The organism is Kribbella catacumbae DSM 19601 (assembly GCF_000372465.1).
In the GTDB taxonomy this organism is placed as follows: Bacteria; Actinomycetota; Actinomycetes; order Propionibacteriales; family Kribbellaceae; genus Kribbella; species Kribbella catacumbae.
Map to the genome: position 1 here is coordinate 1 of NZ_AQUZ01000072.1, position 42211 is coordinate 42211.

Sequence of the window (42211 nt, forward strand, 5' to 3'; positions counted from 1 at the left end):
GTTGGCGTCTCACGCCGGCGGGGCCTGGACGGGCTGCTGATGGTGCTGCCGTCGGCGGTCGTCTTCTTGCCCGTCCCATACAGGTCGACCCAGCGTGCCAGGGTCGCCCGCTCGATCCCGAGATCGGCTGCGATCCCACGCAGCGTCGCTCCCGGAGTGGACTCGTACAAGTCGACGGCCTGCCGACGGAACTCCTCGGAGTAGTTCTTGCGGGCCATGGTCCTGATCATCTCGCTTCCCCAGCACATGGCTGGATTCAGCGTGTCCAAGAACCAGGGTCAGGGCCCCTTCGAGTTCCTCCGCGAGCCCCGCCACCTTCGCCAGTTGAAGACCATCCACGGGATCCACGATAGGTGCGAGCCGAAGCTCAGATGCCAGCCCGGTCGAGGCGCTCGATGAGACTGGACTTGCGCGCGTGGGCCTGCCGTATCGCGGTCGTGCGCATGGTGAATCTGTCGTAGCGGTCCTCGCGTTCGGCGAGTGATTGGAGATCGGTGAGCAGTGCGACGGCGGCGTCGTACTCGGCTGGCTTCCGGGTGTCGATCAGCGCGTCAACGCGCGACCACGAGGCGTCTTCCTCGGTCGCCAGTTTGTCGAGTCGTTGTGCGCGGGCCTGGGCGCGGGCCTGCTCCCGGCGCACCTCGTTTTCGGCACGCTGGGCTGCCAGGTGACGCTTTCGGTCGGCTCGTCGGCGTGCCGCGTCGTCGAGCAGGTCGGCCACGGTCCGGCGAGTCGGGCATGGGATGGTCGGCGCATTGTCGCCCCCGAAGCGGCGCAGCATCTCCATCCGTACCCTCGAGGCCTCACCTTTGAGCACGCGTCCCAGGAGCCGGTTCTTCTCGCCAACTGGTAGGCGATCCACCCAAGTGGCAAGAGTATCGGGATCGTCGGTGACCTGCTCGAGCGGTGGACTTGTCTGAGCCGCGACCGCGAGCAGTTCGTCGTCGAGGCGCAGGAAGTCCGCCAGTGCCCGCTGGGCGGCGGTGAGCATGCCCAAACCCGGCGGTACCGGTGGCTCGAGGTCGTCGTCGGCGTCGCGGTCGAAGACGTTCTCGTCCCGCTCCCAGGCACCGTAAGCGGCCAGCCAGGCGAGATAGAGCGGCCGGAGATCACCGCCCGCGAGCTCGGCACGGACGCCGACGATCGCCGACAATAACGCCTCAGCACCATCGGTGAACTCGAACTCGCCGGCGTGATCCTCGCTGGTGAGATCGAGCACCACGAACTCGTCCGCGACCCAGACATCCACATGGTCGCCGGCGCAGTACTCCTCGACGACATCGGGATCGAGCAGATCGTACGGCAGGCGGAACATCACCCGATGGGTACCCCAATTGGTCACGTGCAGGTGCGCGTCGTAATAGGTCTCCATCAACCGCTTCGGGCTGCCCCTGAAATCGCCCCAGTGGTACTCGTTCACGAAACTGGTAGCGGTGATCCGCGCGCGGGTGGAGAGCGATCGAATCTCGTCCTGCGCGTCATCGTCCAGCGGTCGGTCGATCGCCAGGAACTCGTAGTACTGGTACTCGCTCATTGCCCATCCAGGTCATCGACAGCGGGGAAGGGCTTTGCCCGGAAGCTCGAGTCGTCTCCGTTGTGGAAGTACAAGTGCCCGTCGATCGTCTCGTCATCGGCAAGAGATGCCCAGCCGCGCCCGCTGACCTGATCGCCCTCGTCGACGCCTTCCCAGGTAAACTCGACACCGATCCGGCCATCCCGCTCGACCGGGCGGCAGTCCAACCAGCCGCGGACGGCGATGAAACCGAACTGGCCGATCCTGCCGGTGAACTCGATGAAACCCGGCTCGACCAGATCGATGGCATCACGGTCCCACCCGCTCATTTCCACGATCCGCCACCGGCCGGTCAATCGCACCATAGATTTGCGAGCACCCTTTGCCATGACGCGGCAGCATAGCCATTGCGGGGAGGATCGGCTCGAGGTGCCGCTGTTTGACGATGCACCGGCGAACCGCCGCCAGTACGTCAAGGCCGAAGGTCCCCCAGCGTGTGTCTTGGATGACGACGCCAGGTCTCTGGAGGCAGTTCAGTACCGTGGTTGGATCGGCGCCGAGGCGCTCGCCGACTCGTACGAGTGACCAGCCGGAGTTGTAGAGGTGAATGGCGATGTCGACCGGGTCGGGGAGAGGCAACACGTCGGACAGTCTCGGCATCAACTCCAAGTCGCTCACCCACCCGCTTGAGTGACAGGCCTGTGGCATACAGCCGTTCAGCCTCCACCTCCTGCTCGGGCGAGAGTCCCTTTGGGCGCATCTGGATTCCGTTCCGCCTGGTCGGGCCGCAGGTTGCAGGTCAGCGGCGTACTCCGGCCGATGCCGCGCGGGTCGAACTCGATGAGGTCGTACCTCTCTCGCACACTGGCAGGAAGCCCCAGCGACACCAGCGTGAGTGGCAGTGCCGCCTGTGAGTCGCCCTGGCCGCCGATGTCGAGCAATAGCACGCCCCGCCGGGAAGCCTGATTGGTGCTCGGCAGCCGCGACACCGCGATCTCGATGGTCTCGCCGGCAGGCTTTGCGTAGTCCAGCGGCACGGTAACCGTGGTGCATTCCAGCCCTAGCGTCGGCTCGGGCACTCCCGGACAAGGCGTCCAGGACAGTGAGCCGGCACCCGCTTGCGCGGCCGACGGCGTCGGCGCGGGACCCAGCGTTAGCGCGCTCGCGGCCGCGACGGCCGCCAGCGCCGTGGCCACTAGCCGTCGTTTTTGGCCGCGGAAGCGGTCGATGAATGAACGCATTGGGAGCTGCCCTTCTCGTTGGTCGATCACATCTGCTGTCAGTGCGTCGACCGAGCACCTGCCAATTCGACAGGGCAGGCAGAACCGGTGGCCTCAGAAATTCAGCGCCGCCGCCGGCGCGACCTCGGCGGCGGGTAGTTCTACTGTGATGCGGAGACCGCCGGTTGAGCGGGGGGTGAGGGCCAGGGTGCGGTCGTGGGCTTGCATGATTGTTTGACGATCGCCAGACCGAGCCCGATGCCTGCGTGGTCGGTGCGGATGCGTCTGGTGCCGCGTTGGAAGGGTTCGGTGAGGGTTGCGGCCAGTTGTGGGGTGACCTTTTCCGTACTCCCTTGAAACCGCCGCCTGGGTCATGGCCAGACGGCTAGTGCCTGAGCGACAGCGGGGGTCCGCACGATCCGCCACTGACCGGTCAGCGAAGTCGTGGACCTCGAAATACCCTTTGCCATAAGGAATCAGGCTCACATAGCGTGCAGGATCGGGTCGCCGGTATGCCATCTGTCGGCGTACGGGCTAACAACAAACTGTAACCAGGTCCCTAATTGGCTTCGCCTGTATTCACAGGCGAGTTCGTTTCGGATCTTGATCAGTCTGTCTCCTGTCCGCTGCCCCATCGCTACCACGCTCTGCTGGGCTCGCTTTCGAGCAGCTCAGCTGGATGACGAGTATTGGCCCGTGGAACGTGTCGGGCTGCGGCGGTGTATGTGAGTTGTCCGGTCATCGGGCGACGAACCATGCCGACTGCTCCAGCTACACGTCAGGGAATCCGCATGCATCTATCCAGGAGCACACTTCTGATCGCCTGCGCTGTGGTGATTGCCGGTTGTACCTCGACGCCGGACCGCGCCACCAGTGCCGCCGAGCAGCCGACCGTCACCGGCACCGCAACGGCAAGTGGGTCTGCCGGGGCAAGGACCGACGAACTGCGGGCCGGATCGATCACCGTTAGGGTTCAGTCCGCCGAGACCCGCACTTCGGTGTCCGTGGTGGGCGGGGCCGGCCGGCCGCTGGACATCGACGGGCGCTGGGTGCTGCCGCGCGTCGTGGCGGACGGCCCGCCGGACGGCGCGACACCGGACGGCAGCCTGGCGGTACTCGCCGAAACCGGCAGCTCCCGGGTAGGCATGAGTCGTTTCATGGTCGTTGACCTGAAGACGGAGGCATCGAAGCTGGTCGAGCTGTCCGGTGAGTTCACGTACGACGCCTGGTCACCAGACGGGTCCCTGATCTACTTCATCGAGCACCGACCGCCGGCCGACTCCGGCAAGTACGTCGTGCGCGCCTATGACCGGGCGTCTGCCGCCCTGCGCCCTGATGCGATAGCAGACAAGCGGACGTTGGGCGAGGAGATGGCCGGCCTTCCCATCGCGCGCGCGTCAACCCGAGACGGACGCAGCGTGGCGACGCTGTACGTCCCCCATCCCAGCGGCTCGCACGGCGCGGGCCACGAGGGGCTCGGGCGCCCACACGGACCGTTCGTACATCTTCTGTTCGCGGCCGACGCGACGGCCCTGTGCGTCGATCTTCCGACTGAGGTCGACCGAGGCTGGACCGTTGCCGTGAAGGGGAAAGTCCTACACATCTCCCGGCCGGGCGTCCCGCGCGCCTACGCGATCGACCTCGGCACCGGCGTACTCACCAGAACAGCCAACGCCACACGCTGAGCCCGGCACCCAGGATCGGTCCAGCTGTGCCGTGCCGTACAGCAGCAACCCGTCGCTGCTGTACGGCACTGGAACTGGCTGCCGCAGGCCGACTGGACGGTCAGCAGCAGCGTTGTTGGGGGCGTTGGTTTTCGAGGTCTTGGCGGTGGCGCTCGAACGTGCGGCGGTCCATGGGGACGCTGCCGGGGTGCTCGGTGCAGCCCTTTGCGACGTAGCGGTCGTAGGCGGATTCGCCGGTGGCCTCTCGTAGGTACCAGCGGATGCCTCGCCAGGCCCGTACTGCGGTGGAGGTCACTGTCATGGCTGGTTCTCCGGGCCGCCGATCGCGGCCATGGCGGATTTTTCTTCCTTGGTGGCTATCAGGCCGGCGGGGGCTACCAGGTTTGAGCGGACGTAGGGTGCCTCCGTGTTCGTGACTGTCTCCGGGTTTCGCAGGGCGCGGAGGCAGATTCGGGTGGCGTCGACGATGACGACGATGACGATCAGGGCGAAGAAGGCGGCGAGGATGCCGTCGACCGTGGTGTTGGTGACGATCTTGCCCATCTCGTCCAGGTTCTTGGCCGGCGGCAGTACCTGGCCGGCGTCCAGTGCGTCGGAGAACTTCGTCCGCTGGGCGAAGAAGCCGAGCTTGGGATCGTCGGAGAAGACCTTCTGGTAGCTCGCCGTCAGCGTGACGGTGGCGTCCCAGACGAGGGGGATACCGGTCACCCAGGCCCACTTCAGCTTGCCGCGCTTGATCAGGATCGTGGTGGCGACGGTGAGGGCGATGGCGGCCAGCAGTTGGTTGGCGATGCCGAACAGCGGGAACAGCTGGTTGATACCACCGAGCGGGTCGGTGACACCGGCGTACAGGAAGTAGCCCCAGCCGCCGACCACGATGGCACTGGCGAAGATGAGGCCCGGCCGCCACGACACGTTGCGCATGGGCTTGTAGACGTTGCCCAGGGTGTCCTGCAGCATGAAGCGGCCCACCCGGGTGCCAGCGTCGACAGTGGTGAGGATGAACAGCGCCTCGAACATGATCGCGAAGTGGTACCAGAAGGCCTGCATCCCACCGCCGAACGCCGCGGAGAAGATCTGCGACATGCCGACCGCGAGCGTGGGAGCGCCTCCGGTGCGGGCCACCAGGGTCTGCTCCTCGACCGCCGCGGCTGCTGCCGCCAACTGGTCGGGGGTGATCGAGAAGCCCAGTGCGGTCACCGCTTCCGAGGCGGACTGCAATGAGGTGCCAAGTAGCGCGGCGGGCGAGTTCATCGCGTAGTACAGGCCGGGGTCGATGATCGACGCGGCGATGATCGCGCTGACTGCGACGAAGCTCTCGGCCAGCATGCCGCCGTACCCGATCATCCGGACCTGCGACTCCTTCTCGATCATCTTCGGTGTGGTGCCCGACGCGACCAGCGCGTGGAAGCCGGACAGCGCACCGCAGGCGATGGTGATGAAGACGAACGGGAACAGCGAGCCCGCGAAGACCGGGCCGTTGCCGTTGAGGGCGAAATCGGTGACCGCCTCGTTCTTCATCATCGGCCGGGCGATGACGATACCGACGGCCAGCAGGGCGATCGTGCCGATCTTCATGAAGGTGGACAGGTAGTCACGGGGGGTGAGGAGCATCCAGATCGGCAGCACCGAGGCCACGAAGCCATAGACGATCAGGCAGAAGACGAGGGTTTCCTTCGACAATGTGAACGTGTCGCCAAGGGCCGAGCCCTCGATCCAGCCGCCGGCGATCAGCGCGAGCAGCAGCAGGCCGATGCCGATCACGGTGGTCTCCATCACGCGACCGGGCCGGATCACCCGCAGGTAGAAGCCCATGAACAGCGCGATCGGGATCGTCATCGCGATCGAGAAGGTCGCCCACGGCGACACCGCCATCGCGTTGACCACGACCATGGCGAGGACCGCGAGCAGGATGATCATGATCGCGAAGACTCCGATCAGCGCGGCGGCTCCGCCGACCGGGCCGATCTCCTCGCGGGCCATCTGGCCCAGGCTCTTGCCGTCGCGCCGCATCGAGAAGAACAGGATGACCATGTCCTGGACGGCGCCGGCCAGGATGACGCCGACGATGATCCAGATCGTCCCCGGCAGGTAGCCCATCTGAGCGGCGAGTACTGGACCCACCAGGGGTCCAGCGCCCGCGATCGCGGCGAAGTGGTGACCGAAGAGCACCCGCCGGTCGGTCGGTTCGAAGTCGACGCCGTTGTTCTTGCGCTCGGCCGGGGTGGCGCGGGTGTTGTCCACCCCGAGCACGCGCTTGGCGATGAACTTCGCGTAGAACCGGTAGCCGATCGCGTAGGTGCCGAGGGCCGCCCCGAGCAGCCAGATCGCCGAGATCTCCTCGTCCCGGGCCAAGGCGATGACACCCCAGCAGATCGCGCCGGCAACCGACACGGCCGTCCAGATGGCGATCTTGCGTGGATCGAGGGTTCGCCGCTGTTGAGGCTGCGGGGTCTTGGTTGTCGTCACTTCGGTCCTCCAGGGTCAGGTGATCGGAGCAGAAGAGCGGCGCCGGCCATGCACGTGATGCACAGGCCGATCCAGACGAGCTGGTACCAGTAGAAGAACGGCACGTCGAACAGTCGCGGTTCGTCGCGGGCGTACGACGGGACCCAGACGAGCCCCACTACCGGCAGCAGGAGCAGCGAGACACCCGACCAGCGCCTGGCGCGCCCGGCACGGCTGCTTTTCGTCGGCAAGATGGGCCGTCCTTCTCCGGTGCGTGTCGATCAGGAAATGCGCTGTACACAAGATGTGTTGCCGACGAACGCGTTCCGGTTGACACCAGGACCTGAATCAGGGTCATCTTGACCCGCACGTAAACCCCCGGACATGGTTGCGCAACTAGTGGGAGAGACCTGCGTCTGACTGCCAGTAGCCGGGTCACCGCAACTGTCCCAGCGTCGACTGTCAGGGTGGTGTGGGTGTGGACGTCACTCTGCTCGGCTTCGTGGCGGTGCTGGGGAGCGCCTCATTGCTCGCGTTCGCGGCCGGTCGCCTGCGCAGTGACGAGGTCCCTACGCTCGGTGCGTGGGCGCTGGCCGACCGGCGGTACGGCGCTGTGGCGGTCTGGCTGTTGCTGGGCGGAACGATCTACACGGCGTACACCTTCGCGGCGGTCCCGGGACTGGTCTACGGGGCGGGAGCGATCGGCTTCTTCGCCCTGCCGTACACCATCGTCGTCTACCCGCTCGCGTTCTGGATGTTGCCCAAGCTCTGGTCGGTCTCGGCTGAACACGGGTTCATCACCGTCGCCGACTACGTGCGCGGACGCTGGGGATCGCATCAGCTTGCCCTCGCGATCGCCCTGACCGGACTGCTGGCGACCATGCCGTACGTCGCGCTGCAGCTGCTCGGGATCCGCGCGGTACTGGAGGTCGGCGGCATCTATCCGGCGGGGGCCGGCGGCGATGCCATCCTGGCTCTGGTGTTCGGCGTACTGGCCGTGGCAACCTTCCGAAGTGGACTGCGTGCACCCGCACTCATCGCCGTCGTCAAGGGCGCCCTGGTGATCTCGGTCGCCGTCGGAGTGAGCGTTGCCGCCCTGCATCGGTTGGGCGGTCCCGGCGGCGTTTTCGACCTGGGCCGGCTCGACGCCCCGGCGACGCCCGTCGCCTTCGCCGCGTCACTCGACCCCTCGTTGCACGCGGCCTACGCGACCCTGGCGCTCGGGTCGGCGATGGCCCTGCTGGTCTACCCGCACGTACTCACCGCTGCGTTCAGCGCCAGCTCAGCAAGGGCGCTGCGTCGTTGTGTGATCGCGATGCCGCTGTGGACAGCAGTCCTGGCGGTGTTCGGTTTGCTGGGCCTGGCAGCGCGCAGCGCCGGCATCGAGGCGCCGCTGGGCAACGGCGAGGCGGCGCTGCCGATGTTCGTCGCCGACCTGCTTCCGGCGTTGCTCACCGGGCTCGTCTTCGGTGCGCTGGCCGTCGGGGCACTTGTGCCCGCCGCGGTGATGTCGGTCGCCGCCGGCACCCTGTTCGCCCGGAACATCTACAGCGAGTACCTCCACCCCGAGGCCACACCGCGGACCCAGACCCGGGTGGCCCGGGTGACGTCGCTGGTGGTCAAGGTCGGCGCGCTGGTCTTCGTGTTCGGGCTCCGCGGGCAGGATGCCATCAACCTGCAACTCCTGGGCGGGGTCTGGATCCTGCAGACCTTCCCCGCCGTCGCGTTGGGGCTGTGCACCCGCCGGCTGCATCGTGGCGGGGTTCTGGCCGGCTGGGCCACCGGGATGATCGTGGGCACCTACCTGGTCGCCGAAGGCGGGTTCTCCGCGGTGGTGGACGTCAGCGTCGGTGCCGCCGAAACCCAGGTGTACGCCGCGGTGATCGCGCTCATCGCGAACCTGGCGGTCGCAGTGGCGCTCACCCCGGTACTCGACCGGCTCGGGGTTTCCCGAGGTGTGGATGCCACCGCCTCGAACGGGTCTCGTACTACGACCCGTTTCGATCTGGGTCCACAAGGCAGGACGGCATGACCGGCCCAGGGCGCAGTACCGGGAGGATCGGTGGCCCGTCGGTCGCCGCTGCGGCCATACCCTGGGTCGGCAGCGAGTCGGCCGAGAGTCCGCCCCGCGTCCTGGCCCCGACCCTCGATCTGCGGGAGGCCGAACGCGAAGCCGCGATCGCCCGCGTCTTCGACCAGTCGCATGCGCAGTTGGTGCGGCTCGCCGTACTGCTCGGGGCCGGGGCGGACGCCGAGGACATCGTGGCCGAGGCGTTCTGCCAGCTCTACCGGCGCTGGCCCAAGCTGCGCTCGCCAGACGCGGCCCCAGCGTACGTTCGGGGCGCTGTCTTGAACCTGGTGCGGATGCGGTGGCGGCACCTGCAGGTGGTCCGCCGGCACCACGACCGCGCTCTGCGGCCGAGCGACGACGTGTCGGCGGAGAACGTGGTCCTGGAGCGCGAGGACCAACGAGCCGTGGTCACCGCGCTGGAGGAGCTGGCCCCGCGTCAGCGCGAGGCGATCGTGCTGCGTTACTGGATGGACCTCAAGGAGGCTGAGATCGCAGCCGCGATGGGAATTTCGTGCGGAGCGGTGAAGTCGCACACGGCGCGTGCGATGTCCGCGCTCACCCGGGCAATGGGAGAGGTCCGATGAACGAGTCCCCGCACCAGGGCGGCCCTTCCTCCGACGAACTGGTGCGAGATGTCCTGGAAACGCTGGCAGCGCAGGTCTCGGTGTCCCCGGATGCCTATCACGAGGTCCGTGCCGAATGGGTCCGCCGGCAACGTCGCCGCAAGCGGTTGGGCGTGCTGATCGCGATCGTGGTGGTCGCCCTCGCCGACCTGATCGGGCTGTGGGCGCTCAACCGGGCCGATACCGGTGGCTCGGTGATCTTCGACGACAGCGCCCCGGCCCAGCGGCACGAGCCGCCGGTGCCTCGAATAGGTCAGCCCTGATGACTGTGGACTTGTTCGCTGGGTTGCGGGTGCGGGAGTATGCGGCGGCGTTGGGGTGGTACGAGCGGTTCTTCGGTGGGGAGCCGGCGTTTGTGCCTAATGATGTCGAGGCGGTGTGGGAGGTTGCCGAGCATCAGTACATCTACATCGAGGAGTCGCCGGAGCGGGCTGGGTGTGGGTTGGTGACCGTGTTCGTCGAGGACCTGGATGAGGTTGTCGACGGGATCGCGGCGCGGGGTATCGAGCCGGTGGAGCGGGAGACGTACGAGAACGGCGTACGGAAGGTGACCTACCGCGATCCTGACGGGAACGAGATCGGCTACGGCGGCGGGCCGGTCGAGGGGGACAGCTGAGACGTGGGGAGTTCTCATTCCCAGGATGAGGGGTGGGTGGTTGAGGGCTCATTCGGTGGGGGATGGGCGGGGAGTGCGGAGAGTGACAGTCTGGGGTTTGGGGGGATGGAAGGGGCCGTTGGTCCGGGTGGTCGAGGGTTGCCTGTTCTGGTGGGGGCACGGGGGCGGGTGGTCTTGGCGCTGGGACTGGGCCTCGAAGCTGTGGGTGTGGGTGGTGTGGACGGTGCGACTGGGGAGTTGCAGGGCTCCAGGTTGGGGATGTGTCGAAAGGGTTGGCTGAGCTCGACCAGGTGGTGAGCTCGAACCGGCCGATCGCCGGAGTGTGCAAGGGGCAGCGCATCCCGGCGATCGCACATCTATTGGTCGCGCAGGTCCCGCCTCCCGCGCCCACGCAACGGGCGTTGAGCTTCGCCGAGGTCAGGATCGTGGCGGCCGACGGAGACGTGTGGGTCGCGCGGGGCGGTGGCGAGTTGATCGCGGCCCTGACCCGCCTGGCCTCCGGGCGCGGGGAGAAGACAGTCGCCATGGTGCTGGACACGATCAGCGACCACAGTCAGCTGGAGATCGAGGTCAAAGAGCCTGCGCTGAGCCCGGTTCGGTGAGAGAGTCGGGGCGTGAGCCTCGTCGAGATTGCCTGCGATGAGTCTGGCTATGAGGGTGAGAAGCTGATCGGTGGGGTGACCGATGTCTTCGCGCATGCCGCCGTGGCGCTCGACAAGGAGACCTCCGCCGCCTGCGTCGCGGAGTTGCGGGAACGGATCCGCTCGCCTGCCACGGAGTACAAGGCCAACCATGTACTCCGGTCCAAACACCGGCCCGTCCTCCTTTGGCTGCTCGGCCCGAATGGGCCGCTGCTCGGTCAGGCGCAGGTGCAACTGGTGGACAAGGCCTACTTCCTCGTCTCCCAGCTCACCGGCCAACTGATCGGGCAACCGGCGGACGATCTGTACCGCGCGGGCCGCCACAAAGCTGGCTGGGATGACTTCCTGGAAGCAGCGAACGACCTCCTGCGGGCGAGGGACAAAGTAGACGTCCTCTACGAGGCACTCGACCGGCTGGAGATCACCAGCGACACGGTCCAGGCCCTCAAGCAGTCGAGGCCGCGTGCCGAGGCCTTGCTGCGCGAGGATCCACCGGTGATCCCGCCGCTCGATCCCTTGATGCGGGCCATCGCGCGCGCCGTCGAGAACTGGGGTGAGCACAGCCGCTGGGTCGCCATCGCGCACGATCGGCAGACCACGTTGTCGCCTGAGCGCATCGCGCAGTTGCAGGCCGGTACTGCGTTGGCACGGCTGGAGCTGGTGCATTCCTTCACCGACTCGCGCATCCAGGTAGCCGATTTCCTGGCCGGTGTCGCTCGCAAGATCGCCTCCGACCAGCTCAAGGGCGATGACGATGCCGAGCTGACCGCACTGATCCGCCCGTACGTCGACCCCCGGTCCGTTTGGGGCGATCTGGCCAGCTGGGAGCGGCTGGCATCGTAACCAGTCGCTAGCCAGTTGCAGCTATTGTCATCGGGTCTACTACGCAGCGAACTCTTGGCAACCGTCCGTGACGGCGGCATAGTCCTCGCTACCAGGAAACGGACTAGTCACAGGGGGACGGCGGCCGGTGGAATCCGACAAGCCTGCCCCGCTGCGGGTGGATGCCGAGACGGCGATCATCCTGCGCGAGGCGTACCACAAGATTCAGTCGCTCTACCGGGGCGACCACTACGGCCTGTACGACTATGTGCGCGCCGTGGTCGGCAAGATCGCGCGGGTCGACACCTTCTATGTCGGCTTTCTGCATGGCACGAACCGGGTCCGCTACCCCTACGGCTACGACTCCGGACGGTACCTCGACCCGGACACCCACAACTTCGGCCCGAACGGCCAGACCGCCTGGTTGCTGAAGCACCGCCAGACGTACCGGCTCGCCTACGACAACGGCGCCGTACTGCGCTCCGGCATCCCCATCGGCGATGTCACTCGCGCGTCCGCGGATGTCGTCACCGTGCCGATCTTCCGAGCCGGGGACGGGGGGACGGATCGGTTGTTCGGCATGTTGTCGATGCACAGCTATGAGCCGAACAGCTATGACGACAACGCGGTCCGCGCGTTCGAGTGGCTGAGCGGGCTGGTGGCCCGGGTACTCACCCGGGAGGGTGAAGACGCCGAGGCGTTGCGACGTCTACCGGCCGGTGACGAGGGTCCGGAGCTGCTCACCTCCGATCGGGTCATGGAGTATCTCGGTCACCAGATCGCCTCGCTGCGCGCGATCGCCGTCGAGGCGATGGCCGAACCCGAGGCCGCCGGCGCCGCGATCCAGGGCCACCTCGGCCGGCTGGTGCGCGCGACCGAGCAGATCCAGTCGGAGCTGATGGAGATGATGCTCGACACCGACGAGGGCCCCGAACGCCGCTACGCCAGCCTGACCAAGGCGCAGCAGGGCGTCGCCGTCCTCCTGGTCGACGGCCTCGACAACGACCAGCTCGCCGCCGAACTGGGGATCAGCCTCAACACGGTCAAGACCCACCTCAGCGCCATCCTGAAGAAGTACGGAATGGTCAACCGCGCCCAGATCGCCGACGACCTCCGCAAGTACCTGGCCCGCTAGCAAAGCTGCTCCGCCAGCCACGGCTCCACCACGGGCAGGATCTGCGCGGCCTGCATCGCCTGCATGTGGTCGAGGCCGTCCAGCAGTTGCACTGTCCAGCCGAGGTCTTCCAGCAAAGGCTTGTTGGCGGCCAACGGCGTACCGATGCTGACCAAGGTGTTGCCCCAGCGCTCGCCGTACTGGATGTTGTCGGCACTGCCGGCGATGCAGAGCCGGGGCATGGTGAGCTCGGCCTGTACTGCGTGGTCGTCGAAATCCTTCAGGGCTTGGTAGAGCGTGACGAACTGCTGCGTCTGATCTTTGCTCAGGGCAACTTCAGTACTGTCCCAGTCCCCGGGCTTGACGGGCACGTCGCTGACTGGGCCACCGGCCATCGCGTGGGTGGCCTCCGTGACGGCGAGCATGGCGTCGTACGGACCGTCCAGGGGTGGGTAGCCGCCCATCGCCAAGGCTGTCAGCCGTTTGGAGCGGATGGCGAGCTGGAGCCCGGCCATGCCGAGCCAGCTGTAACCGTAGTACGCGAAGGTCTCGGCGCCGGCGGCGTCCGCGACGGTCAGGAAGTCGGCGACCAGATGGTCGGGGGTGAGAGTGTCGGGTTTGGGGTTGGCCTGGACGAATCCCTCGTAGTCGAAGGCGATCACCCGGAAGCGCTGGCTGAAACCTTCGACCAGAGTGTGGCCGAGAGCCGGGTCCGCGCCCCAGGCTCGCACCTGCTCGGCATCCGGGCCTTCGACCGGAGCCGCGGGATTGACCGGCAGCAAGAGATTCGGGCCGGCACCGTGCACCTCGAAGTCGATCACGGAAACTCCTTACGTTGTATAGTGCTTCCAGAGCACGATAACACTTTACGGCGTAAGGAGTAAATTCGTGACCGAGCGGATCGGCCAGGGAGATCCGGCGCGCACGCTCGCGCTGCTGTGGGGCAAGGTCTCCACGCCGAAGCGAGGCCCGCGGCACGCCATCAGCGCCACCGAGGTCATCGCCGCGGCGGTCCGGATCGCCGACGCGGGCGGCCTCGAAGCGGTCACGATGCGGGCTGTGGGCAACGAACTCGGCCGGACGGCGATGTCGCTCTACACCTACGTGCTCAGCCGCGACGTACTCATAGACCTGATGTACGACAGCGTCTACGCGGACCTGCCCAGATCACAGAACAGCAAGGACTGGCGCAAAGCGGTCAAGCGCTGGTGTACCAGCCTGCGCGAGCTCTACCTGGCTCACCCGTGGCTGCTCGATGTCTCGTCGGCGCGGCCGGTGCTCGGCCCGCACGAGCAGGAGGCGCTCGAGTCGCTGCTGCGGATCCTGGCGACTGCCGGCCTGTCGATCCAGGATCGTCCGGCGGCGACGAGCGCCCTGTTCAGCGTCGTACGAGGTGCGGCACGGCAGGCTGTCGAGGCCCGGGGTGCGGTGACCGAGGAGGATGCCGAGTGGTGGGCGGCTCGCGGCAAGGCGCTCGCCGACGCCGCGCCGGATTTCGCGGAGCGCTTCCCGGAGTCGACGGCGATCGCCGCTCAGCAGCGCAAACTCGGTGCGCAGCCCTGGGTCAAGGCCGCCGATCAAGCTTTCACGCGCTCAATCGAGTTCCTGGTCGACGGCCTCGCCCGGCATGCCGACGGTCCGTCCGCGGCCGTTAGGTGAAGGGACACGAACTGTCCGACGGCCGGTTGCTCAGGTTTGGTCTTCCGGGTCGCCGAGGGTGATGCCTAGGGCGGAGGCCATGGCTGCGGTCACGGCGAGGGTGTCGATGGGGGAGGAGTTGGCGATCGTGGCGCCGGAGAGGCTGCCGATGCCGCGCGTCCCCTCCCAGGTGCAGTCGACGAAGACGGCGCCGGTCGCCGTCACCTGGGAGAACTCGACGGCGGTCAGGTCGCAGCGGCGGAAGACCGTGCCGCTGAGGTCGGCCGAGACGAAGTCGGCGCTCTGCAGCCGGCAGTCGGTGAACTCGACCTTCACGAACTTCGCGAACCGGAACGAGCTGAAGTCGAGCACCGAGTCGCGCACGGTCACGTGCTGCAGGTTCATCCCCGGCCCGGCGAATCCGGTCAGCCGCGACGACGAGATCGACACTCGCGTCGCCGACGCGTCCGCCCAGCGCGCGTTGGCGAGATCGCAGTGCTCGAGCTCGAGGTCGACCAGGATCAGCTTGTCCAGATCCGAGCCGCCGAGGTTGACCTTGGTCAGCCGGCACCCGCTGATCTCGAGGTGCTCGGCGAGCAGTCCGCCGAGATCCTGATCGGTCAGCTCCAGGTCGGTCAGACGATCCTCGTCCTCGACCGCGGTCACTGCCTGGACATCGAGCTGGGCTCGCAAACGAGGAGCGGCGATCCGGGCGGCAGGCTTACGAGGAGGCATACCTGCCACCGTAGCGACGAGCACCCTCAGTTTTCGCGCTCGTAGTGCGCCGCGGCCCCGATCAGCGCGGAATGCTCGGTGTCCTCGGTCGCGCTGACCGGGAATGGGAACACGTCGGCCACCACATCGAAAGCACCCGAGATCGCACCACCGAGCACCACCCGCGTCGCCCCGAAGCGTTCCAGCCACGGCGCGAGCGCGTCCGCGAGCACCCGGAACGCATCCACCAGCACGCCCTCGGCCAGGGCGTCTCCGGCCCGGGCCTGCTCGGCGATCTCCTTGACCCCGGTACTCCGCGCCGGCGGCGAGCCCCGGCGTTCGGCGTACAGGTGGAGGATCGCGCGGGCGGAGATCCAGTCCTCGATCGGGCGGCTGTCGTACGACGTGCGGTAGAGCTCGCCGCCGGGCGGCACCGTGTCGCCGGTGCGGATGGCGCGTCCGTCGTCGAGGAAGGCCGAGCCGATCCCGGTACCGATCGTGATGCCGACGCAACGGTCCAGCCCCCGCAGTTCACCCGCGGACCATTCGCCGACCGTGAACGCCTCCGCGTCGTTCAGGAAGACGACCCGCTCGAGCCCGAGTTGCTCCCGCAGGCTCTGGCCGAGGTCATGCCCGTAGAGCGAGGCGAACTTGTCCAGCCGGTACCACGCCACGCCGGCGGCGAAGTCGAACGGACCGGGCAGCGCCACCGCCAGACCCTTTGCCAAGGGCAACTGCCTGGCCGCGTCGCACAACTCCCCGATGATGGAGTCGGCCGAGGCCTTCGAATCCAGCCCGGCCCGGTGAACCTCGTCCACCACCCCGGCCGAAACCATCGCCGCCGTCACATGACTTCCGCCGATCTCCAGCACCGGCACACCCGAACTCATACACCCCATCATCCACGACAGGCGGGGACTGGCTCAGCGTTGGGGCGCGACGTACTCCGGCTGTCCGGGGACCTTGTACCTCACGATGACCTCTGGGAGCGGGCCTGGCCGCAGGCCCGGACCTCCGCCACTCACAAACCTCCCGTTACCACCCGGGAGCACGCCTGCGCACGCTTGGCTGGGTGCGATCAGTTGGGGTTTGTGAGTGGCGGCGGTCCGGCCCGACGCGACGACCGCACGGATTGGTTGCATGGGTCGGGCAAACTGGCTGCATGTCTGAACTGATCGTCGGTGGCGTGAAGGTCAGCTATCACGTCGCCGGCTCTGGGCCGCTGTGTCTTGTCCACTCCGGCGGCCCCGGCATCCACTACGACTACCTGCGGATGCCCGAGCTCGAGCAGCACCTCACGATGGTCTACCTCGAGCCGGTCGGCACGGGGAACTCCGACCTGCTGCCCGATGGCGACTACAGCATGGCGAAGTACGCGTACTACGCCGACCAGGTGGCCCAGCATCTAGGTGCGGAGAAGGTCTTCTTCCTGGGCCACTCGCAGGGTGGGTTCGTCGGGCTGCAGTTCGCACTGGACTACCCCGATCGCCTGCGCGGCCTGATCGTCTACGACGGCATGGCGTTCAACGGACCCGAGCTGGGCGAGGAGGCGTTCCGGCAGCTCGAGGAGTACGTCGCTCGCCGGCCCGCGGGGGATCCGCTCGCCGCCCAGGTGCTGGCGGCCTGGCAGGAGGACACCCAGGAGGACAAGGCGAGCCAGGCCGATGCGCTCCGCCGGTTGCTGCCGGCCTACTTCAGGGACTTCGAGGAGATCGTGCCGCGGCTGACCGACTGGCTCTCGCTGGTCGACATCACGGTCGACCCGAACCGGCAGCAGACCCTGTGGGACGTCCGCGAGCGGCTGGCCGAGATCGAGGCACCGGTGCTGGTCATCGTCGGCGCCTACGACTTCATCTGTGGGGAAAAGTGGGGCCGGCAGCTGCATGACGGCATCCCCGGCTCGGAACTCGTGGTTCTCCCGGACAGCGGGCACTTCGGCCACCTGGAACAGCCAGGGGAGTTCTTCGGGGCGATCACCCGTTTCACCACGGCACACTGAGGCCGCGATCCATCCGGACGTAGAGTTGTCGGAAGCGCGGCCCGCCCACCGACGGTCACGCTGACCTCACTGCGAACGACGAAGGTGACCGGCTTGCGTGCCGAGACCAGTACGACGTCCGCGGTCGCGACGCTGAGCGTCGCGGTCGCGGTGGCCGGTCACGTGCTGGTAGGTGGCTCCGCCTCCCTGGCGGTGGTTCCGCAACTTCTCGCGATCGCGGCCGTCTGCTGGCTGGTCGGTGAGTTCGTAGCCGGCCATCGGCTGCTGTCGGTCGTACTGTTCGCCGGGGTCCAGCTGGTCGTGCACCTCACCCTGGACTCGTCGCATCCAACACCGGCTGCGCCGATGCCGGCCGGGCACAGCTCGATGCACGACATGGCCGGGCACCACCACACGTCCGGCATGACGATGCCGCAAGCAACCGATACCGCCACAGCGCCGATCCACACGGGTCTCACCGACGCGCTCGCCATGACGGCCGCGCACCTGCTGGTGTTGCTGGCCAGCGTTGCCCTGATCGGCGGCACCCACCGCTGGGTCCAGCGTGTACTGCGGATCCTGGCGCGCCTGGTCCCACAGCTCCCGGCCCCAGCGGTTGCCATTCCCACCATGGGCGCCGCGCCGGCCGCAGTACCGGGGCGGCCGCACCCGACCGAGGTGTGGCTGACCTCGAACGTGTCGCGGCGTGGGCCCCCGCAGTACAGGGCGCTACTAGCTCTGTCCTGACCGGCCCGCGGAGACGCGGGACGGTTCGAAACCGTTGCCCGCGAGAGGGTCTCAAGCATGTCCAAGAAACTCGTACTACGCGCTGCCGCGATCACCGCGGCGACCGCGTTGGTGCTGGTCGGAGCCACCAGTTCGGCCTCCGCCCACGTCACCGTGTCGTCGCCGGACGCGAAACCGGGCGGCTACGCCAAGCTGGTGTTCCGGGTGCCGAGTGAATCCGATACCGCCAGCACCACCAAGCTCGTTGTCACGCTGCCGAAGGACCATCCGTTCGCCCATGTCGGTGCGCAGGTGAAGGATGGCTGGAAGGTGGTGAAGACGACCGAGAAGCTGCCGCAGCCGGTGAAGGTCGGCGACGTCACGCTGTCCGAGGCGATCACCGCCGTCACCTGGACCGCGGCGACAGCGGTCGGCGTACCGCCGAACGACTTCGACGAGTTCGCGCTGTCGGTCGGCAAGCTTCCCGAGGGAGTGGACTCGCTCAACTTCCCGGCTGTCCAGACCTACAGCGACGGCGAAGTGGCCAAGTGGGATGAGATCCCCGAGGACGGCGGCGAGAAACCGAAGCACCCGGCGCCGACGCTGGAGCTTAAAAAAGCGATCACGCCCGTTGCGGCCACCACGACCGAGAGCAAGGGTGGCTCGGACACCCTGGCCCGCGTTCTCGGCGGGGCCGGGCTGCTGCTCGGCCTGGTCGGGCTGGGCCTTGGCCTGCGGGCCGGGCGGACGCGGAAGGCGACGCCGTAATCGTGCGTCGGCTAGCCGCTCTACTGGTGGCGTCGCTCGCCGTCCTGGTGGTTTCCACCGGTACGGCGGCGGCGCACGCCAAACTCGAATCCATGACGCCGGCCGATGGCTCGACCCAGGCCGCGCCGCCGACCCAGGTGGTGCTGACCTTCAACGAGCCGGTCGGCAGTACCGGCGCCGAGGTGCAGGTCAAGTCGCCCAAGGGGACGAACGTGTCCACCGGCGAGATCAAGGTGATCGACAACACCGTCACCCAGCCGGTCGACGGGCTGGTCGACGTCGGCAGGTACACGGTCGACGCGCGGATCGTGTCGGCCGACGGCCACCCGATCACCGTCGCCGCCAGCTTCACGATCACGCACGCCGGTCATCCCGCTACGCCGGCCGCCGGGTCGCCGCCGACCAAGGACAGCAGGTCGAACGTCGTGGTGATCGTCGCGATGATCCTGGTGATGCTCGTCGTGGTCGCGCTGGCCGTCGTCATCGTCCGTCGCCGCCCCGCGCCCCAATGATCCGGGTATCCGGGAAGGTCTTGGGGCTCGGCGTCGTCGCCGCGAGTGCCGTCGTACTGGTGGTTGCGCTGTACGCCGCGGGTGGCGCCCCGAAACCGCTGTCCGCAGGCCTGACCGGAGCCGGTACGCCGGTGTCGTGGGCCGTCCCGGTACTACGCCTGCTGGCCGACCTCGCCGCCATCGGCACCGGAGGCGCGGTACTGGCTGCAGCATGGTTGCTCCCAGCAACAAAAAACCTGGGGGCGCAAGGCTTGCGTGCTTGCCAAGATGGGGCAGTGGCGGCCGGGGTCTGGGCCGTCGCGAGTATCGGCGGGCTCTTGGCCACCGCGTCGGTCATCCTCGGCGTACCGTTGTCGCAGTTGGCTTCGCGCGCTGGGGATGCGGGATCTCTCAACCAGGTCAGGGCTCTCGCTGTGTCCGTCGTGCTGACGGCCTTCCTGGCAGTGCTTCTCTCCGGCTGCCGCACAGTTGCCACAGCGAGAGTTGCTCTGGTGCTGACCGCGGTTGCATTAGCCGGCCCGCTGTTGACCGGACACGGCGCGATCGCCCGGACTGCCTTCTGGTCGATGCTCGCCACTGCCTCGTTGGTTGTGCACGTGTTCTGCGCGACGGCGTGGATCGGCGGCCTCGGCTCGCTGATTCGGTACGGGCGCGAAAAGGCTGTCGAGCGATTCAGCCGCCTTGCCCTTGTGTGTGCCATCGCGATCGGAGCCACCGGCCTGCTGACCGCCGAGATCCACCTGGGCGGCCGGGAGGACGGCTGGAGCTTGATCACCCAATGGGTGACCACCGGTTACGGCGTCCTCGTCTTCGCCAAGGCCGTCGCCTTCGCGCTGCTGGTCTGGATCGGCTGGTGGCATCGCCGCTCCACCCTCCCCGCCCTCGCGACCAACCAGCCGGCGGCCTTCTGGCGCCTCGCCGCCGGCGAACTCCTCCTCATGTCCGCGACCGTCGGCCTCGCGGTCGCGCTCTCCCGCACTCCCTGACGGTCAGGCCGGCTGCGGCTCCCGCGAGCTGGACCAGAGCCAGGCCGACAGCCAGCAGACCGCGATCGCGAGGAGCAGGAGTCCTGCTTGCAGAGCAGCCTCCGGTACTGCGGCGCGCAGCGAGACCGGCACCGCGCCGACGGCGTACAGGATCAGCGCCGGGCGTGGCGGTCCCTCGCGACGCCACAGTGAGGCCGCGAACACGGTCGTGCTGATCAGGAAAAGGATCGATGCAACCGTCAGCGCAACGCCCAGCGGGCCGGCGCGCAGTGCCTCGACGGTCGCGCTGTCGACACGCGGAAAGACGAGGTTGAGGATGAACTCGACCCCGACCAGTAAGGCGATCGCGGCGAAGTTGAGGCCGAAGGCAACCACGCCGAACGTGCCGCTGCGGCGACCGGTCCGGGCGAACAACGCCATGATCAGCCCGAGTGCCAGGACCTGGGCCAGTGGTGCGACCAGTTGGGTCGCGGCAGTGGTCGGGATCAGCTCGGCCCGCTTGGCCGTGTTGACGAGCAGGACCATGGCGCTTGCCAGTCCTGCCACGGCGGCCGATCGGTACAACGTCGACAACGTCATCACACGCCTCCAGATTCGATAACAGTCGTTATTGGATAACGGTTGTTATAGTGAGCGTGGCGGCCGGGGATCACAAGGGCCGTGACCCAGTTGTGTCCTCCGGAGCGGAGTCCCATGGCTCGCAGTACCGAACAACTCGACATCCGTGAACGCCTGCTGGCCGGTGCCGCCGACGTCCTGGCGACCGACGGGGTCGCGGGGCTGACCGTTCGCCGCGTGGTGGAGGCAGCGGGGCGATCGACGATGTGCGTCTACACCAAGTTCGGCAGCCGCGGTGGACTGATGAACGCGGTCTACGAGCAGACCGCCGACAGCCTGTACGCCGTACTGGAGCGGGCACGGCCGGTCGAAGGGAGCGCGGCGCTCGGGTTGGCATCGGCGTACCGGCGGTTCGCGCTGGCCAATCCCGGGGCGTATGCCTTGCTGTTCGACCAGGATCTGCCGGCGCTGGGGATCGACGAGTCTCTGCGCGGTGACGCGATTGCCCGGGTTGCGGCGTACCTGTCCGGTGGAGAGGTCGGAGCGCTGCGGTTCTGGGCCACGATGCACGGTCTGATCGCGCTGGAGCGATCGGTGCCGAAGTCGCCGGCAGGGGACTGGAAGGGCTTCTACCTGCAGACCCTCGCTGCCCGAAAGGGCGAGGCTCGGTGACATGTCAACAGGTGGACGTAGGATAGGTGGATGACGGAGACGGGATGGCTCGATGCGCGCGAGGCGCATCTTTGGCAGTCGTACCGTGACGCCCACCGCGAGCTGATGACGACGCTCGAGGGCCGACTGGTCCGCAATTCCGGGCTGTCCGGCGCGGACTACGCGCTGCTCCACCCGCTGTCGATCTCGGAGGCCGGCGTACTGCGAACGCGCGACCTCGGCCGGTCCATTGGCTGGGAGCGGAGCCGGCTGTCGCACCAGGTCAGCCGGATGGAGAAGCGCGGGCTGGTGGTTCGCGAGGAGTGTGAGTCCGACGCGCGCGGATCGATGGTCAGGCTGACCGACGCCGGCCGGGCAGCGATCGCGGCGGCGGCACCGGATCACGTGGACGCGGTCCGGAGCTATTTCCTGGACCGACTGACCCGCGAAGAGCAGGACCTGTTCACCAAGCTGCTCGACCGGGTGCTCGGCGACCTGCCCACCCGCGATATCTGCGCGGACGACTCCACTCCGGGCGACAGCTCGAACTGCTGACCGCAGGACCGCGATTCTGGTGGTGACTGCCAGTACTCGGCGTTCGAAAGCGGTGACACGCCGTTACGGGCGACGGCGCGGTGCCGTCTGCCGGGAGAATGATGAGCGTCGTTCAGATGCGCCTGAATTTGACAACTATTTTCATTAACGGCAGGATTCGAGCCGGCGACCACCCCTCGTCGGAGCCCCTCACCGTGAAGGAAATCTGGATGTCCGAAGCTCTGAACAGACGCGGATTCCTAGGCCTGGCAGGCGGTCTGGGACTGGCGGCGCTGACCGGTTGCGGCTCCGACGGCACGAGTAATGCCGCGGCGCAGCCGAAGGCGGGTGGACGGTTGCGGGCGGTTTTCGCCGGTGGCGGCGCCAAGGAGGTGCTCGACCCGCACGTGCAGAGCCTGTTCGTCGACATCGCCCGGCACAAGGCGATGTACGAGAAGCTCGTCGAACTCGGGCCGGACCTGAAACCGTTGCCACGTCTGGCCGAGAAGTGGGAGCCGGACGCGCAGGCGGCGACCTGGCGGTTCACGCTGCGGGACGCGACCTTCCACGACGGCAGGAAGCTGACGAGTGAGGACGTGCTCTACAGCCTGGCCCGGATCGCCGACCCGGCCGTGCCCGAGCGAGTCGCCCAGTCGTCGCTCGCCTCGCTGGATCTGCGTCGTTGCAAGGCGATCGACCCGCGCACCGTCGAGCTGGTGCTGGCCGCTCCGAACGCCGAGTTCCCCGCCCTGCTGGCCGGTATCGGCACCCACATCGTCCGCGACGGCTTCAAGGACCCGACCAAGCCGGTCGGGACCGGCGCCTTCAAGTTCGTCTCCTTCGAGGCCGGCCGCTCCATGGTCGCCAACCGGTACGACGAGTACTGGGACGGCGCGGCCAAGCTCGAGGAGCTGCAGATCCTCTCCGCCGATACCGAAGCGCGGGCCAACGCGTTGCAGGGCGGCCAAGCGGAGTACGCGAACGAGATGACCGCGACCTTCGCCAGAACGGCCGAGGCGGGCAAAACGGTCAAGATCGTCGCGGCCAAGGGCGCGACGACACAGGCCTTCGTGATGAAGGTGGACCAGGCGCCGTTCGACAACCCCGACGTCCGGATGGCCTTCAAGCTGCTCGCCGATCGGCAACGGCTGGTCGACGTGGTCCTGGCCGGACGAGGGACCGTGGGCAACGACCTGTTCGGCAAGGGCTTCCAGTACTACCCGGGCGACCTGCCGCAGCGGGAGCGCAACGTCGAGGAGGCGAAGGCGCTGCTGAAGAAGGCCGGCCTGCTGAACAAGGAGGTGGAGATCTTCACCTCCGACTCCACGGCCGGGTTCGTCGAGGCGGCCACCTTGTTTGCGGAACAGGTCGGCGAGGCGGGCGTGAAGCTCAAGGTCACCACCGGCAGTGCTCAGACCTACGCCAAGGACCTGCTCACCAAGGGCGCGATCGGCAGTCACCGGTCCGGGGCGATGCCGATCCCGCAGTACATCACCGACCGGTTGCTGTCGAAGTCGCCGTTCAACGTGACGCATTGGCGGCAGCCGGCCTTCGACGCCGCGTTCGCCTCCGCGCAGGTGCAGACCGATGAGGCGGCTCGCGCGACGAAGTACGGCGAACTGCAGAAGACGTTGCGGGACCAGGGCGGCATCCTCGCCTGGGGGCACCCGGACTTCATGGTCGGGGTCACGGCCAAGGTGCAGGGCGTGCAGGCGGTGCCGCCGAACACCTTGGACTCGGCCCGGTTCGACAAGGTGTGGCTGGCCTGAATGCGGTCGTACGCCGGGCAGCGCGCTGCATTGGCGATCGTCCAGCTGGCGGTGCTGTCGATCCTCGTCTTCGTGCTCACGGCGTTGCTGCCGGGCGACGCCGCGGACATGCGGTTCACCGAGACGCTGACGCCTGAGCAGATCGCCCAGCTGCGGGCGCAGCTCGGTCTGGATCAACCCGCTCTCGAGCGGTTCACCCATTGGTTCGGCAACGTGCTGACCGGCGACCTCGGTACTTCGCTGATCAGCGGCGGGCCCGTGCGCGACATCGTGAAGGCCTCGGTCGGCGCGACGCTGGTGCTCACGCTGGCCACGCTGGCTGTCGTCGTCCCGCTGGCGGTTGCCCTCGGCATCTTGATGGGGGCGCGCGAGAACGGCCGGCTGGACCGGACGATCACGTCGGTCACGTTGGCGTTGAGCGCGATCCCGGATTTCGTGATCGCGGTCGTGCTGGTCGCTCTGTTCTCGCTGAAGCTGGGCTGGCTCCCGGCCACCTGGGTCGGCGGCTCACTGCTGGCGAATCCGGTCCTGCTCGTGCTCCCGGTTGCTGTGCTGCTCGGTCGCACGGTCTGCCTGCTGTCCAGACAGGTCCGGGCCGGCACGATCAACGCGCTGCACGCCGATTACGTCGTACAGGCTCGTCGACTCGGGGTGCCGCGACGACGGCTGCTGCTCAGGCATGTGCTTCCGAATGCGGCGGTTCCCGGCGTACAGGAGCTGGCCAGGACCGGAGACACCTTGCTGGGTGGGGTTCTGGTGGTCGAGGCGATCTTCGCGATCCCCGGTTTCGCGACGGCGCTGGTCGACGGGGTCGAGACGCGGGACGTGCCCGTCGTACAGGGCCTGACGTTAGTGCTCGCGGTCGCCGCATTGCTGATCAACCTCGGCGCCGACCTGGTCTGCAACCGTCTCGTCCCGCGGACGGAGCTGTTGCGATGAGAGCCCGTACGCCGCTCGCCGTGTCCGCTCTGCTGGTCCTGATCCCTTTGCTGGTGGCGGCTTTCGGCCCGCTGATCTCGATCGGCGCGAAGCCCGGTCTGCCCTACGAGAAGAGCGGATTCCTTGGGACCGACGGGCTCGGCCGAGACGTGCTCAGCCTGTTGCTGACCGGCGGACGGACCGCACTCGGGATGGCTCTGGGCGCGGTCGTGATCGCGTATCTCATCGGCGGGCTGATCGGTCTGATCGCGGCCTCGACCCGACATAGATGGGTCGACGAGGCCTTGATCCGCCCGCTCGACGTACTGCTCCCGTTGCCCTCGCTGCTGGTGATCAGCGTGGTCGCCGTCGGTTGGCGGGCGTCGCCCCTCGCGATCACGTTGGCGGTTGCCATGGTCAACGTTCCGACCGTCGCCCGGCTGGTCCGCGCAGCCGCGCTGGATGCTGCAAGCGGGCCGGTGGTCGAGGCGCTCAGGATGCAGCGGGAGAGTTGGGCCGGCATTCATCTCGGGTACGTCGGCCGCGCCGTACTCGGACCCGTTGCCGCCGACATCGGCACCCGGATCACGCTCGCCGTCTTCCTGGTTGCCTCGGTCAACTTCCTTGGACTCGGGCTGAGCCCGACCGCGCCAGACTGGGCCGTGAGTGTGTCCCGCAACCGCGAAGGATTGTTGCTGCAGCCATGGGCTGTGCTCGCGCCGGCGTTGCTGCTGGTCTCCTTCACGCTCGGCTTCAATCTGCTCGCGGACCGACTTGTTCACCGGACCCGCCGGCTCGTCGAGGCGAAGTCATGAAGCCCCTCGTCAAGGTCGCCGGGCTGGCGGCGGTCGCGGGTGAAGCCATCCTGGTCGATGGAGTCGATTTCGAGGTCTGGCCGGGCAAGGTGACAGCTCTAGTCGGCGCCTCCGGTTCCGGCAAGACCACCTCCGCGCTCGCCCTGCTCGGTGAACACGGCAACGGCGTGACGCTGAGCGGTCTGGTCGAGGTTGACGGCCAAGTGGTTGTCGATAGCAATGGCGCGACCCCGGCCGCCACGTCAGTCCGTGGCCGAGTCGTCGCCTACATGCCGCAGCACCCGGGAAGCGCGCTAAACCCGGCACGTCGGATCGGTGCCGGACTGACCGAGTTGGCGAAACTCCATCACCCGGGCGTGGAGGTGGTGCCCGAAGCGTTGCGGGCTGCCCAGCTCCCGGCCGACCGTTCGACGTTGCATCGGTTCCCGCATCAGTTCTCCGGCGGTCAACGGCAGCGGATCGCTCTCGCCCAGGCGCTCACCTGCCGCCCCAAGGTGCTTGTCCTCGACGAGCCGAGCACCGGCCTGGACTCGATCACGCGCCTCCAGTTGGTCGGCGAGCTGAAAGACCTGGCCGACGCGGGTCTCGGCATCTTGCTGCTCAGTCACGACCTCGACCTGGTCCGGGCGCTGGCTCACCAGGTCGTCGTGCTCGCAGCAGGCCGGGTGATCGGCGACGTTCTTCCAACTGCAACACAGCTGACCGCCGCGGCGGGAACCCGCAGTACGGGCGAGCCGTTGCTCCAGGCAATGAACGTATCCGCCTCGCTGCGCACCCGAAAGCCGATCCTGCAGGAAGTCCATCTCGCTGTGCCACCAGGCGGTTGCGTTGGCGTAGTCGGTCGCTCCGGCAGCGGAAAGACCACACTGGCGCGCTGTCTCGCCGGCCTGCACGAGCGCCATACGGGCCGCATCACCCTGTCCGGTGACGACCTGCCCGTACTGCGAAAGCGCACGCTCGAGCAGAACCGTCGCGTCCAGTACGTCTGGCAGGAAGTCCGCGGCTCCTTCGACGAGCGCCGCCTGGTCGACGAACAAGTAGCCCGTACTGCGGTACGCCTCCGCGGCATCACGTCATCCCAGGCCAAGGCCGAAGCCGTGGCAACCCTTGCCAGGCTGGGCGTCTCGGCGATGGTGGCAGCCCGCCCGCCGAGCCAGCTGTCCGGGGGGGAGCTCCAGCGAGCGGCTCTCGCGAGAGCGTTGCTCGCACGACCCGACGTACTGGTGTGTGACGAGATCACCACCGCTCTCGACGAGCACGGAACCGGGCTGGTCGTCGAACTGCTGACCGAACTGAAGGCCGAAGGTACGGCCCTGGTCTGGATCAGTCATGATCTCGGACTCGTCGCCGCGGTCTCCGATCACGTGCTGGTGCTCGACGCCGGCCGGGTCGTCGAACAGGGGCCGCCGGCAACGGTGATGAGCAACCCCGCCACCGAACTGACCCAGCGGCTGGTGAGGGCTGCTCGGATAGGGCAAGAGCCCCCAGAATCTCCGCCCGTGCTGACCAGTAGTGCCGACACGAGGAGCGACTCGCACCGATGAAGCAACTCCACGATCACCTGGCGGAGGCGATCAAGGACCCGGACCCGATCCGCGTCGGCGACCACCTTATCTGCCTGCGGTTCGAGACGATGAAGGTGTACTCCGCCCTGGGCGCCGTACGCCATCTGCTGGAGACGGGCGCGGTCCGGCCCGGCGACACCTTGATCGACAGCTCCAGCGGGATCTATGCCCACGCGCTCGCGCTGGCCTGCCACCGGTACGGGATGAAGTGCCACATCGTCGGCTCGACGACGGTCGACCGGACGCTCAAGATCCAGCTGGAGATCCTCGGCGCGACCATCGAGCAGGTGCCGTCGTCGAACAACCTGCAGCTGGACCAGAATCTCCGGGTCCGCCGGATCGGCGAGATCCTGCGCGAGAACCCGACGTTCCACTGGATGCAGCAGTACCACGACGACATCCACTACCTCGGGTACGGCGCGATCGCGGATCTCGTCGACGAGCTGGTACCGGCCGGGCCGCTGTGCCTGGTCGGGGGTGTTGGCACCGGTGCCTCGACCGGCGCGATCGCGGCGTACCTGCGAGATCGTGGCCGGGACGTGAACCTGGTCGGCGTGCAGCCGTTCGGCAGCATCACCTTCGGGGCTGGGCACACCCAGGATCCGGAGATGATCATCGCCGGGATCGGCAGCTCGATCGAGTTCCGGAACGTCCGGCACGAGCTGTACGACCGGCTGCACTGGGTGTCCTTCGACTATGCGATGTCGGCCGCCGTGGATCTGCTGCGGACCAGTGGCGTCTTCGCCGGGCTGTCCGCGGGCGCGGCGTACCTGTCCGCATTGTGGGAACACAACTGCGACAGCAGCCGCACGCATGTCTTCCTCGCCGCCGATACCGGCACCCGGTACGTCGAGTCGGCTTTTTCCCGGTATGCCGAGGCGCGCCCGATGGCCACCATGCGGCCGCGCGAGATCGATTCGCTGGAGGAACTCGCGGTGCCGTGGTCAGCGATGTCCTGGGACCGGCGCGAATCAGCTTGGGCGGAGCGCCGCGAGTTCCCATCTGCGACTCCGTCGCATTAAACTGTTGCCCATGACCACGGGGTACCTGCTGCTGCCGCAGTTGTTCACGGCAACGGAAGTCGGGCGGCTGCGAGACGCCGCCGAGCAGGTGCATGCCGAGGTGGTCTCGGCCGCGGAGTCCGGCGAGACCGAAGTGACGGTCTGGCCGGACGGCCACCGGCTGGAAGAGATCCGCGGTACGACGATCCACTGGGAGCCGGACGCGCCGGGCAAGGCCGTGCGCAGTCTGGCGCCCGTGGCTCACCTGCATCCAGCGTTGGCGGCGTTGTGGTCGGAGCCGCGGCTGACTTCGCCGATGGCCTCGCTGATCGGGAGTCCGGTCGGGCCGTTCGTGTCCAAGCTGAACTTCAAGCGGGCCGGCGTCGGCTCGGAGTTCGCCTGGCATCAGGACTTCCCGTACTGGTACTGCTGCGCGGGCGACCCGGCGTACGAGATCGCCACCGCGATCGTGATGCTGGACGACAACACCGTCGAGAACGGCGCGATGACGCTGATTCCGGGGAGCCAGCTCGACGGTCCGGCGCGGCGGGATCCGCTCGAGCCCACGGGACTGTTCGTCGATCCGCTGGCCGTCGACTCCGCGCGTGCGGTGACTGTGACGGCGCCGGCGGGGTCGGTGCTGATGTTCCCTGGACTGATGGTCCACCGGTCCGCGCCCAACTGCACCGCCACAGATCGTAGATCGTTGCTTTTCTGCTTCCAGCCTGCTGGACGTCCAGAGTTGTCCGCCCTGACCTACGACGCCGAAAGGTTGGTCGATCTGCCATGACCGCTTCCGTGGCCGCCCTCACCGCTGCTGTTCTCGCCGGGGAGCATGGTCCCGCGCCCTCAGAACTCAACGTCACCAGCGCCTTCTGGCTCCACAACACGACGCGACTACCCGGCGCTGACGTCACCTATCGCAACTACTACGTGCTTTTGCGGGTCGGTGAAGTCTTCGGCGCCTGTTCCTTCGAAGCCGATGAAGTGGACCCGTCGTACTGCGCGGACGCCTCCGGCCTGCCGCTCTCCGAATTGCTTGCCAATGGCCCCTTGCCAGTCCGGATCGCTGCCCTGGATGCCTACCTAGCCGCTGTTGAACCGCACCACCTGGCTGCGACGGCTGAGGAGATCATCCTGCCCGCCGGTACGCCGGACGTCCGGGCGCGGGCCCGTGACGCCGCCGTCGTCGGCCTACTGGAGGTGCAGGAAGGGACGAAGGTCGCACTGATCGGAGTGGTGAACCCGCTGGTGGATGCGATCACCGCCCGGGGCGGAACTTGTCTGCCCTGTGATCTCAACCTCCGCGAGACAGCCTCCGGGTTGCCGGTTTCCCGCGACATGACGGAGGTTATCGATGCGGCGGATGCCGTCGTAGCCACCGGAATGACGTTGAGCAACGGAAGTTTCGACGTCCTGCTTGATAGTTGCCTCCAGCAATCGAAGCCGCTGGCCATCTATGCTCAGACCGGAAGCGCCGTCGCCCGCGCCTTCCTGGGCTCCGGAGTCACCGCCCTGTCCGCTGAGCCGTTCCCCTTCTCCCAGTTCAGCGCCCGCCCCACCAGCCTCTACCGCTATCGCAAGAACGGAACCCCGTGAGCACACAAACGGAAACGAAAAAACTCAGTGCAGGTGCGGTCCCGGGCGACCTTCAGATGGTCAAGCGGTTGTGGCCCTTCCTGCTCGCCTCGACCGTCAGCCTGATCCCGTTCACGGTGTTCGGCATGTACCTCGTGCCGATCGCCGCGGCCGCGGACGGAAGCGTCGCCGAGATCGGTGGACTGCGAGGACTCGGAGGCCTCGCAGCCCTCATCGTCGGCATCGCCCTGGCCCCGCTCGTCGACCGCCTGGCCAGAGAGCTGGTCGCGGCCGGAGGGCTCGCCCTGCTGGGCATCTCGGCCGCACTGGGTGCCATCGGCAACGTCTTCGCCTTGGCGACCTTCTGCCTGCTGATCGGCGCTTCGACCTCAATCCTCGCCCCGTCGATCGGAGCCGCCGCGGCTGACCGCTTCAACTCACCGGCCGCCGCGGGCCGCGCTGCCACGCTGGTCTCAGCAACCACGGCCATGATGGCAATGCTCGCCGCCCCCGTGCTCGCAGTACCGGGCCTGTTCTGGGGCTGGCGAGGCAACCTCCTCGCGGCCTCGGTGATCTCCCTGACGCTGTCCGCCGCCTTCTTCTGGCGCGGCCGCGGCCGCAAGGCACCCATGGAAGCTGCGCAGCGGACGAGCTACATCGCGACGTACCGCGCCCTGGCCCGCATTCCAGGCGCGCTGCCCTTGCTCGGCATAGCGATGCTCCGGACAGCAGCCTTCATGGGCTATCTCGCCTACCTGGCGGCCTTCTACGACGAGAAGTTCGACCTGGCCCCTGGCTGGTTCGCACTCGTCTGGTCGCTCAGCGGCGCGTCCTTCTTCGTGGGCAACCTCTTCGCCGGCCGATACCTCGCCTCGGACCGCCCCTGGGTCGGTTCCGAGAAGATGCTCCTCCTCGGCCTACTCGCCGCCCTGCTCGCCGTCTCCACCTTCTACTTCACGCCCAGCCTCCCGATCACGCTCCTGCTCACCTCCCTGATGGGCGCGGCCCACGCCACCGTCGCAGCCTGCGTCACCACCCTCCTGGTACGCCGAAGCGGCGACCTCCGCGGCTCCGCCCTCAGCATCAACGCCGCAGGCATGAGCATGGGCACCTTCCTGGGCGCAGCATTAGGTGGCGCAGGCCTCGGATTGGGCGGATACCACGGCCTGGCGCTGATCTTCGGCGCGATCACCCTCGGTGGAATCCTGCTCGCACTCCGTGTACGGCCGGTTACTCAAACCTGATTGCAGCTTTTGACAGCGGATCCGGCAGCAGTACCGGTGTAGACCTCTGCCATACTCCGGCTCATTGTCTTCTGAGACCCTTGGGGGGGTCCTGTGTCCTTCCGTCCTGCCCATCTGTTGCGCCTTGGCATCCCTGCCGCCCTGGTTGCAGCCACGCTGGTGACCGTCACCGGTTCGTCCAGCAACGCGGCCGAGCCCGGCCCGTACCGTCCGAAGTTCCCTGCGCACGCCACCGCCAAGCCCGAGTTCGAGCCGAACGCGGTGATGGTGAAGTTCAAGGCCAAGGCGAGTGCCTCGGCTCGCAAGGCGACCGCGTCGAAGCTCAAGACCACCGCCGAGGTTTCCAGCGGTGATGTCGTCAAGCTCACCGGTGAGGCCTCCGCGCAGGACCTGCTGAAGAAGGCGAAAGCTGACCCGGCCGTCGAACTGGCGTCGCTGAACTACCGCCGCCGGATCACCGCAGCTCCGAACGACGAGTTCTACCAGTCCGACCAGAGCGCGTACCTGACCACGTCCCGCGTGGCGCAGGCCTGGGATCTGACCAAGACCACGGGTAGCCAGCTCGTCGCTGTGCTCGACACCGGTGTCGACGCCGGTCACCCGGATCTGGTCGGCCATCTGGTCGCCGGTTACAACGCGACGTCGCCGAACCGCGGCCCCATCGACGACCACGGCCACGGCACGATGACGCTCGGCATCATCGCCGCGGCCGCCAACAACGCCGTCGGTGTCGCCGGCGTCGGCTGGAACGCCAAGGCGATGCCGGTCAAGGTGCTGGCCTCCGACGGCAGCGGCTACGACGTCGACATCGCCGAAGGCATCGACTGGGCCGTGGCCCACGGTGCCAAGGTGATCAACATGTCCCTCGGCGGGCCTGGCGCGAACGCGGTGCTGGCCGCGTCCGTACAGAACGCCATCAACCAGGGCGTTGTCGTGGTCGCCGCGGCCGGCAACGACGGCAGCAGCGTGCTGAACTACCCGGCTGCCTACCGCGGTGTCATCGCGGTCGGCGCGACGGATGCTGCCGGCGCACTGACCTCCTTCAGCAGCTATGGCAATCACATCGACATCGCTGCACCCGGCGTGGACATCCTCAGCACCGGCCCGCGGAGCCTTACACCAGCCGGCTTCCTGCCGTACTGGTACTGCACCGGGACGTCGTGCTCGGCTCCGATCGTGGCCGGCGTCGCCGCCCTGATCAAGAACAAGTGGCCCACCCTCACTGAGGCCCAGGTGGAGCAGCGCCTGAAGGTGCTCTCCCGGGACGCCGGACCGCGGGGTACCGACCCGTACTACGGCGCCGGCAACCTGGACGCGTACGCCGCATTGGGCGGCCGCTTCGCCCCGGACTTCCCTGGCGGTGTGACCAACGGCAACGATCAGCCGTCGCGGGCGACTCCGATCACCACCGGCGCGACCGGGACGATCGGCACCGAGGGGGAGACCGACTGGTACTCGGTCACCTCGGCCGAGGCGCGGGTCGTGAAGCTGGCGCTCGGTGGCCCGATGTTCGACTCCTACGACTACGCGCAGAACTTCGGCCCGGTCGTGGAGGCGTTCGACAGCAACCTGCGGCCCCTCGGCGGCAAGGAGGTAGCGAAACCGCCGCGCGACAGTGAGGGCTACGAGATTCCGATGGAGCTGTGGGCCGAGACAGACGTCCAGCTTCCGGCCGGTACGGCGTACATCTCGGTGTACAACGCCAACGGTTCCCGGGTCAGCCGTCCGTACCAGCTCCTGCTCTCCAGCGGGTCCGCGGCCAAGCCGGTCAACAACACGGCTTACCCAATCCAGGACATCTCGCCGGCCACCAACTCCTCCGGGGTTGCGCTGACGGTGGTGCCAAAGGTGACGTTCGCCCGCGACATGGACGCGAGCACCGTGGTGACCAACCGGCTCCGCCTGCAGAACGCGAAGACCGGTGCGTTCGTGGCCAACGCGGTCAGCTACGACGCGGCGAGCCGGACGGCGACGATCACGCCGTCCGCGCCGCTGCTGGAGAACACGACGTACCGGATCACGAGCGACGTGCTGAACGAGACTGACGGCACTTCGCTGCCGGCGTTGGATTCGGTGTTCACGACGGTCGATCTGGCGCCGGCCAAGCTCACCACGTTCACCGCGAGCGGGGCGTACAAAGCCGCGAACGTGTCCTGGACGATCCCGGCGACGCCGGACCTCGACCAGGTCATCATCCGGATGAACGTCGGTGGCAAGGCTCCGACGCTCAGCACCGGCACGCAGGTCTACGCGGGGGCCGGGTCGTCGGTCAAGGTGACCGGCCTCGCGACTGCGACGACGTACACGTTCGCGGGCTGGGTGAAGGACCGCAGCGGCAAGGTCAGCCCGGTCTCGGCGAAGGCGGTGAACGGCGTCAAGTCGGGCATCAGCACGACCGCGACACTGATCAACTATGGCGGCACGATCACGCTCAAGGGCAGCGTGCTCCGGATCGACAATGTGGCGTTCGCGGGTCTGCCGGTGCAGCTGTACGGCCGGGCCAAGAACGTGTCCACGCTCAAGCTGATCGCCACCCTGAAGACCAGCTCGACCGGCTCGGTCAGCTACGCGATCAAGCCGACCACCTCGTCGGTCTACACAATGGTCTTCGTCGGCAACGCCGACCTGATGGGCACTCGCACGGCCGACATCAACGTCGCCGTCGCACCGACCATCTCGTCGACGCTCGCGCCGGCGGCGATCAGACTGGGCCAGGCAACGAAGTTCTCCGGGTACGTCGCTCCGGCGCACTCCGGCAAACTCGTCTACCTGCAGTTCTACTCGGCCAAGACGTGGCGGAACATCGCCTCAGTCAAACTGAGCAGCTCAGGCGCCTACGCCTTCGGCATCAAGCCGACGGTCCGAGGCAGCTTCGCGTACCGCGTCCTCTTCACCGCAGACGCAGACCACGCTCAAGCCCTCAGCCCCATGAGGATCGTGAAGGTCAGCTAGCCCGCACCACCTGAAACGCGCCCCGGCCAACTATTTGGTCGGGGTGCGTTCCTGTTGGCGCTCAGTTCGATCCGGCTGCTCGTTGCTCTGCGAGTACGCCTTCGAGCCATCGGGCGAATGCTGGGATGTCCTTGATGGCCGACTGGTCGACGGTGAGTTCCTTGGCCCATTGGTCTTTGGGGATGATCGGGAGTCGCTTCTGTCCCAGGCCGCCACGGGTGAAGCCGATCGTGCCTACCTCGGACCATGGGAGGAAACGGTCGCGGCCTGCTCGGATGCCGTTCTGGTCGACTGTCAGCGCGGGGTGCTGACGGAAGATTCGCCAGCCGTGCCACGCTGAGATGCCGATGGCCATCGCGAAGAACAGCACGGTGAAGGCAAGCCGGACCTTGGCGTCCGTGGCACCCGTGGCATCCGCGTCGAGTGAGCGAAGTGCGACCACGATCGCGCCCAGCCAGACCACGCCCAGCCTTTTCAGCACCCAGCTTGCTCGCAGGGTGAACACCACACGACCGTTCCGCCGGAGCTCCTCCGACCAGACCACCTGGGACGCCTCACCTATCACTGCCATTCTTCCCCCAGCCTCACATGGTGTTGGCGCAACTCTAGGTGCTGGCGGAGGCGGGGCCTTTTGGCCACCTCAGCCACCTTGGGCACAGGCCAGGCATCCAACCGAGCCGACCGACGCCCAGCCCGTGCCCAAAGTCGATCAACCCTCGCCGACCGGGGAGGAAAATGCCCCCGGACCGGGCCAAGATCCGCCCCGGATCCAGCGAAATTCCTCCCCAACTGGCGATGGCGGCCGCACCGGCACACCCCTCTCTCGCCAACCACCACGGATGGGCCAGACGAGCCCCCCAGGCAGCCGATCCGATTCGCCACGGGCTCCGAGGCGCACGCTCTCGTGAGCCGCGGGATCGTCCCGACCGACAGGACATAGTCCTCGAATCAGTCTGCGCAACCGTTTGCGCGACCCCGATAGTCGCACTATGTCCTGTCGATCGGGACGGCATCCGCGAGTCGCTTACTACTCATTAGGAGCTGCGTGGGGAGCTACTGGTGGCGGGCGAGCGGTTGGCGGCTTGTGCGACGGCTGACGGCTCTGGCGCCACCGCCGTTTCCGGGTACGGCTGCAGCAGGTGGTGCCGTCGCAGGCGGTGCTGCTGTGGTGCGCCCCGCTTGCTTTGTGGAGCGGCGACGGAGGAGCGCAGACCGGGGTGGGTGGGAGCTGCGACGTAGGAGCTGCGTGGGGGATTACCGGAGGCGAGCGGCGCGGGTGTTGAGGTAGCGCTGTTCGGGGAGGCTGGTGGTGGTGCGGGCGGCTGTTAGGTAGGCGGTTAGGGCGTTGGGGAGGTCGCCTGAGAGTTCCAGGAGGTGGGCTTGGGCGACCGCCAGGCGGTGGTGGTTGGTTAGGCGGGGGTCTTTGGCCAGGTTGTCGAGCAGGGTCAGGCCGGCTTGGGGGCCTTGGAGCATGGCTATGGCTACTGCTCTGTTGAGTAGGGCGATCGGGTTGTCGTCGAAGCGGATCAGGAGGTCGTAGAGGGCGACGATCTGCGGCCAGTCGGTGGCTTCGGGGGTTTGGGCTTCGTCGTGGACGGCGGCGATCGCGGCTTGAACTTGATAGGGGCCCAACGGGAAGCGCGTCATTGCGTCGGTGATCAGTGCGGTGCCTTCGGCGATGGCAGCTGCGTCCCAGAGGGTTCGGTCTTGTTCGTCCAGGCGGACCAGGTCGCCAGCGGCCGTAGTACGGGCTGGGCGGCGGGCGTGGGTGAGGAGCATCAAGGCCAGAAGGCCTGCTGTCTCGCCGTTCGGCGGGAGCAGACGGGCTAGCCGGATTGCTTCTTCGGCCAGGTCCACGCGATCGGTGCTGGTGTAGCCCTCGTTGAAGATCAGGTAGAGGACTTGAAGTATTGCGGCCAGCCGCGCGGGCGCCTCGCTGGGTGGCGGCGGGCGGAACGGGATGCCTGAGGTGCGGATGCTCTGCTTGGCTCGGGTGATTCGTTTGCGCAGGGTGTCTTCCGGCAGCAGCAGCGCCCGGGCGATCTCGTCGGTGGTGAGACCGCCGACCGCGCGCAGGGTCAGGGCGATCTGGCCGGCGCGGTTCAGGGACGGGTGGCAACACAAGAAGAGCAGCAGCAGAGTGTCGTCGGCGTCGCGCGGGCCGGGAGAATCGGCGCCGGGGGCAACCAAAGGGATCTCCAGTGCTTCCTTGTTCTCGCGTCGGCGCCGAGCCTCATCGCTGCGGAGCTCATCGGTCAACCGGCGCGACGCGACGGTGATCAGCCACGCACGCGGCTGCGAAGGTACGCCGTCGCGCGGCCACTGCTGCGACGCCGCCAGCAGAGCTTCCTGTACTGCGTCCTCGCACGCGTCGAAGTGCCCATAGCGACGGACCAACGCACCGAGCACCTGCGGCGTGAGGTCACGCAGCAGGTGCTCGAAGCCGGCAGTCATCGTCAGGACTCCGCCGAGCCGTCCATCAGCGGGCGCACCTCGACGATGTCGCCGACCGTGTCGACGATCCGCTGGGCGATCTCGTAGGCGCGGTCCGCGCTCACCACGTCGACGATGCCGTAGCTGGCCAGCACCTCCTTGACTTCGGCGTACGGGCCGTCGGCGGCGACCGTGCCGGCGGCGGTGGCCCGGATCGTGCGGGTCAGCGACGGGTCGCCGAGTCCGGCGGTGGAGACGAACTCGCCGCTCTCGGTCAGCTCCTTGCCGAGCTGCTCGTAGAAATCGCACGCCTTCTGGAACTCTTCGGGGTCCCAGCTGCCCTCGACCCAGGTCTGTGCGTTCGTGTACGCCAGCATGATGAACTTCATCTCGTACTCCTCGCCGATGTGGCCCCCGATGTGGGCGCCTCTCGTTCAGTAGTCGGAGTCCCGACCGCGACAGGGACATCCTGTCGCAGAAAAAGTTCCCGGCGGAAGATGTCCCTGCCCCGTCCCCGGCTCCGACCCAGTGGTGAAACCTCCCACGACCAAGGAGCAGGACGATGAAGCGAGTCACCACAATCGTCGCCGCCACCGCGCTGATCGGCAGCGCGCTGTCCGGGATTACAGCCCAGGCGGACACCACCACGCCCAACCCGGGGCGCCACACGTACCAGGGCACGATCGACGGCGCGGAGTACAAGATCGAGATGCCGGAGCGGTGGAACGGGACGTTGCTGCTCTACAGCCACCCGTACTACCCGGTGGACATGCCTGAGTTCCCACCCGGCTACGGCAACCGGATGGACAGCGAGGCCTACTTCCTCGAACAGGGTTATGCGCTGGCTGCCTCCGATTTCAAAGGCAGGACCGGGTTCGTGATGAAGGAGGCGGTGACGGACCAGATCGGCGTACTGGACTGGTTCGAGAAGCACGTCGGGAAGCCGCGGCGTACGGTCGCGACCGGGTCGTCCGGCGGCGGCGCGATCTCGTTGCTGCTGGCGGAGAAGCACCCGAGCAGGATCGACGGCGTGGTCGCGATGTGCGCGCCGACCGACGTGTACGGCCAGTGGAACATGTCGCTGGACATCAACTTCGCGCTCAAGACCCTGCTCGCGCCGGGCGCCGGCGACATCGAACTGGTCAACGCGAAGGACCCGAAGGGCAGCGACCTGCGGATGCAGAAGCTGCTCACCGAGCAGGTGGAGACGGCGCAGGGACGGGCACGGATCGCGTTGGCCAGTGCCTTCGGCAACGTGACCGGGTGGAACTCGGCGCACGACCCCCAGCCGGCCTCGGTCGAGGGACAGATCCGTGCGCAGTACCAGATCCATCTGACGGGTGCGGCCAGCGTCTTCGGCGCCGTCGGGCAGGCCGATCTTGCCGCGCACGCGGGTGGCAATCCGTCGTCCAACGTCGGCGTGGACTACGCGCGTCAGCTGGCCAAGTCGGATCAGCTCGCCCTTGTCCGCAAGGCGTACGGGGAGGCGGGGCTTGATCTCGGGAAGGACCTCGCGCGGCTCGCGAAGGCGCCGCGGATCAGCCCCGAACCGGCTGCCAGGCAATGGATGCTGCGGTACGCCGTACCGCGTGGCACCACGCCGTCACCGGTCGTGACGCTGCACAACACCGTGGATCTGGCGGTCGCGGATCACGAGCGCTGGTACGCCGGACAGGTGCGCGACAACGGTGATCCCAGCAAATTGCGTCAGCTGTACGCGGGCCGCGCCACGCATTGCGCCTTCACCATCTCGGAGGAAGCCGTTGCCCTGCAGACGTTGCTGACCCGGATCGAGAGCGGCCGCTGGCCCACGACCAGCCCGGCCCGGCTCAACGCGAAGGCCGCTGCCTTGGGTGAGTCGTGGAGCAAGGTCTACGACTTCGCCACCAACTCCGACGCGATACGGCCGCCCGCGTTCACGACGTACCGGCCATCCGAGCTGCTCCGCCCATCTCGTTGACTCCCATGGGCCACGCCGGCTCGGGGGATACCCCGGTGTGGCCCTGGATCGGGGTTAGCGCGTTCCTGGCGACCGGCGATCAGGGATATCGTTCGCAGTTATGGAGAACTTGCCGGAGCGGTCCAATCCCCATGCGCATCTACGGGCCTCCGACACCGATCGCGATCAGGTGGTCGAGGTGTTACGGGACGCGTTGATGGCGGGCCGGCTCACGCAGGACGAGCATGCCGAGCGACTCGAGCAGACGCTGCAGGCCAGGACGCTCGGCGAGCTCGAACCGATCACGCAGGACCTCGCAGTACCGGGGCAGCCGTTCCAGCCGGTGGCCGCGGCCGCTGCGCCGTCGAACAGCCCGGTACCGATCGAGGAGCCGGCCAACCCGGCTGACAGCTTCGACCGGGTGGTCGGCATCTTCGGCGGCGGTGAACGGCAGGGGCGCTGGCGGGTGCGGCGGCGTACGAACGCGCTCTGCATTTTCGGTGGCTACGACCTGGACATGACCGACGCCGTCTTCGAGGGCCGCGAGGTGACGATCTGGGCCTTCGCGATCTTCGGCGGCATCGACATCACCGTCCCGGACGCCTGCGAGGTCCGCAACGAGGGCGTCGGCATCTTCGGCGGCTTCGGCGCCCGTGGTGGGACGACGCCCGACCCGAACGCGCCGGTGGTGATCGTCAAGGGCCTCGCGCTCTTCGGCGGCGTCGGCGGCCAGTCCAGCTCCAAGCGCCACAAGAAGCGCTTCAAGAACCAGGGCGGCCACGGCCACCTCGGCCACTGAGTCAGCTCAGATCCAGGACTTGAACCACATTCGGTTGAGCCAGTCCGGGTGCGGCAGGACCTTGTCGGTCAGGATCGGCCAGATGTAGGCGAAGTTCAGCACGACCAGGACGACGAAGGCGCCGACGACCGCACTGCCGACCAGGCGCCGCGGGGTCGAGGCCTGGAGCGCTTCTTTGGCCGGTCCGAGGATCTTGCCCAGCACCAGGGCGAGGGCCATCACCGTGAACGGGATCATCGTGACGGCGTAGAAGAAGAAGATCGGCCGGTCGTCGAAGGCGAACCAGGGCAGCCAGCAGGCCAGGAACCCAACGATCGGTACGCCGAACCGCCAGTCGCGCTGGCCGATCCAGAAGACCAGCGCGGCGAGCAGCGCGAGCGCGCCGGCCCACCACAGCAGCGGCGTACCGATGGCCGAGATCACCGAGAGGCAGTTCGTGGGGGGCTGGGCGGTGCAGCCGCTGGTCCCGGGCTTGATGTCGTTGACCGCGTCGAAGCCGATCGGGCGGGCGTCGATCGGCCAGCCGGCCGGGTGCGAGGAGTACGGGTGGGTGGCGTTCTTGATGTAGTCGCCGGTGTGGAAGGCCAGCACTTCCTGGTGATAGTGGATCAGTGACCGGAAGTCGTCCGGGACCACCTTCATCACGCCGTGCGCCGGGTTCTTCGAGGCGTAGTCGTGGTCGTAGGCGTTGTCGTGCAGCAACCAGCCGGTCCAGGTCGCGGTGTAGGTGACGATCGCGACCAGCACGATGCTGAGGAACGCGGGCAGCCCGTCGACGAAGACGGACTTGATGAACGGGTGCCGGGCGCCGAGCGCGCGGCGGGCGCCCAGATCCCAGGCGAAGACGAGGATGCCGAAGGCGGCGATCACCCAGACCGCGGACCACTTGGTGCCCAGCGCGAGCCCGAAGCAGATGCCGGCGGCGATCCGCCACGGCCGGATCAGCAGCCAGCGGCCGATCTTGCGGCCCTCACCGCGGTACTCGAGGGAGTCCGCGTGCCGGCGGCGGGTCCAGTCCCGGTCGGCGACCAGGCAGGAGACGGCGGCGACCAGCCAGAAGGCCAGGAAGATGTCGAGCAGCGCGACCCGGGACATCACGAAGTGCAGGCCGTCGGCGGCCAGCAGCAGGCCGGCGATGCAGCCGATCAGGGTCGAGCGGGACATCCGGCGGACGGTCCGGATCACCAGCAGGACGGTGAGCGTGCCGGCCAGCGCCGGCATGAACCGCCAGCCGAAGCTGTTCATCCCGAACAGGTGCTCGCCGGCCGCGATCATCCATTTGCCGACCTCGGGGTGCACGGTCAGGCTGGGAGTGTCCTTGAAGACGTCCAGGTTGCCCTGCAGGATCTGCTTGTCGGCGATCCCCTCGGGCTTGTCGATGAACTGCCGGGCGTAGCCGAACTTCAGCAGCGAGTACGCGTCCTTGGCGTAGTACGTCTCGTCGAAGACGAACTTCACCGGGTTGCCGAGGTTCCAGAACCGCAGCACCGCCGCGAACGCGGTGATCAGCAAGGTGGCGATCCAGCCGCCCTCGAAGTCCTTCGGCATCGGCGGGTAGAGCCGCTCCTTGAGCGGCGGCAACCGTCTCCCGAGGACGTCCCGCCCGAGCGTCTCGCGCACCTCGGCCTCCGCAAGCGGCACCTCGGCCGGCTTCGCGGTGTCGTCATCGATCACGGCAGTCACGCAGGCCATCGTACGGAGCCCGCGGTCGAACCGCTGCCCGGCGTGGCCAGGGGGCCTGTGGATAGCCGAAAACCGTCGACCGAACCTCCTACACTGACCACTATGAGTACTGCGCGAGAAGAGTTGCACGCGATGATCGACGAGCTGCCGGAGGATGCGGCCCTGGAGCTCGTGCCGGACATGCGTGAGATCTTGAGGCACCGTCTGGCGATGCGTCGGCGAAGCGCTGCCGGCGAGCGTCCTTGGCCGCCGTCGTGGTTCGGCGCGGTGCCGGGTAGTAGCCCCGACGTGGCCGCGCGAAGCGAGGAGATCCTGCGAGACGAGCTCGGCCGGCGCCAGTGATCGTCGTGGACACCGGTGCTCTGGTCGCGGCAGTTCTGTCCGCCGATGGGGACCATCGAGCATGTGTCGACCTGTTCGCTTCCGCCCACCTCGGCGGCGAGCAGCTGGTCGTGCCGAGTTTCGTCGCGCGGGAGATCGCGACCCTCGACCGACGTGACTTCAGAGTTGTTCGGCCGCGGCATGTCGACGCGTTCACCCTTCTGCCGTGACCGGGCGATTGGTGTTGGTGGGGACTCCTATTGGGGACTTTTCGGATGCTTCGGGGCGGTTGCGGAAGGTGCTGGCGGAGGTCGACGTGGTGGCCGCGGAGGATACGCGGCGGCTGAAGCGGCTGACGAGTGAGCTGGGGATCGTCGTCAACGGGCGGGTGACCAGCTTCTTCGAGGGGAACGAGCGGCAGCGGACCGATGAGTTGGTCCAGGCGCTGGTCGAGGGGCAGACCGTGGCGGTGGTGACCGACGCGGGGATGCCGAGCGTGTCGGATCCGGGCTACCGGTTGGTGGCTGCCGCGATCGAGGCGGGCATCCAGGTGACCGCCGTACCGGGGCCGTCGGCCGTGCTGACCGCGCTGGCGCTGAGTGGGTTGCCGGTGGATCGGTTCACGTTCGAGGGGTTCCTGCCGCGGAAGTCGGGGGAGCGGGCGAAGCGGTTCGCCGAGCTCGCCCGGGAGCAGCGGACGATGATCTTCTTCGAGGCGCCCCATCGGCTCGCGGCCTCGCTCAAGGACATGGCGGACGGCTTCGGAGCAAATCGCCGTACTGCGGTCTGCCGCGAGCTCACCAAGACGTATGAAGAGGTCAAGCGAGGCGGCGCCGGCGAGCTGGCCGAGTGGGCCGCCGAGGGGGTCCGGGGCGAGATCACCATCGTGGTCGCCGGCGCCGACCCGTCGGAACGTGAGCTGGAGCCTGCTGAGCTTGCTGCCGAGGTGGCTGCTGACGAGGAAGCGGGTACGCCACGCAAGCAAGCCATCGCCGACGTTGCCAAGCGCTTCGGCGTACCGAAACGCACCGTGTACGACGCCGTCCTGGCAGCCCGTACCCCAAAATAGCCAGGCCTGTGTCAGTGCAACCCCAGCGGGCGTTTGATTTCATCCGAACAGGTGTCCTATGTCGCTTAGCGTGGATATGATTCTGGGTATGGAAATCCCGGAGTGTCCGCTGGGTCATCGTGGTTCGGTGGTGCGTGCGGGGTGGTATGGCCGGGCTGGTCAGCGGCGGCAGCGGNGGCTGTGCCGGCCGGACGNGGGCGAGCCGCATCGGTTCGCTGAGGTGCTGCCGCGGATCGTGGCGTCGGCGGCGGAGCATGTGTGTGCTGACTGCGCGACGCAGCTGGAGCCGTGGGAGGGGCAGCCGGCG

General features: G+C 67.6%; 46 protein-coding genes. 31 read left to right on the plus strand and 15 right to left on the minus strand.

Annotation, left to right across the window (positions count from 1 at the left end):
• From A3ES_RS0140640 to A3ES_RS0140655, 3 genes are all read right to left on the minus strand, one after another.
• A partial coding sequence (locus tag A3ES_RS0140640) for a transposase (RefSeq protein ID WP_020391295.1) occupies positions 1 to 218 on the minus strand: 218 nt, incomplete at its 3' end.
• Positions 219 to 367: 149 nt separating this feature from the next.
• Positions 368 to 1534 (minus strand): hypothetical protein, encoded by a 1167-nt coding sequence (locus tag A3ES_RS0140650; RefSeq protein ID WP_020392591.1) that lies wholly within the window; start codon positions 1532 to 1534, stop codon positions 368 to 370.
• Positions 1531 to 1842: a hypothetical protein gene (locus tag A3ES_RS0140655; RefSeq protein WP_020392592.1), complete on the minus strand. Its 312-nt coding sequence runs from the start codon at positions 1840 to 1842 to the stop codon at positions 1531 to 1533. The genes A3ES_RS0140650 and A3ES_RS0140655 overlap by 4 nt, the downstream gene beginning before the upstream one ends.
• Before the next feature lie 100 nt (positions 1843 to 1942).
• Between A3ES_RS0140655 and A3ES_RS56530 the strand changes: the two genes are divergently transcribed.
• Complete coding sequence (locus A3ES_RS56530; protein WP_020392593.1) at positions 1943 to 2098, plus strand: hypothetical protein; 156 nt, start codon at positions 1943 to 1945, stop codon at positions 2096 to 2098.
• Between the two features lie 131 nt (positions 2099 to 2229).
• Here the strand turns inward: A3ES_RS56530 and A3ES_RS54685 are convergent, their stop codons facing one another.
• Positions 2230 to 2754 (minus strand): hypothetical protein, encoded by a 525-nt coding sequence (locus tag A3ES_RS54685; RefSeq protein WP_157631022.1) that lies wholly within the window; start codon positions 2752 to 2754, stop codon positions 2230 to 2232.
• 770 nt (positions 2755 to 3524) lie between these two features.
• On the opposite strand from A3ES_RS54685, the gene A3ES_RS0140670 reads away from it, so the two are divergent.
• Positions 3525 to 4418: a hypothetical protein gene (locus tag A3ES_RS0140670; protein ID WP_157631023.1), complete on the plus strand. Its 894-nt coding sequence runs from the start codon at positions 3525 to 3527 to the stop codon at positions 4416 to 4418.
• Positions 4419 to 4518: 100 nt separating this feature from the next.
• Here A3ES_RS0140670 and A3ES_RS53190 read toward each other — a convergent pair whose 3' ends face one another.
• From A3ES_RS53190 to A3ES_RS0140685, 3 genes are read right to left on the minus strand one after another with little or no spacing between them, the layout of a single operon-like run.
• Complete coding sequence (locus tag A3ES_RS53190; protein ID WP_083934016.1) at positions 4519 to 4719, minus strand: YbdD/YjiX family protein; 201 nt, start codon at positions 4717 to 4719, stop codon at positions 4519 to 4521.
• Positions 4716 to 6887, minus strand: coding sequence for a carbon starvation CstA family protein (locus A3ES_RS0140680; protein WP_020392597.1), 2172 nt, complete (start codon positions 6885 to 6887; stop codon positions 4716 to 4718). Before A3ES_RS0140680 ends, A3ES_RS53190 begins: the two co-directional genes overlap by 4 nt.
• On the minus strand, positions 6884 to 7117 hold the full coding sequence (locus A3ES_RS0140685; RefSeq protein ID WP_020392598.1) for a DUF3311 domain-containing protein: 234 nt from the start codon (positions 7115 to 7117) through the stop codon (positions 6884 to 6886). Before A3ES_RS0140685 ends, A3ES_RS0140680 begins: the two co-directional genes overlap by 4 nt.
• 227 nt (positions 7118 to 7344) lie before the next feature.
• Between A3ES_RS0140685 and A3ES_RS0140690 the strand changes: the two genes are divergently transcribed.
• From A3ES_RS0140690 to A3ES_RS0140720, 7 genes are all read left to right on the plus strand, one after another.
• Complete coding sequence (locus A3ES_RS0140690) at positions 7345 to 8898, plus strand: sodium:solute symporter family protein (protein WP_020392599.1); 1554 nt, start codon at positions 7345 to 7347, stop codon at positions 8896 to 8898.
• Positions 8895 to 9521, plus strand: a complete 627-nt coding sequence (locus A3ES_RS0140695) for an RNA polymerase sigma factor (RefSeq protein ID WP_020392600.1) — start codon at positions 8895 to 8897, stop codon at positions 9519 to 9521. The genes A3ES_RS0140690 and A3ES_RS0140695 overlap by 4 nt, the downstream gene beginning before the upstream one ends.
• Positions 9518 to 9823, plus strand: coding sequence for a hypothetical protein (locus A3ES_RS50170; protein ID WP_020392601.1), 306 nt, complete (start codon positions 9518 to 9520; stop codon positions 9821 to 9823). The genes A3ES_RS0140695 and A3ES_RS50170 overlap by 4 nt, the downstream gene beginning before the upstream one ends.
• Positions 9823 to 10176 (plus strand): VOC family protein, encoded by a 354-nt coding sequence (locus A3ES_RS0140705; RefSeq protein ID WP_020392602.1) that lies wholly within the window; start codon positions 9823 to 9825, stop codon positions 10174 to 10176. Before A3ES_RS50170 ends, A3ES_RS0140705 begins: the two co-directional genes overlap by 1 nt.
• A gap of 260 nt (positions 10177 to 10436) precedes the next feature.
• Positions 10437 to 10778, plus strand: coding sequence for a hypothetical protein (locus tag A3ES_RS0140710; protein WP_020392603.1), 342 nt, complete (start codon positions 10437 to 10439; stop codon positions 10776 to 10778).
• Between the two features lie 12 nt (positions 10779 to 10790).
• Positions 10791 to 11660 carry a hypothetical protein gene (locus A3ES_RS0140715; protein ID WP_020392604.1) on the plus strand — a complete coding sequence of 290 codons (870 nt, stop codon included), beginning with the start codon at positions 10791 to 10793 and terminating at the stop codon, positions 11658 to 11660.
• A gap of 127 nt (positions 11661 to 11787) precedes the next feature.
• Positions 11788 to 12774 carry a LuxR C-terminal-related transcriptional regulator gene (locus A3ES_RS0140720; protein WP_020392605.1) on the plus strand — a complete coding sequence of 329 codons (987 nt, stop codon included), beginning with the start codon at positions 11788 to 11790 and terminating at the stop codon, positions 12772 to 12774.
• Here the strand turns inward: A3ES_RS0140720 and A3ES_RS0140725 are convergent.
• Positions 12771 to 13574 (minus strand): alpha/beta fold hydrolase, encoded by an 804-nt coding sequence (locus A3ES_RS0140725; protein WP_020392606.1) that lies wholly within the window; start codon positions 13572 to 13574, stop codon positions 12771 to 12773. The two genes, A3ES_RS0140720 and A3ES_RS0140725, sit on opposite strands and share 4 nt — an antisense overlap.
• Positions 13575 to 13641: 67 nt before the next feature.
• Between A3ES_RS0140725 and A3ES_RS0140730 the strand changes: the two genes are divergently transcribed.
• The gene (locus tag A3ES_RS0140730) at positions 13642 to 14412 is read left to right on the plus strand and encodes a TetR/AcrR family transcriptional regulator C-terminal domain-containing protein (protein ID WP_020392607.1); all 771 of its coding nucleotides are present in this window, start codon (positions 13642 to 13644) and stop codon (positions 14410 to 14412) included.
• Positions 14413 to 14442: 30 nt separating this feature from the next.
• Here A3ES_RS0140730 and A3ES_RS0140735 read toward each other — a convergent pair whose 3' ends face one another.
• Positions 14443 to 15126, minus strand: coding sequence for a pentapeptide repeat-containing protein (locus A3ES_RS0140735; RefSeq protein ID WP_051084925.1), 684 nt, complete (start codon positions 15124 to 15126; stop codon positions 14443 to 14445).
• A gap of 26 nt (positions 15127 to 15152) precedes the next feature.
• Positions 15153 to 15995, minus strand: a complete 843-nt coding sequence (locus A3ES_RS0140740; RefSeq protein WP_020392609.1) for an ROK family protein — start codon at positions 15993 to 15995, stop codon at positions 15153 to 15155.
• 272 nt (positions 15996 to 16267) lie between these two features.
• Between A3ES_RS0140740 and A3ES_RS0140745 the strand changes: the two genes are divergently transcribed.
• From A3ES_RS0140745 to A3ES_RS0140765, 5 genes are all read left to right on the plus strand, one after another.
• Positions 16268 to 17104, plus strand: a complete 837-nt coding sequence (locus A3ES_RS0140745; protein ID WP_020392610.1) for an alpha/beta fold hydrolase — start codon at positions 16268 to 16270, stop codon at positions 17102 to 17104.
• Positions 17105 to 17197: 93 nt separating this feature from the next.
• On the plus strand, positions 17198 to 17830 hold the full coding sequence (locus tag A3ES_RS0140750) for a hypothetical protein (RefSeq protein ID WP_157631024.1): 633 nt from the start codon (positions 17198 to 17200) through the stop codon (positions 17828 to 17830).
• A gap of 57 nt (positions 17831 to 17887) precedes the next feature.
• A complete protein-coding gene (locus tag A3ES_RS0140755; protein ID WP_020392612.1) occupies positions 17888 to 18577 on the plus strand; it encodes a YcnI family copper-binding membrane protein in 690 nt (229 codons plus the stop codon).
• A 2-nt stretch (positions 18578 to 18579) separates the two neighbouring features.
• Positions 18580 to 19089 carry a copper resistance CopC family protein gene (locus A3ES_RS0140760; RefSeq protein ID WP_026163667.1) on the plus strand — a complete coding sequence of 170 codons (510 nt, stop codon included), beginning with the start codon at positions 18580 to 18582 and terminating at the stop codon, positions 19087 to 19089.
• On the plus strand, positions 19086 to 20075 hold the full coding sequence (locus A3ES_RS0140765) for a copper resistance D family protein (protein WP_063746050.1): 990 nt from the start codon (positions 19086 to 19088) through the stop codon (positions 20073 to 20075). Before A3ES_RS0140760 ends, A3ES_RS0140765 begins: the two co-directional genes overlap by 4 nt.
• Positions 20076 to 20078: 3 nt before the next feature.
• Here the strand turns inward: A3ES_RS0140765 and A3ES_RS0140770 are convergent, their stop codons facing one another.
• The gene (locus tag A3ES_RS0140770; RefSeq protein WP_020392615.1) at positions 20079 to 20654 is read right to left on the minus strand and encodes a hypothetical protein; all 576 of its coding nucleotides are present in this window, start codon (positions 20652 to 20654) and stop codon (positions 20079 to 20081) included.
• A gap of 114 nt (positions 20655 to 20768) precedes the next feature.
• Between A3ES_RS0140770 and A3ES_RS50175 the strand changes: the two genes are divergently transcribed.
• The 11 genes from A3ES_RS50175 (at position 20769) to A3ES_RS51955 (ending at position 33660) form a co-directional block, all read left to right on the plus strand.
• On the plus strand, positions 20769 to 21305 hold the full coding sequence (locus A3ES_RS50175; protein ID WP_020392616.1) for a TetR/AcrR family transcriptional regulator: 537 nt from the start codon (positions 20769 to 20771) through the stop codon (positions 21303 to 21305).
• 30 nt (positions 21306 to 21335) lie between these two features.
• Positions 21336 to 21839 carry a MarR family winged helix-turn-helix transcriptional regulator gene (locus A3ES_RS0140780; RefSeq protein WP_020392617.1) on the plus strand — a complete coding sequence of 168 codons (504 nt, stop codon included), beginning with the start codon at positions 21336 to 21338 and terminating at the stop codon, positions 21837 to 21839.
• 209 nt (positions 21840 to 22048) lie between these two features.
• A complete protein-coding gene (locus A3ES_RS0140785) occupies positions 22049 to 23587 on the plus strand; it encodes an ABC transporter substrate-binding protein (RefSeq protein ID WP_020392618.1) in 1539 nt (512 codons plus the stop codon).
• Positions 23588 to 24526, plus strand: a complete 939-nt coding sequence (locus tag A3ES_RS0140790) for an ABC transporter permease (RefSeq protein WP_020392619.1) — start codon at positions 23588 to 23590, stop codon at positions 24524 to 24526.
• Positions 24523 to 25320, plus strand: coding sequence for an ABC transporter permease (locus tag A3ES_RS0140795; protein ID WP_020392620.1), 798 nt, complete (start codon positions 24523 to 24525; stop codon positions 25318 to 25320). Before A3ES_RS0140790 ends, A3ES_RS0140795 begins: the two co-directional genes overlap by 4 nt.
• Positions 25317 to 26864 carry an ABC transporter ATP-binding protein gene (locus A3ES_RS0140800; RefSeq protein ID WP_020392621.1) on the plus strand — a complete coding sequence of 516 codons (1548 nt, stop codon included), beginning with the start codon at positions 25317 to 25319 and terminating at the stop codon, positions 26862 to 26864. The genes A3ES_RS0140795 and A3ES_RS0140800 overlap by 4 nt, the downstream gene beginning before the upstream one ends.
• Entirely contained in the window at positions 26861 to 27907 is a 1047-nt protein-coding gene (locus tag A3ES_RS0140805; RefSeq protein WP_020392622.1) for a pyridoxal-phosphate dependent enzyme, read from the plus strand. The genes A3ES_RS0140800 and A3ES_RS0140805 overlap by 4 nt, the downstream gene beginning before the upstream one ends.
• Before the next feature lie 10 nt (positions 27908 to 27917).
• The gene (locus tag A3ES_RS0140810) at positions 27918 to 28676 is read left to right on the plus strand and encodes a phytanoyl-CoA dioxygenase family protein (protein ID WP_020392623.1); all 759 of its coding nucleotides are present in this window, start codon (positions 27918 to 27920) and stop codon (positions 28674 to 28676) included.
• Entirely contained in the window at positions 28673 to 29485 is an 813-nt protein-coding gene (locus A3ES_RS0140815) for a Rossmann-like domain-containing protein (RefSeq protein ID WP_020392624.1), read from the plus strand. The genes A3ES_RS0140810 and A3ES_RS0140815 overlap by 4 nt, the downstream gene beginning before the upstream one ends.
• 56 nt (positions 29486 to 29541) lie before the next feature.
• Positions 29542 to 30708 (plus strand): MFS transporter, encoded by a 1167-nt coding sequence (locus A3ES_RS0140820; protein WP_020392625.1) that lies wholly within the window; start codon positions 29542 to 29544, stop codon positions 30706 to 30708.
• Positions 30709 to 30801: 93 nt separating this feature from the next.
• Positions 30802 to 33660 carry a S8 family serine peptidase gene (locus A3ES_RS51955; protein WP_020392626.1) on the plus strand — a complete coding sequence of 953 codons (2859 nt, stop codon included), beginning with the start codon at positions 30802 to 30804 and terminating at the stop codon, positions 33658 to 33660.
• A 61-nt stretch (positions 33661 to 33721) separates the two neighbouring features.
• Here the strand turns inward: A3ES_RS51955 and A3ES_RS0140830 are convergent, their stop codons facing one another.
• From A3ES_RS0140830 to A3ES_RS0140840, 3 genes are all read right to left on the minus strand, one after another.
• The gene (locus tag A3ES_RS0140830) at positions 33722 to 34231 is read right to left on the minus strand and encodes a hypothetical protein (protein ID WP_020392627.1); all 510 of its coding nucleotides are present in this window, start codon (positions 34229 to 34231) and stop codon (positions 33722 to 33724) included.
• Between the two features lie 683 nt (positions 34232 to 34914).
• Complete coding sequence (locus tag A3ES_RS0140835) at positions 34915 to 36114, minus strand: RNA polymerase sigma factor (RefSeq protein WP_020392628.1); 1200 nt, start codon at positions 36112 to 36114, stop codon at positions 34915 to 34917.
• 2 nt (positions 36115 to 36116) lie between these two features.
• Positions 36117 to 36482 (minus strand): YciI family protein, encoded by a 366-nt coding sequence (locus A3ES_RS0140840; RefSeq protein WP_020392629.1) that lies wholly within the window; start codon positions 36480 to 36482, stop codon positions 36117 to 36119.
• A 173-nt stretch (positions 36483 to 36655) separates the two neighbouring features.
• Between A3ES_RS0140840 and A3ES_RS50190 the strand changes: the two genes are divergently transcribed.
• Together A3ES_RS50190 and A3ES_RS0140850 are read left to right on the plus strand one after the other, a co-directional pair.
• On the plus strand, positions 36656 to 38053 hold the full coding sequence (locus A3ES_RS50190; protein WP_020392630.1) for an alpha/beta hydrolase family protein: 1398 nt from the start codon (positions 36656 to 36658) through the stop codon (positions 38051 to 38053).
• A gap of 100 nt (positions 38054 to 38153) precedes the next feature.
• On the plus strand, positions 38154 to 38831 hold the full coding sequence (locus A3ES_RS0140850) for a DUF1707 SHOCT-like domain-containing protein (protein WP_020392631.1): 678 nt from the start codon (positions 38154 to 38156) through the stop codon (positions 38829 to 38831).
• Positions 38832 to 38837: 6 nt separating this feature from the next.
• Here the strand turns inward: A3ES_RS0140850 and A3ES_RS0140855 are convergent, their stop codons facing one another.
• Positions 38838 to 40523, minus strand: a complete 1686-nt coding sequence (locus tag A3ES_RS0140855) for a dolichyl-phosphate-mannose--protein mannosyltransferase (RefSeq protein ID WP_083934018.1) — start codon at positions 40521 to 40523, stop codon at positions 38838 to 38840.
• Between the two features lie 93 nt (positions 40524 to 40616).
• Between A3ES_RS0140855 and A3ES_RS50195 the strand changes: the two genes are divergently transcribed.
• From A3ES_RS50195 to rsmI, 3 genes are read left to right on the plus strand one after another with little or no spacing between them, the layout of a single operon-like run.
• Positions 40617 to 40856, plus strand: a complete 240-nt coding sequence (locus A3ES_RS50195) for a hypothetical protein (RefSeq protein ID WP_085955610.1) — start codon at positions 40617 to 40619, stop codon at positions 40854 to 40856.
• 5 nt (positions 40857 to 40861) lie between these two features.
• A complete protein-coding gene (locus tag A3ES_RS0140865) occupies positions 40862 to 41065 on the plus strand; it encodes a hypothetical protein (protein WP_202806703.1) in 204 nt (67 codons plus the stop codon).
• On the plus strand, positions 41062 to 41904 hold the full coding sequence (rsmI, locus tag A3ES_RS0140870) for a 16S rRNA (cytidine(1402)-2'-O)-methyltransferase (protein ID WP_026163669.1): 843 nt from the start codon (positions 41062 to 41064) through the stop codon (positions 41902 to 41904). The genes A3ES_RS0140865 and rsmI overlap by 4 nt, the downstream gene beginning before the upstream one ends.
• The last annotated feature ends 307 nt before the right edge of the window (positions 41905 to 42211 follow it).

Excerpts from the sequence above, each read along its gene's own strand:
- A3ES_RS0140650 (WP_020392591.1), bottom strand. The coding sequence starts at position 1,534 with ATGAGCGAGTACCAGTACTACGAGTTCCTGGCGATCGACCGACCGCTG.
- A3ES_RS0140655 (WP_020392592.1), bottom strand. The coding sequence starts at position 1,842 with ATGAGCGGGTGGGACCGTGATGCCATCGATCTGGTCGAGCCGGGTTTC.
- A3ES_RS54685 (WP_157631022.1), bottom strand. The coding sequence starts at position 2,754 with ATGCGTTCATTCATCGACCGCTTCCGCGGCCAAAAACGACGGCTAGTG.
- A3ES_RS0140670 (WP_157631023.1), top strand. The coding sequence starts at position 3,525 with ATGCATCTATCCAGGAGCACACTTCTGATCGCCTGCGCTGTGGTGATT.
- A3ES_RS53190 (WP_083934016.1), bottom strand. The coding sequence starts at position 4,719 with ATGACAGTGACCTCCACCGCAGTACGGGCCTGGCGAGGCATCCGCTGG.
- A3ES_RS0140695 (WP_020392600.1), top strand. The coding sequence starts at position 8,895 with ATGACCGGCCCAGGGCGCAGTACCGGGAGGATCGGTGGCCCGTCGGTC.
- A3ES_RS50170 (WP_020392601.1), top strand. The coding sequence starts at position 9,518 with ATGAACGAGTCCCCGCACCAGGGCGGCCCTTCCTCCGACGAACTGGTG.
- A3ES_RS0140705 (WP_020392602.1), top strand. The coding sequence starts at position 9,823 with ATGACTGTGGACTTGTTCGCTGGGTTGCGGGTGCGGGAGTATGCGGCG.
- A3ES_RS0140735 (WP_051084925.1), bottom strand. The coding sequence starts at position 15,126 with ATGCCTCCTCGTAAGCCTGCCGCCCGGATCGCCGCTCCTCGTTTGCGA.
- A3ES_RS0140740 (WP_020392609.1), bottom strand. The coding sequence starts at position 15,995 with ATGAGTTCGGGTGTGCCGGTGCTGGAGATCGGCGGAAGTCATGTGACG.
- A3ES_RS0140745 (WP_020392610.1), top strand. The coding sequence starts at position 16,268 with ATGTCTGAACTGATCGTCGGTGGCGTGAAGGTCAGCTATCACGTCGCC.
- A3ES_RS0140755 (WP_020392612.1), top strand. The coding sequence starts at position 17,888 with ATGTCCAAGAAACTCGTACTACGCGCTGCCGCGATCACCGCGGCGACC.
- A3ES_RS0140765 (WP_063746050.1), top strand. The coding sequence starts at position 19,086 with ATGATCCGGGTATCCGGGAAGGTCTTGGGGCTCGGCGTCGTCGCCGCG.
- A3ES_RS0140770 (WP_020392615.1), bottom strand. The coding sequence starts at position 20,654 with ATGACGTTGTCGACGTTGTACCGATCGGCCGCCGTGGCAGGACTGGCA.
- A3ES_RS50175 (WP_020392616.1), top strand. The coding sequence starts at position 20,769 with ATGGCTCGCAGTACCGAACAACTCGACATCCGTGAACGCCTGCTGGCC.
- A3ES_RS0140780 (WP_020392617.1), top strand. The coding sequence starts at position 21,336 with ATGACGGAGACGGGATGGCTCGATGCGCGCGAGGCGCATCTTTGGCAG.
- A3ES_RS0140785 (WP_020392618.1), top strand. The coding sequence starts at position 22,049 with ATGTCCGAAGCTCTGAACAGACGCGGATTCCTAGGCCTGGCAGGCGGT.
- A3ES_RS0140790 (WP_020392619.1), top strand. The coding sequence starts at position 23,588 with ATGCGGTCGTACGCCGGGCAGCGCGCTGCATTGGCGATCGTCCAGCTG.
- A3ES_RS0140795 (WP_020392620.1), top strand. The coding sequence starts at position 24,523 with ATGAGAGCCCGTACGCCGCTCGCCGTGTCCGCTCTGCTGGTCCTGATC.
- A3ES_RS0140800 (WP_020392621.1), top strand. The coding sequence starts at position 25,317 with ATGAAGCCCCTCGTCAAGGTCGCCGGGCTGGCGGCGGTCGCGGGTGAA.
- A3ES_RS0140805 (WP_020392622.1), top strand. The coding sequence starts at position 26,861 with ATGAAGCAACTCCACGATCACCTGGCGGAGGCGATCAAGGACCCGGAC.
- A3ES_RS0140810 (WP_020392623.1), top strand. The coding sequence starts at position 27,918 with ATGACCACGGGGTACCTGCTGCTGCCGCAGTTGTTCACGGCAACGGAA.
- A3ES_RS0140815 (WP_020392624.1), top strand. The coding sequence starts at position 28,673 with ATGACCGCTTCCGTGGCCGCCCTCACCGCTGCTGTTCTCGCCGGGGAG.
- A3ES_RS0140820 (WP_020392625.1), top strand. The coding sequence starts at position 29,542 with ATGGTCAAGCGGTTGTGGCCCTTCCTGCTCGCCTCGACCGTCAGCCTG.
- A3ES_RS0140830 (WP_020392627.1), bottom strand. The coding sequence starts at position 34,231 with ATGGCAGTGATAGGTGAGGCGTCCCAGGTGGTCTGGTCGGAGGAGCTC.
- A3ES_RS0140835 (WP_020392628.1), bottom strand. The coding sequence starts at position 36,114 with ATGACTGCCGGCTTCGAGCACCTGCTGCGTGACCTCACGCCGCAGGTG.
- A3ES_RS0140840 (WP_020392629.1), bottom strand. The coding sequence starts at position 36,482 with ATGAAGTTCATCATGCTGGCGTACACGAACGCACAGACCTGGGTCGAG.
- A3ES_RS50190 (WP_020392630.1), top strand. The coding sequence starts at position 36,656 with ATGAAGCGAGTCACCACAATCGTCGCCGCCACCGCGCTGATCGGCAGC.
- A3ES_RS0140850 (WP_020392631.1), top strand. The coding sequence starts at position 38,154 with ATGGAGAACTTGCCGGAGCGGTCCAATCCCCATGCGCATCTACGGGCC.
- A3ES_RS0140855 (WP_083934018.1), bottom strand. The coding sequence starts at position 40,523 with ATGGCCTGCGTGACTGCCGTGATCGATGACGACACCGCGAAGCCGGCC.
- A3ES_RS50195 (WP_085955610.1), top strand. The coding sequence starts at position 40,617 with ATGAGTACTGCGCGAGAAGAGTTGCACGCGATGATCGACGAGCTGCCG.